At 53.3% G+C, this 57671-nt stretch carries 48 protein-coding genes, 5 tRNA genes and 1 pseudogene (2 of these 54 only partly in view); 16 read left to right on the forward strand and 38 right to left on the reverse strand.

Annotated elements, in window-relative coordinates:
• The 12 genes from rpoB to OVA10_RS05010 all read right to left on the reverse strand — a co-directional run.
• Positions 1-2508, reverse strand: the 5' portion of a protein-coding gene (gene rpoB / locus OVA10_RS04955) for a DNA-directed RNA polymerase subunit beta (RefSeq protein WP_102105780.1). The gene continues 1521 nt to the left of window position 1, outside the view; only the first 2508 of its 4029 coding nucleotides appear in the window; the start codon lies at positions 2506-2508; the stop codon falls past the left edge of the window.
• Between the two features lie 320 nt (positions 2509-2828).
• Complete coding sequence (rplL, locus tag OVA10_RS04960) at positions 2829-3194, reverse strand: 50S ribosomal protein L7/L12 (protein ID WP_095280280.1); 366 nt, start codon at positions 3192-3194, stop codon at positions 2829-2831.
• Between the two features lie 66 nt (positions 3195-3260).
• Positions 3261-3758, reverse strand: a complete 498-nt coding sequence (gene rplJ, locus OVA10_RS04965; RefSeq protein WP_007704673.1) for a 50S ribosomal protein L10 — start codon at positions 3756-3758, stop codon at positions 3261-3263.
• 291 nt (positions 3759-4049) lie between these two features.
• Complete coding sequence (gene rplA, locus OVA10_RS04970) at positions 4050-4754, reverse strand: 50S ribosomal protein L1 (protein WP_100778109.1); 705 nt, start codon at positions 4752-4754, stop codon at positions 4050-4052.
• Between the two features lie 3 nt (positions 4755-4757).
• Positions 4758-5186, reverse strand: a complete 429-nt coding sequence (rplK, locus tag OVA10_RS04975; protein ID WP_004097640.1) for a 50S ribosomal protein L11 — start codon at positions 5184-5186, stop codon at positions 4758-4760.
• A gap of 156 nt (positions 5187-5342) precedes the next feature.
• Complete coding sequence (nusG, locus tag OVA10_RS04980) at positions 5343-5888, reverse strand: transcription termination/antitermination protein NusG (RefSeq protein ID WP_002438628.1); 546 nt, start codon at positions 5886-5888, stop codon at positions 5343-5345.
• A gap of 1 nt (position 5889) precedes the next feature.
• On the reverse strand, positions 5890-6273 hold the full coding sequence (gene secE / locus OVA10_RS04985; protein ID WP_003862342.1) for a preprotein translocase subunit SecE: 384 nt from the start codon (positions 6271-6273) through the stop codon (positions 5890-5892).
• Between the two features lie 229 nt (positions 6274-6502).
• Positions 6503-7687, reverse strand: coding sequence for an elongation factor Tu (tuf, locus tag OVA10_RS04990; protein ID WP_100778110.1), 1185 nt, complete (start codon positions 7685-7687; stop codon positions 6503-6505).
• A gap of 119 nt (positions 7688-7806) precedes the next feature.
• A tRNA-Thr gene (locus tag OVA10_RS04995) sits at positions 7807-7882 on the reverse strand.
• A 6-nt stretch (positions 7883-7888) separates the two neighbouring features.
• A tRNA-Gly gene (locus OVA10_RS05000) sits at positions 7889-7963 on the reverse strand.
• A gap of 116 nt (positions 7964-8079) precedes the next feature.
• Positions 8080-8164 (reverse strand) — tRNA-Tyr (locus OVA10_RS05005).
• An 8-nt stretch (positions 8165-8172) separates the two neighbouring features.
• Positions 8173-8248, reverse strand: a tRNA-Thr gene (locus tag OVA10_RS05010).
• Positions 8249-8582: 334 nt separating this feature from the next.
• Between OVA10_RS05010 and coaA the strand changes: the two genes are divergently transcribed.
• Complete coding sequence (gene coaA, locus OVA10_RS05015; protein WP_100778111.1) at positions 8583-9533, forward strand: type I pantothenate kinase; 951 nt, start codon at positions 8583-8585, stop codon at positions 9531-9533.
• A 55-nt stretch (positions 9534-9588) separates the two neighbouring features.
• Here the strand turns inward: coaA and dppF are convergent, their stop codons facing one another.
• The 9 genes and pseudogenes from dppF to OVA10_RS05060 form a co-directional block, all read right to left on the reverse strand.
• Positions 9589-10602 carry a dipeptide ABC transporter ATP-binding subunit DppF gene (gene dppF, locus OVA10_RS05020; RefSeq protein WP_100778112.1) on the reverse strand — a complete coding sequence of 338 codons (1014 nt, stop codon included), beginning with the start codon at positions 10600-10602 and terminating at the stop codon, positions 9589-9591.
• Positions 10599-11582, reverse strand: a complete 984-nt coding sequence (dppD, locus tag OVA10_RS05025) for a dipeptide ABC transporter ATP-binding protein (RefSeq protein WP_100778113.1) — start codon at positions 11580-11582, stop codon at positions 10599-10601. The genes dppF and dppD overlap by 4 nt, the downstream gene beginning before the upstream one ends.
• Before the next feature lie 10 nt (positions 11583-11592).
• The gene (dppC, locus tag OVA10_RS05030) at positions 11593-12495 is read right to left on the reverse strand and encodes a dipeptide ABC transporter permease DppC (protein ID WP_100778114.1); all 903 of its coding nucleotides are present in this window, start codon (positions 12493-12495) and stop codon (positions 11593-11595) included.
• A 9-nt stretch (positions 12496-12504) separates the two neighbouring features.
• Positions 12505-13524 carry a dipeptide ABC transporter permease DppB gene (dppB, locus tag OVA10_RS05035; protein WP_100778115.1) on the reverse strand — a complete coding sequence of 340 codons (1020 nt, stop codon included), beginning with the start codon at positions 13522-13524 and terminating at the stop codon, positions 12505-12507.
• Between the two features lie 194 nt (positions 13525-13718).
• A pseudogene (dppA, locus tag OVA10_RS05040) lies at positions 13719-15327 on the reverse strand (dipeptide ABC transporter periplasmic-binding protein DppA).
• A gap of 621 nt (positions 15328-15948) precedes the next feature.
• Positions 15949-16025, reverse strand: a tRNA-Pro gene (locus OVA10_RS05045).
• Positions 16026-16116: 91 nt separating this feature from the next.
• Positions 16117-17808, reverse strand: coding sequence for a kdo(2)-lipid A phosphoethanolamine 7''-transferase (gene eptB, locus OVA10_RS05050; RefSeq protein ID WP_107702486.1), 1692 nt, complete (start codon positions 17806-17808; stop codon positions 16117-16119).
• Between the two features lie 262 nt (positions 17809-18070).
• Positions 18071-19273, reverse strand: coding sequence for an L-lactate MFS transporter (locus OVA10_RS05055; RefSeq protein WP_100778119.1), 1203 nt, complete (start codon positions 19271-19273; stop codon positions 18071-18073).
• Between the two features lie 238 nt (positions 19274-19511).
• Entirely contained in the window at positions 19512-20213 is a 702-nt protein-coding gene (locus OVA10_RS05060) for an autotransporter domain-containing protein (RefSeq protein WP_102105011.1), read from the reverse strand.
• 157 nt (positions 20214-20370) lie between these two features.
• Here OVA10_RS05060 and tag point away from each other — a divergent pair, with 157 nt between their 5' ends.
• Together tag and OVA10_RS05070 are read left to right on the forward strand one after the other, a co-directional pair.
• Positions 20371-20952 (forward strand): DNA-3-methyladenine glycosylase I, encoded by a 582-nt coding sequence (gene tag / locus OVA10_RS05065; RefSeq protein WP_102105012.1) that lies wholly within the window; start codon positions 20371-20373, stop codon positions 20950-20952.
• Positions 20930-21370, forward strand: coding sequence for an N-acetyltransferase (locus tag OVA10_RS05070; protein ID WP_268195526.1), 441 nt, complete (start codon positions 20930-20932; stop codon positions 21368-21370). Before tag ends, OVA10_RS05070 begins: the two co-directional genes overlap by 23 nt.
• Here the strand turns inward: OVA10_RS05070 and OVA10_RS05075 are convergent.
• Positions 21339-23618 carry a molybdopterin guanine dinucleotide-containing S/N-oxide reductase gene (locus OVA10_RS05075; RefSeq protein ID WP_268195603.1) on the reverse strand — a complete coding sequence of 760 codons (2280 nt, stop codon included), beginning with the start codon at positions 23616-23618 and terminating at the stop codon, positions 21339-21341. The genes OVA10_RS05070 and OVA10_RS05075 overlap by 32 nt on opposite strands.
• Before the next feature lie 216 nt (positions 23619-23834).
• On the opposite strand from OVA10_RS05075, the gene OVA10_RS05080 reads away from it, so the two are divergent.
• The 6 genes from OVA10_RS05080 to ghrB all read left to right on the forward strand — a co-directional run bounded on the left by OVA10_RS05080 (position 23835) and on the right by ghrB (position 29752).
• Positions 23835-24497 carry an OmpA family lipoprotein gene (locus OVA10_RS05080; protein WP_100778124.1) on the forward strand — a complete coding sequence of 221 codons (663 nt, stop codon included), beginning with the start codon at positions 23835-23837 and terminating at the stop codon, positions 24495-24497.
• 98 nt (positions 24498-24595) lie between these two features.
• A complete protein-coding gene (locus OVA10_RS05085) occupies positions 24596-25612 on the forward strand; it encodes a LacI family DNA-binding transcriptional regulator (protein WP_107702490.1) in 1017 nt (338 codons plus the stop codon).
• Between the two features lie 102 nt (positions 25613-25714).
• Positions 25715-26476 carry a sugar phosphate isomerase/epimerase family protein gene (locus tag OVA10_RS05090; protein WP_268195527.1) on the forward strand — a complete coding sequence of 254 codons (762 nt, stop codon included), beginning with the start codon at positions 25715-25717 and terminating at the stop codon, positions 26474-26476.
• A complete protein-coding gene (locus tag OVA10_RS05095; RefSeq protein ID WP_268195528.1) occupies positions 26469-27407 on the forward strand; it encodes a sugar kinase in 939 nt (312 codons plus the stop codon). Before OVA10_RS05090 ends, OVA10_RS05095 begins: the two co-directional genes overlap by 8 nt.
• Before the next feature lie 66 nt (positions 27408-27473).
• On the forward strand, positions 27474-28754 hold the full coding sequence (locus OVA10_RS05100) for an MFS transporter (RefSeq protein WP_100778128.1): 1281 nt from the start codon (positions 27474-27476) through the stop codon (positions 28752-28754).
• A gap of 26 nt (positions 28755-28780) precedes the next feature.
• Entirely contained in the window at positions 28781-29752 is a 972-nt protein-coding gene (gene ghrB / locus OVA10_RS05105; RefSeq protein ID WP_123429661.1) for a glyoxylate/hydroxypyruvate reductase GhrB, read from the forward strand.
• A gap of 71 nt (positions 29753-29823) precedes the next feature.
• Here the strand turns inward: ghrB and cspE are convergent, their stop codons facing one another.
• On the reverse strand, positions 29824-30036 hold the full coding sequence (cspE, locus tag OVA10_RS05110) for a transcription antiterminator/RNA stability regulator CspE (protein ID WP_006177792.1): 213 nt from the start codon (positions 30034-30036) through the stop codon (positions 29824-29826).
• Positions 30037-30281: 245 nt separating this feature from the next.
• The gene (locus OVA10_RS05115; protein WP_100778130.1) at positions 30282-30992 is read right to left on the reverse strand and encodes a DUF3053 domain-containing protein; all 711 of its coding nucleotides are present in this window, start codon (positions 30990-30992) and stop codon (positions 30282-30284) included.
• Between the two features lie 329 nt (positions 30993-31321).
• Between OVA10_RS05115 and OVA10_RS05120 the strand changes: the two genes are divergently transcribed.
• Positions 31322-31603: an HTH-type transcriptional regulator gene (locus OVA10_RS05120; protein WP_123429662.1), complete on the forward strand. Its 282-nt coding sequence runs from the start codon at positions 31322-31324 to the stop codon at positions 31601-31603.
• A gap of 47 nt (positions 31604-31650) precedes the next feature.
• Here OVA10_RS05120 and OVA10_RS05125 read toward each other — a convergent pair whose 3' ends face one another.
• From OVA10_RS05125 to OVA10_RS05165, 9 genes are all read right to left on the reverse strand, one after another.
• Complete coding sequence (locus tag OVA10_RS05125; protein WP_268195529.1) at positions 31651-33273, reverse strand: ABC-F family ATP-binding cassette domain-containing protein; 1623 nt, start codon at positions 33271-33273, stop codon at positions 31651-31653.
• Between the two features lie 396 nt (positions 33274-33669).
• Positions 33670-37617, reverse strand: coding sequence for a S6 family peptidase (locus OVA10_RS05130; RefSeq protein WP_268195530.1), 3948 nt, complete (start codon positions 37615-37617; stop codon positions 33670-33672).
• A 568-nt stretch (positions 37618-38185) separates the two neighbouring features.
• Entirely contained in the window at positions 38186-38854 is a 669-nt protein-coding gene (locus tag OVA10_RS05135) for a DUF2931 family protein (protein ID WP_248859456.1), read from the reverse strand.
• Positions 38855-38892: 38 nt separating this feature from the next.
• Positions 38893-39552: a DUF2931 family protein gene (locus OVA10_RS05140; protein ID WP_268195531.1), complete on the reverse strand. Its 660-nt coding sequence runs from the start codon at positions 39550-39552 to the stop codon at positions 38893-38895.
• On the reverse strand, positions 39549-41390 hold the full coding sequence (gene tssD / locus OVA10_RS05145) for a type VI secretion system tube protein TssD (RefSeq protein ID WP_268195532.1): 1842 nt from the start codon (positions 41388-41390) through the stop codon (positions 39549-39551). The genes OVA10_RS05140 and tssD overlap by 4 nt, the downstream gene beginning before the upstream one ends.
• A gap of 12 nt (positions 41391-41402) precedes the next feature.
• Positions 41403-41531, reverse strand: a complete 129-nt coding sequence (locus tag OVA10_RS05150) for a hypothetical protein (RefSeq protein ID WP_268195533.1) — start codon at positions 41529-41531, stop codon at positions 41403-41405.
• A gap of 170 nt (positions 41532-41701) precedes the next feature.
• On the reverse strand, positions 41702-43771 hold the full coding sequence (gene glyS / locus OVA10_RS05155) for a glycine--tRNA ligase subunit beta (protein ID WP_268195534.1): 2070 nt from the start codon (positions 43769-43771) through the stop codon (positions 41702-41704).
• A gap of 9 nt (positions 43772-43780) precedes the next feature.
• Complete coding sequence (gene glyQ, locus OVA10_RS05160) at positions 43781-44692, reverse strand: glycine--tRNA ligase subunit alpha (RefSeq protein ID WP_011915428.1); 912 nt, start codon at positions 44690-44692, stop codon at positions 43781-43783.
• A gap of 115 nt (positions 44693-44807) precedes the next feature.
• Positions 44808-45113, reverse strand: coding sequence for a YsaB family lipoprotein (locus tag OVA10_RS05165; RefSeq protein ID WP_268195535.1), 306 nt, complete (start codon positions 45111-45113; stop codon positions 44808-44810).
• A 183-nt stretch (positions 45114-45296) separates the two neighbouring features.
• On the opposite strand from OVA10_RS05165, the gene OVA10_RS05170 reads away from it, so the two are divergent.
• On the forward strand, positions 45297-46292 hold the full coding sequence (locus OVA10_RS05170) for an acyltransferase (protein WP_268195536.1): 996 nt from the start codon (positions 45297-45299) through the stop codon (positions 46290-46292).
• Here OVA10_RS05170 and OVA10_RS05175 read toward each other — a convergent pair.
• The 4 genes from OVA10_RS05175 to xylA all read right to left on the reverse strand — a co-directional run bounded on the left by OVA10_RS05175 (position 46285) and on the right by xylA (position 50734).
• Positions 46285-47205, reverse strand: a complete 921-nt coding sequence (locus tag OVA10_RS05175; RefSeq protein ID WP_181827141.1) for a GlxA family transcriptional regulator — start codon at positions 47203-47205, stop codon at positions 46285-46287. The two genes, OVA10_RS05170 and OVA10_RS05175, sit on opposite strands and share 8 nt — an antisense overlap.
• A complete protein-coding gene (locus OVA10_RS05180; protein WP_268195537.1) occupies positions 47205-47744 on the reverse strand; it encodes an isochorismatase family protein in 540 nt (179 codons plus the stop codon). The genes OVA10_RS05175 and OVA10_RS05180 overlap by 1 nt, the downstream gene beginning before the upstream one ends.
• 104 nt (positions 47745-47848) lie before the next feature.
• On the reverse strand, positions 47849-49303 hold the full coding sequence (gene xylB / locus OVA10_RS05185; protein WP_268195538.1) for a xylulokinase: 1455 nt from the start codon (positions 49301-49303) through the stop codon (positions 47849-47851).
• 108 nt (positions 49304-49411) lie between these two features.
• Positions 49412-50734, reverse strand: a complete 1323-nt coding sequence (gene xylA, locus OVA10_RS05190; RefSeq protein ID WP_102105140.1) for a xylose isomerase — start codon at positions 50732-50734, stop codon at positions 49412-49414.
• 373 nt (positions 50735-51107) lie between these two features.
• Between xylA and xylF the strand changes: the two genes are divergently transcribed.
• The 4 genes from xylF (at position 51108) to xylR (ending at position 56075) form a co-directional block, all read left to right on the forward strand.
• Positions 51108-52100 carry a D-xylose ABC transporter substrate-binding protein gene (xylF, locus tag OVA10_RS05195; RefSeq protein WP_268195539.1) on the forward strand — a complete coding sequence of 331 codons (993 nt, stop codon included), beginning with the start codon at positions 51108-51110 and terminating at the stop codon, positions 52098-52100.
• Between the two features lie 70 nt (positions 52101-52170).
• Positions 52171-53712: a xylose ABC transporter ATP-binding protein gene (locus tag OVA10_RS05200; RefSeq protein ID WP_181827137.1), complete on the forward strand. Its 1542-nt coding sequence runs from the start codon at positions 52171-52173 to the stop codon at positions 53710-53712.
• Positions 53690-54871 (forward strand): xylose ABC transporter permease XylH, encoded by a 1182-nt coding sequence (gene xylH / locus OVA10_RS05205; RefSeq protein ID WP_248859449.1) that lies wholly within the window; start codon positions 53690-53692, stop codon positions 54869-54871. Before OVA10_RS05200 ends, xylH begins: the two co-directional genes overlap by 23 nt.
• Before the next feature lie 25 nt (positions 54872-54896).
• Positions 54897-56075 (forward strand): D-xylose utilization transcriptional activator XylR, encoded by a 1179-nt coding sequence (gene xylR / locus OVA10_RS05210; RefSeq protein WP_123429676.1) that lies wholly within the window; start codon positions 54897-54899, stop codon positions 56073-56075.
• 66 nt (positions 56076-56141) lie between these two features.
• On the opposite strand, the gene OVA10_RS05215 is transcribed toward xylR, so the two are convergent.
• Complete coding sequence (locus tag OVA10_RS05215; RefSeq protein WP_102105031.1) at positions 56142-56978, reverse strand: protein bax; 837 nt, start codon at positions 56976-56978, stop codon at positions 56142-56144.
• Positions 56979-57292: 314 nt separating this feature from the next.
• On the opposite strand from OVA10_RS05215, the gene OVA10_RS05220 reads away from it, so the two are divergent.
• Positions 57293-57671: the start of an alpha-amylase gene (locus OVA10_RS05220; protein ID WP_268195540.1), read on the forward strand. The gene runs 1652 nt beyond the window's last position; 379 of the gene's 2031 nt are visible here — the first part of the coding sequence; its start codon is at positions 57293-57295; its stop codon lies beyond the right edge, outside the window.

The raw sequence follows: 57671 nt of genomic DNA on the forward strand, positions 1-57671 counted from the left end.
CAGTTCCTGAATGTGAATCGTGGTGAAACGATCTTCCTGAACCACACGCTCGGACACGAGGATGGAGTCTTCGAAGTTGTAACCGTTCCACGGCATGAACGCTACGCGCATGTTCTGACCGAGCGCCAGTTCACCGAGATCGGTAGACGGACCATCTGCCAGCACGTCGCCGCGCTCAACCGGCTCACCCAGAGAGACACACGGCATCTGGTTGATGCAGGTGTTCTGGTTAGAACGGGTGTACTTCGTCAGGTTATAGATGTCGATGCCTGCTTCGCCCGGATACATCTCGTCTTCGTTAACTTTGATAACGATACGGGAAGCATCAACGTACTGAACAGTACCGCCACGTTTAGCAACTGCGGTTACACCGGAGTCAACGGCAACAGCACGTTCCATACCGGTACCAACCAGCGGCTTATCAGCGCGCAGAGTCGGAACCGCCTGACGTTGCATGTTTGCACCCATCAATGCACGGTTGGCGTCATCGTGTTCCAGGAATGGAATCAGGGACGCACCAACAGAAACGATCTGCTGCGTGGAAACGTCCATGTAGTCCACCTGATCATTGCTGAACAGGCTGGATTCGCCTTTGCTACGGCAGGTAACGAGATCGTCAACGAAACGACCTTCTTCGTCCAGGTTGGTGTTCGCCTGAGCGATGACGTAGTTACCTTCTTCGATAGCAGACAGGTAATGAATTTCGTCGGTTACAACACCGTCAGTCACTTTACGGTACGGAGTCTCGAGGAAACCGTATTCGTTAGTCTGTGCGTACACGGACAGGGAGTTGATCAGACCGATGTTTGGACCTTCAGGCGTTTCGATTGGACATACGCGACCGTAGTGAGTCGGGTGTACGTCTCGAACTTCAAAGCCTGCACGTTCACGGGTCAGACCGCCTGGGCCGAGTGCAGAGATACGACGTTTGTGCGTAATCTCAGACAGTGGGTTGTTCTGGTCCATGAACTGAGACAGCTGGCTGGAACCAAAGAACTCTTTCACTGCGGCAGAAATTGGCTTGGCGTTGATCATATCCTGAGGCATCAGGGTATCCAGATCGCCCAGAGACAGACGCTCTTTCACCGCACGCTCAACACGTACCAGGCCAACACGGAATTGGTTTTCCGCCATTTCGCCTACGGAACGGATACGACGGTTGCCGAGGTGGTCGATATCATCCACTTCGCCTTTGCCGTTACGGATATCAATGAGCTTTTTCATCACTTCGATGATGTCTTCTTTGCTCAGGATACCGGAACCTTCGATCGCGTCACGCAGCAAAGAACGGTTGAACTTCATACGACCAACCGCGGACAGATCGTAGCGGTCTTCGGAGAAGAACAGGTTCTCAAACAGGCTTTCAGCCGCTTCACGCGTTGGTGGCTCACCAGGGCGCATCATACGGTAGATTTCTACCAGCGCGCTCAGACGATCGTTAGTTGGGTCGACGCGTACAGTCTCAGAGATGTACGGACCGTGATCCAGATCGTTGGTGAACAGCGTTTCGATACGTTTGTGACCAGACTGGCTCAGCTTAGCCAACAGATCCAGGCTCAGCTCCATGTTAGCCGGGCAGATCAGTTCGCCAGTTGAAGCATCAACGTAATCTTTTGCTGCCACTTTGCCCGCGATGTATTCAACCGGAACTTCGATGTGTTTGATTTCATCTTTTTCCAGCTGGCGGATATGGCGCGCAGTGATACGGCGACCTTTTTCCACGTACACTTTGCCGTCGGATTCGATGTCGAACGACGCGGTTTCGCCACGCAGACGTTCCGGCAGCAGCTCCATTTGCAGCTTGTTGTCGCGGATCTCAAAGATCACTTTCTCGAAGAACAGGTCAAGGATCTGCTCAGTGGTATAGCTCAACGCACGCAGAATGATGGTCGCTGGCAGTTTACGACGACGGTCGATACGGACAAACAGGTTGTCTTTCGGATCGAACTCGAAGTCCAGCCATGAACCACGGTAAGGAATGATGCGCGCGTTATACAGTACTTTACCGGAAGAGTGTGTTTTACCTTTATCGCTGTCGAAGAAGACACCCGGGCTACGATGCAGCTGGGAAACGATAACACGCTCTGTGCCGTTGATGACAAAAGTACCGTTGTCCGTCATGAGTGGAATTTCACCCATGTAGACTTCTTGTTCTTTAATGTCTTTAACGGTGCCTTCTGGCGCTTCGCGCTCATAGACAACCAGACGCAGTTTGACGCGCAGCGGTGCGGAATAGGTCACACCACGGATCTGACATTCCTGAACGTCAAATACCGGTTCGCCAAGGCGGTAGCTGACGTATTGCAGCTCAGAATTACCGCTATAGCTTTTGATTGGGAATACGGAACGGAAGGCTGCTTCCAGACCATACTGCCCTTCAGGATCTTGCTCGATAAACTTCTGGAACGAGTCAAGCTGGATAGAAAGGAGATAAGGTATATCCAGAACTTGTGGACGTTTACCAAAATCCTTACGAATACGTTTTTTCTCGGTATAGGAGTAAACCATTAGGGTTCCTCAGCTCGCTGACAAGTCGACCCATCTGTCCGACGAAGGGACAGTTTGTGCAACACCGTTTTGTTGATCGGAAAATTGAATACTTTCCGCAATACCTGTTGCTATCACGCTTAAACCATTTCGTTGCGATTTACACAGAGCGAGCACCCTGTCGCAGTATATTAAGGCGTCGATAGAAACAAGCATTGTCAGGACAACCAGCAGTCAAACAGTGTGAAATGCTGCTGGCGCCTTACAGCGCAAAAAGGCTGGTGACTAAAAAGTCACCAGCCATCAGCCTAATTTCTCAGGCTGCAACCGGAAGGGTTGGCTTATTTAACTTCAACTTCAGCGCCAGCTTCTTCCAGAGATTTTTTCAGTGCTTCTGCGTCATCTTTGCTCACGCCTTCTTTCAGAGCGGCTGGAGCAGATTCTACCAGGTCTTTAGCTTCTTTCAGACCCAGGCCAGTTGCGCTACGTACTGCTTTGATTACAGCAACTTTGTTAGCGCCAGCAGCTTTCAGAATTACGTCGAATTCAGTTTTTTCTTCAGCAGCTTCAGCCGGGCCAGCAGCTACAGCTACAGCAGCAGCAGCGGAAACACCGAATTTTTCTTCCATTGCAGAAATCAGTTCTACAACGTCCATTACGGACATAGCTGCAACTGCTTCAATGATTTGATCTTTAGTGATAGACATTTAAATTGTTCCTGAAAATCAGAATAAGTTTATACGTAAGCGAATGCTTGATAAAGAAAACGGCTATTAAGCAGCTTCTTTTGCATCGCGAACAGCAGCCAGAGTGCGAACCAGTTTGCCAGCCGAAGCTTCTTTCATGGTTGCCATCAGGCGTGCAATTGCTTCTTCGTAGGTCGGCAGGGTTGCCAGGCGATCGATTTGCGATGCCGGGATCAACTCACCTTCAAAGGCTGCGGCTTTGACCTCAAATTTTGCATTCGCTTTCGCGAAATCTTTGAACAGACGAGCAGCTGCGCCCGGGTGTTCCATAGAATATGCAATCAGGGTCGGACCAACGAACGCGTCTTTCAGGCACTCAAACTGAGTACCTTCAACAACACGGCGCAGCAGGGTGTTACGAACAACACGCATGTATACGCCGGCTTCGCGACCTGCTTTACGCAGTTCAGTCATTTTGTCTACAGTTACGCCGCGGGAATCCGCAACTACTGCAGACAGCGCGCCTTTGGCTACTTCGCTGACTTCAGCAACAATCGCTTGTTTGTCTTGAAGATTTAAAGCCATTAGCTTTGCTCCTGGATGTTTGCCGGAACTCATGTTCCGGAACTCACTTCACTCTTCCCAACGGAAAGAGCGTCTTAATACGGTGAGCAGAAACAAGCCAGAGTATCAGAAATAATCTTAGCGTTCTGTCACCGTCTACGCAGGGCATTAAGCCTCTTTCGAGACACCTGCGGTCTTCGACGGAGGCCTGGATTAGGCCAGGCTCCAACGAACAAATCTTTTTACCTGCTAACTTTCGTTAGCAAACGTGGGGGTAAGATTGTAGACAAATCCACCGCCCACGTAAAGGTATTAGTTTGCAGCAGCGCTCAGGCCAGCCTGGTCAACTGCAACACCTGCACCCATAGTGGTGGAGATGCTAATTTTCTTGATGTACACGCCTTTCGCCTGAGTTGGTTTTGCTTTTTTCAGCGCAACCAGCAGAGATTCCAGGTTTTCTTTCAATTTGTCAGCGTCGAAGTCCACTTTACCGATGGTAGTGTGGATGATGCCGTTTTTGTCGTTACGATAACGAACCTGACCCGCTTTAGCGTTCTTAACCGCTTCAGCAACGTTAGGAGTTACAGTACCAACTTTAGGGTTTGGCATCAGGCCGCGTGGACCCAGAACCTGGCCCAGCTGGCCAACAACGCGCATTGCATCCGGGGAAGCAATAACAACGTCAAAGTTCATTTCGCCTTTTTTGATCTGATCAGCCAGATCTTCCATACCTACCAGTTCAGCGCCAGCAGCTTTAGCAGCTTCAGCGTTTGCACCCTGAGCAAATACAGCTACGCGTACGGAACGGCCAGTACCGTGTGGCAGTACAGTTGCGCCACGAACGTTCTGATCAGATTTACGAGCGTCGATACCGAGGTTTACAGCAACGTCAACGCTTTCAACGAACTTAGCGGTAGCCAGTTCTTTCAGCAGAGCGATAGCTTCGGTGATGTCGTATTGTTTGGTCGCATCAACTTTGTCACGGATCACGGACATGCGCTTGGTCAGTTTAGCCATTTCTTAGTCCTCCACTACCAGGCCCATGGAACGTGCAGTACCTTCAATGGAGCGAGTCATCGCTTCAATGTCGGAACCAGTCATGTCGGCAGCTTTGGTCTGCGCGATTTCCTGCAGCTGAGCGCGGGAAATTTTACCAACTTTATCTTTGTTCGGCTTACCGGAACCAGACTTGATACCAGCCGCTTTTTTCAGCAGTACTGCCGCCGGCGGGGTCTTGGTAACGAAAGTGAAAGAACGGTCAGCGTATACGGTGATAACAACCGGAATTGGCAAACCTTTTTCAAGGGATTCAGTTTTTGCGTTGAACGCTTTACAGAATTCCATGATGTTAACACCCTGCTGGCCCAGAGCTGGACCAACTGGTGGACTTGGGTTAGCCATACCAGCTGCAACCTGCAGCTTGACATAGGCTTGTACTTTCTTAGCCATTCTAAAATCCTCTAAATGGGTTATAGCGCCTCAAGGAGGCTCCCCGTGATAAATATCGTTTTACGGGTCGGAACCCATAAAAACAAAAGGCGCGAAATTGTATTCCAATCTCGCGCCCTGTGCAACGATTAAATCGCCGCTTTTTTGATCGGCTGCTTAGGCTTTTTCTACCTGGGCAAAGTCCAGTTCTACCGGGGTCGCACGACCGAAGATAGAAACAGAAACTTTCAGGCGGGACTTCTCGTAGTCCACTTCTTCAACCACGCCGTTAAAGTCAGCAAACGGACCGTCGCTAACACGAACCATTTCACCCGGTTCAAACAGCGTTTTCGGACGCGGCTTATCACCAACCTGCTGCAGGCGGTTCATAATCGCATCAACTTCTTTGTCGCTGATTGGCGCCGGACGATCGGACGTGCCGCCGATAAAGCCCATTACGCGCGGGACGCTGCGCACCAGGTGCCAGCTTGCATCGTTCATCACCATCTGAACCAGCACGTAACCCGGGAAGAATTTGCGCTCGCTTTTGCGACGCTGGCCACCACGGATCTCGACCACTTCTTCGGTCGGAACCATGACTTCACCAAACAACTCTTCCATATTGTGTAATTTGATATGCTCACGCAGCGAAGTGGCTACGCGGCCTTCAAAACCGGAGAACGCCTGAACGACGTACCAGCGCTTTTTAGGGGCTTCAGACATCTTAGAACCTCAGGCCAGTGATAAAGGAAACCAGGCGAACCAGAATACCATCCAGTCCCCACAGAATCAGTGACATGACTGCTGTCACTGCTGCCACAATCAGCGTGGTGTGCAATGTTTCCTGGCGAGTCGGCCAAATGACCTTGCGAACTTCGGTTCGCGCTTCGCGGGCAAAAGCAACGGTCGCTTTACCTTTTGTCGTCAACAGCGCGACACCACCCGCTGCAGCAATAAGAATTACTACGGCCAGCGCACGCAACGGCAGCATCATGTCACGATAGAGGTAGTTGCCAACAATAGCCACAATCAGCAGCACGGCCACAACTACCCACTTCATCGCTTCCAGGCCGCGACCGCTCCCTTGAGCTTCGGTATTCGCACTCATAAACCAACCTGTCAGAAGTATTCTACAAACAATTTCACCCCGCGAGAGCGAGGCGATCCAACCCGAAAAAACCAATCGCTTTTCGGACTAAACGCCCTCTACAGAGCCTGTCTCAGCAATGATTATGACAAAAAAAATCACTGATGAGCCAGGTTCTGGTTCGAAAGCGTGCAAAAAGGGCATCAAATGATGCCCTTTTATTGCGCATTGCGTCAAATGTTATCAGCGATTAGCCGAGAACTTTAGCAACAACGCCTGCACCAACAGTACGGCCGCCTTCACGGATTGCGAAACGCAGACCGTCATCCATCGCGATTGGGTGGATCAGGGTAACAACCATTTTGATGTTGTCGCCTGGCATTACCATCTCTACGCCTTCTGGCAGTTCGATGGTACCGGTCACGTCAGTTGTACGGAAGTAGAACTGTGGACGGTAGCCTTTGAAGAACGGAGTATGACGGCCGCCTTCATCTTTGGACAGGATGTAAACTTCAGATTCGAATTTGGTGTGCGGCTTGATAGAGCCTGGCTTAGCCAGTACCTGACCACGTTCGATTTCTTCACGTTTGATACCACGCAGCAGAACACCAACGTTCTCACCAGCACGGCCTTCGTCCAGCAGTTTGCGGAACATTTCAACGCCAGTACAGGTAGACTTAGCAGTCTCTTTGATACCAACGATTTCAACTTCTTCGCCAACTTTAACGATACCGCGCTCTACACGACCGGTAACAACAGTACCACGGCCGGAGATGGAGAATACGTCTTCGATAGGCAGCAGGAACGGCTTGTCAATCGCACGCTCTGGTTCTGGGATGTAAGAATCCAGGAAGCCAGCCAGCTCAACGATTTTAGCTTCCCACTCTGCTTCGCCTTCCAGCGCTTTCAGAGCAGAACCACGGATGATTGGAGTATCATCACCTGGGAAGTCGTACTGGGACAGAAGTTCACGAACTTCCATTTCAACCAGTTCCAGCAGCTCTTCGTCATCAACCATGTCGCATTTGTTCAGGAACACGATGATGTAAGGAACGCCAACCTGACGACCCAGCAGGATGTGCTCACGAGTCTGAGGCATAGGGCCGTCAGTCGCAGCAACAACCAGGATTGCGCCATCCATCTGAGCAGCACCGGTGATCATGTTTTTAACATAGTCGGCGTGGCCCGGGCAGTCTACGTGTGCGTAGTGGCGAGTCGGGGTGTCATATTCAACGTGGGAAGTGTTGATGGTGATACCACGAGCTTTTTCTTCTGGTGCGTTATCGATCTGATCGAATGCACGAGCAGAACCACCGTAGGTTTTAGCCAGAACGGTAGTGATTGCAGCGGTCAGCGTTGTTTTACCATGGTCAACGTGGCCGATAGTACCGACGTTAACGTGCGGTTTTGTACGTTCAAACTTTTCTTTAGACATCGATTGTCCCTCTAAGACACGGATAAATCGGTGATATCACCACATCAACCAGGCAATATGCCTGAACTGTTGAATGCTTTTTAAAGGTTAACAGAGAGAAACAGGGAGGAGAAGTGAAGTGGTGCTGATACCCAGAGTCGAACTGGGGACCTCACCCTTACCAAGGGTGCGCTCTACCAACTGAGCCATATCAGCACGTCTTGGAGCGGGCAGCGGGAATCGAACCCGCATCATCAGCTTGGAAGGCTGAGGTAATAGCCATTATACGATGCCCGCATCCTGAAACTCGGCTACCCAGTTCTTTCTGTAACAAAAAAGAGATTTCTCTCTTTTTATGTTTTGAGCTGATTAATGTTTTAGCCAGCTCAGGCGGCGATAACGCTGCCAGAAAGTGGTGGTGGGGGAAGGATTCGAACCTTCGAAGTCTGTGACGGCAGATTTACAGTCTGCTCCCTTTGGCCGCTCGGGAACCCCACCGGACTTGATGGTGCCGACTACCGGAATCGAACTGGTGACCTACTGATTACAAGTCAGTTGCTCTACCTACTGAGCTAAGTCGGCATCAAGTAGCGCGCATTCTATGGGGGCATGAGCAGTCATGCAACTAAAAAATTGCATAAAATGTTCTTTCGCTCAGATTTTGTGCGCCAGAAGGGAAAAACGCTGATATTTCGTTCATTGCCGTTCAAATATTCAGCATAAGCACCGCAAATAACCCACCTATAGCGTATCGTGATGCCCTCCGCGTAAAGCATCACTTGTCTATATTTTTTCTTATTATTCCCGCCATCTGGTGTTAACCTCCTGCCCATTGTCCAAATTTAACTACTAAGTGATGAACCGCTGCCGCCACGAACGCGTTGCCGCGCAGATAAAGGGTTCACTGAACACGCTTATGAGCAAAAAAGAGCAATCGTTAATGACACCCTATCTTCAGTTTAACCGCAGCCAGTGGGCCGCTCTGCGTGACTCCGTCCCCATGACCTTAACGGAAGGGGAAATTGCGCGGTTAAAGGGGATCAACGAAGACCTGTCGCTGGAGGAGGTTGCAGAGATCTATCTGCCACTGTCCCGCTTGCTTAACTTCTATATAAGCTCCAACCTGCGTCGCCAGGCGGTACTGGAGCAGTTCCTTGGCACTAACGGCCAGCGTATTCCTTATATCATCAGCATCGCGGGCAGCGTGGCGGTCGGTAAAAGTACCACTGCACGTGTTCTGCAAGCGCTGTTGAGCCGCTGGCCTGAACACCGTAGCGTTGAGCTGATCACCACAGACGGCTTCCTGCATCCGAACGAGGTGCTGAAAGAGCGCGGCCTGATGAAGAAGAAAGGCTTTCCTCTTTCATACGATATGCACCGCCTGGTGAAATTCGTTTCAGATCTGAAATCTGGCGCACCAAACGTCACGGCGCCGGTCTATTCCCATCTGATATACGACCGCATCCCCGATGGCGATAAAACGGTGGCACAACCGGATATTCTGATCCTCGAAGGGCTGAACGTGCTGCAAAGCGGCATGGATTACCCGCACGACCCGCATCATGTGTTTGTCTCCGACTTCGTCGACTTCTCTATATATGTCGATGCGCCGGAAGATTTGCTGCAAAACTGGTATATCAACCGTTTCCTGAAGTTCCGTGAAGGGGCGTTTACCGACCCTGACTCTTACTTCCATAATTACGCCCAGCTTTCTGAAGAGGAAGCGGTCAACGTAGCGACATCGCTCTGGAATGAGATTAACTACGTGAACCTGAAAGAGAACATCCTGCCGACGCGCGAGCGTGCGAGCCTGATCCTCACGAAAAGTGAAAACCACGCCGTAGACCAGATTCGCCTGCGCAAATAGTGGATTAGCAGACATAAAAAAACCGGCGATAATCGCCGGTTTTTTGGTTTACGTATTATGCGTGCGGTTTCTCACCGTTTTCATCCTGATCGACCGCAAAGCAGGCCACCAGTTGACCACCGTAATCTTTCAACTGCGGCTGCAACTGAGTACAAGGACCAAAGCGGCGACGGCAGCGGGCGTTGAACGCACAACCCGGCGGTGGATTCAGCGGGCTTGGCAGCTCGCCTGTCAGCTTAATACGCTCACGGCGATCGTCCGGATTCAGACGCGGTGTGGCCGACAGCAGCGCTTGCGTATACGGATGACGAGGATTATTAAAGATCTGGTCTTTGGTCCCCTTCTCCACGCAGCGCCCCAGATACATCACCATCACTTCATCAGCAATGTGCTCTACTACGGACAGGTCGTGGGAGATAAACACATACGACAGCCCCAGATCCTGCTGCAAATCCATCATCAGGTTCAGCACCTGCGCACGCACGGACACGTCGAGCGCAGAGACCGGTTCATCGGCAATCACCACGTCCGGGTCCAGCATCAGACCACGCGCGATAGCGATACGCTGACGCTGACCGCCAGAGAACATGTGCGGATAGCGATCGTAGTGCTCGGTTTTAAGACCCACTTTCGCCATCATCGCCAGCGCTTTTTCACGGCGCTGCTCTTTGTTGAGATCGCTGTTAATCTGCAGCGGCTCTTCCAGAATCTGTCCCACTTTTTTACGCGGGTTCAGAGAACCGTACGGGTTCTGGAACACAATCTGGATTTTCTGACGGCGCAGCTTCTGTGCCTGCGGATCGTGCTTTAGCAGATCCTGGCCCTGATAGTACAGCTCGCCGCCAGTCGGGGTTTCAATCATCGTCAGCAGACGACCTAGCGTGGATTTACCACAGCCCGATTCACCGACCACAGCCAGCGTTTTGCCGCGTTCCAGGGTGAACGACACCCCATCCAGCGCTTTCACCAGGCGTTCGGGGGCGAAAATCCCCTTCTTCACCGGATAGTGTTTTTTCAGATCGATGGCCTGCAACAGCGGCTGTTGTTTGGCGGCCTCTTGCGTACTCATAGTGTTGGCCTCCCGGCATCATCAAGTGGGTAGTGACATTTAGACTGACGACCACCTGGGAGGGTGTTCAGTTCTGGCTCTTCAGCACGACACTTATCTGTCGCATACGGGCAGCGCGGATTCAACAGACAGCCCGTCGGGCGGTCATATTTACCCGGGACGACGCCCGGCAACGACGCCAGACGCGCTTTATCCTGAGCAAACTCCGGCAGCGCACGCAGCAGCGCCTGGGTATACGGATGACGCGGCGCGCGGAAAATATCGTGCGAGCTTCCGGCCTCCACGACTTGTCCGGCATACATCACGATAATTTTGTGGGCGGCTTCGGCCACCAGCGCCAGATCGTGGGTAATCAGCACCAGCGCCATGTTCTCTTTCTGCTGCAGTTCCAGCAGCAGCTCGATGATCTGCGCCTGAATAGTCACGTCCAGCGCCGTGGTCGGTTCATCTGCAATCAGCAGCTTCGGTCGACAGGCAATCGCCATAGCGATCATCACGCGCTGGCTCATCCCACCAGACAGCTGGTGCGGATAAACATCCAGACGTGATGCCGGATCGGGAATCCCCACCTGCGTAAGCAGGTCGATCGCGCGCTGGCGACGGGTTTTCTTATTCCCACCCTGATGCACTTTGATCGCTTCCATAATCTGGAAACCGACGGTATAGCACGGGTTCAGACTGGTCATTGGGTCCTGGAAGATCATCGCCACTTCAGCGCCCACCAGCTGGCGGCGCTGCTTCTCGGAGATGCGCTTCAGATCCTGGCCGTTGAACTCCAGGCTTTCCGCCATCACGCGGCCCGGGTAATCAATCAGCCCCATGATCGCCAGTGAGCTGACAGATTTACCCGAGCCAGACTCACCCACAATGCCAACCACTTCACCCTGATTCACGCTGTAGCTGATACGGTCTACGGCACGAAACTCGGAGCCCACGTCACCGAAGTGCACCGATAATTTATCTACATTTAATAACGCCATCTCGTGCCTCTTACTGCTTCAGTTTGGGATCAAGTGCATCACGCAGACCATCACCCATCAGGTTAAATGCCAGCACCGTCAGCAGAATCGCCAGACCCGGGAAGGTCACGACCCACCATGCGCTTTGCGCGAACTGCAACACATCGGCGAGCATCGTGCCCCACTCCGGTGTTGGCGGTTGCGCACCCATGCCAAGGAAGCCAAGAGCAGCCATATCGAGAATGGCGTTAGAGAAACCGAGCGACGCCTGAACGATCAGCGGCGCAAGGCAGTTCGGGAGAATATTGACGAACATCTGGCGCAGCGCGCCCGCGCCCGCCACACGTGAAGCGGTGACATAATCGCGATTCACTTCCACCAGCACCGCCGCACGTGTTAATCGCACGTAGTGAGGGAGTGCCACGAACGTCAGGGCCAGCGCCGCGTTACCTATCGACGGCCCAAACACCGCCACAAGGACCAGCGCCAACAGCAGGCTTGGCAGGGCCAGCATGATGTCGACCACACGCATAATGATGTTGTCGATCAGACCACCGAAATAGCCGGCAACCAGTCCGAGGATAACCCCGAGGATCAGCGACAGTACCACCACCAGGCACCCTACCAGCAGCGACAGACGCGCACCGTACATCAGACGCGATAACACATCGCGGCCCACGTCATCCGTGCCGAGCAGATGGGCGAAGGTCCCGCCATCCTGCCAGGCTGGCGGAGCCAGCAGCACGTCGCGGAACTGATCCGCCGGGTTATACGGCGCCAGCACGTTCGCAAACACGGCGATAATGATCATGATGGTGACATACACCAGCCCGACCACGGCGCCTTTGTTGCGTTTGAAGTAATGCCAGAACTCCTGCATCGGCGTCATTGGCACCGGGGCAGCAACAGCTTTATTTTGAGTAACTTGTGACATGATGGCCCCTTACTTCTTATGACGAATACGCGGGTTCACCACGCCGTACAGCAAATCGACCAGCAGGTTGACGAGGATAATCATCGTCGCCACCAGCAGTACACCGCCCTGCACAACCGGATAGTCACGGCGTTGCAGCGCATCGATCAGCCAACGTCCCAGGCCCGGCCAGGAGAAGATGGTTTCGGTCAGAATCGCCCCGGCCAGCAATGTCCCCACCTGCAAGCCGATCACCGTCACGACAGGCAGCATCGCGTTACGCAACGCATGGACGATGATGACGCGCATACGGGTCAGACCTTTGGCGCGGGCGGTACGGATGTAATCCTCCCCCAGCACTTCCAGCATCGACGAGCGCGTCATACGTACAATTACCGCCAGAGGAATGGTCCCGAGCACCATCGCAGGCAGGATCATATGCGCCAGCGCATCAATGAAGTTGCCCTCTTCGCCCCAAATGGCCGTATCGATCAGCATAAAGCCGGTAAGCGGGTTGGAATCATCAAGGAACACCATGTCGCTCACCCTTCCGGAGACCGGCGTCAGGTTGAGTTGCACGGAGACCAGCATGATCAGCATCATGCCCCACCAGAAGATAGGCATGGAGTAACCGGTCAGCGCCAGGCCAACCGCGGTGTGATCGAAGATTGAACCGCGTTTAACGGCAGCCAGGACACCGACGGGGATACCAACAGCAACGGCAAAAATCATGGCGCAGATACCGAGTTCCAGCGTCGCTTTAAAACGCGGCACAAACTCGTCCCACACCGGAAGACGGCTTTTCAGCGAAATCCCTAAATCACCGTGCAGTACGCCCCAGATGTAATGGAGATACTGCTGCCACATCGGCTTATCGAGGCCGAGTTCGGCCAGCAGCTGCGCATGGCGTTCAGGGGAGATACCACGCTCACCCGCCATAATCATTACCGGGTCGCCGGGGATCATATGGACGAAGGCAAAAGTGAGAAGGGTGATACCGATAAACGTGGGGATGACAAGTCCCAGACGTCGGAGGATGAACTGCAACATATCCCGGATTCTCTCTAATGACGTACTGCCCGCAGGCGGTGACGTCTGTATTGCTCACAAATCTTATTCCCTCCGCGAAGAGGGAATAAAGCACTGCTGCCGGATGGCGCTGCGCTGACCCGGCCTACCGCTGTAGGTCCGCGCTCGCACAGCGCCGCCGGCACGGGGTGCTCATGCACCCCTGACGCTTTTAATTATTCAACAGAGACGTTTTCGAAGTGGTGTTTGCCCAGCGGATCAACCACATAGCCTTTAACTTCTTTACGCACTGGCTCGTAAACGGTGGAGTGAGCCACGATCAGCGCCGGAGCCTGGTCATGCATCACTACCTGAGCCTGTTTGTAGAGTTCAATACGCTTGTTGTGGTCGTCCGTTGCGCGCGCCGGCTGAATCAGATCTTCAAACGGCTTGTAGCACCAGCGAGAGTAGTTAGAACCATCTTTCGCAGCCGCACAGCTGAACAGGGTAGCGAAGAAGTTATCCGGATCCCCATTGTCCCCGGTCCAGCCCATCATCACAGCCTGGTGTTCGCCAGCTTTAGCACGCTTCAGATACTCGCCCCACTCGTAAGTGACGATCTTGGCCTGAACGCCTACCTTAGCCCAGTCAGCCTGAACCATCTCAGCCATACGGCGAGCGTTCGGGTTGTACGGACGCTGAACAGGCATTGCCCACAGCTCAACGGTAAAGCCTTTATCCTGGCCCGCTTCTTTCAGCAGCGCTTTCGCTTTCTCAGGATCGTAGGTGTAGTCTTTAACGTCGTCGTTGTAGCCCCACATGGTTGGTGGGATCAGGTTCTTGGCAGCAATACCTGCACCCTGGTAAACCGCTTTAATGATCGCTTCTTTGTTAACCGCGTAAGTCAGCGCCTGACGCACTTTCACGTCATCAAACGGTTTCTTCTCGGTGTTGAAGGAGAGGTAACCCACGTTCAGGCCTGCCTGCTCCAGCAGGTTGATATTTTTTGTCCTGCTTCATGCGAGCAATATCAGCCGGGTTTGGGTACGGCATCACCTGGCACTCGTTTTTCTGCAGTTTCGCGTAACGCACGGACGCGTCAGGCGTGATGGAGAAGACCAGACGGTCGATCTGCGGCTTGGTACCCCAGTAACCTTCGAATGCTTTGTACAGAATACGGGAGTCTTTCTGGTACTGCTGCAGCTGGAATGGACCGGTACCGATTGGGTTCAGATCCACTTTTTCCGGGGTGCCTGCTTTCAGCATGTTGTCCGCATACTCTTTTGACAGAATAGAGGCGAAGTCCATAGCCAGGTCAGCCAGGAATGGCGCTTCAGGACGGCTCAGAACGAACTGAACGGTTTTGTCGTCCACTTTTTTCACTTCGGTGATCAGGTCCGGCAGACCCATCCCTTCGAAGTATTCGTAGCTGCCGCCAGAAACTTTATGGTACGGGTTCTGTGCGTTTTTCTGACGGTCGAAGGAGAACACAACGTCATCCGCAGTCAGTTCACGCGTTGGTTTGAAATCTTTATTGTCCTGCCACTTCACGCCCTGGCGTAAATGGAAGGTATAGGTTTTGCCGTCTTCGCTGATTTCCCACTTCTCAGCCAGACCCGGAATAACTTCCGTGGTACCGATTTTGAATTCAACCAGACGGTTATAGATTGGTACAGAGCTAGCGTCGTAGGTTGTACCAGAGGTGAACAGCTGTGGGTTAAAGCCTTCCGGCGAGCCTTCAGAACAGTAAACCAGGGTTTTTGCCTGCACGCTTGCCGCGACGGTGAGAGCGACCAGGCTCAGACCAAGCTTCAGCATCCCTGACTTCTTCAAGGAAATACTCATTATTCTGCTCCAATGTGATGTTTTGCTTTGTTGTGTTACGCCGCCTGACCTTTATTTATTTTTTACCCGGTCCGGTCGGTGATGCCCGAAGGCGTGATAAGGGATGGAGATTCCTTTCAGAAGAGCGTCGGAGTTGCAGCGCAGATCCTCCCTGAAATGCCCCTCGTGCCCTACAATCTGTCAACAGAATGTGAAAACGTCAATACAGGTGACGGGGATTTACGTTGAGGGTGAGAAACGGCAAACAAAGATTAAAAAAACTTTAGTCACCTATTTTCAGCAGGGAAATTTATGCTACTCGCCATCTTGCAGCACAAATCTCTTCATATTTCGCAACAATCAGTGATTAACATTTATTCAGATCGCGTAAATTTTCTTACAGAATGGTGATTATCTGAGCAGTAAATGCCGCGAACGTTAAAACGCACAGCGGAAAATGCTGAGGTTATCCATAAGCAACGCGAAAAAAGATCAATCCATATATAAAAAAATACAATGGATTATGTCACAAAATCGTTAACAGGCAGGGTAATGCGGGGATAAGGAGCGTTTTAGGGAGTCGGCGTGGATAAGTCTATAATGCAAAAAGGGCCAACCTTGCGGTTAGCCCTTTTTTAAATGTGGTCGGCGAGAGAGGATTCGAACCTCCGACCCACTGGTCCCAAACCAGTTGCGCTACCAAGCTGCGCTACTCGCCGAATGCGGAGCGCATCTTACTGCTGGGGTGCGCCCTCGTCAATCCCTTATCTTCAAAAAGCCATTCGACTGGCGAGAAACTCGCCAGCTCGGTTACTTAGTGGCTTTCGCCGGGCCATCAGGGACATGGCACCAGTTGTTGTTCTCATTAATCCCGCCGTCTGGCGAGGTATAGCCGAGACAACCCATGATGGTGTCATACAGCTCAACGTGACGGCGAGGCACCTTCATTTCAGCCTGCTGTTTCAGGTGCTGGAACATCTTCTCTTTATCCGGGTTTTCCAGATATTTATCCGACATCCACACCATCATCGGCACGCGGAACTGCTCCGGTGGCGCCATCTTGCGCGGCGTACCGTGCAGGTGCTCATACTCGTTGATCGACTCACCGTGGTCGGCGGCATAGAAAACAATCGCTTTCTTGTCGCGTACTTGGTCAATCACGCTTTCGATAAAGTGATCCACGTACATCACCGAGTTATCGTAAGAGTTAATCAGCTGCTCTTTGGTGCAGTCTTTGTCTACGCCCACACACTCCGGCGTCCATTTGGCAAAGCTGCGCGGGTAACGCTGGGTGTAGTTAAAGTGCGAGCCTTTGGTATGCAGGATGATCATATGCTTCCCATCCTGATTGTTGCTCAGCGAGCCTTTCATCTCATCGATGAGCAGCATATCGTCAACGCTCTTCCCGCGGTTACGCGGCTCAGCGCCGATCTGCTCACGATAGGCAATGTTCTGCGCCATCGTGTTGCTGTAGAACCACATCTCGCTCTGCATCGCGTAGAGATCAGAACTGAATCCAAGCTGATGCAGCACCGAGAAGACGTTCTGCTCTTTCAGGGTACGCTGCGGGTTGTCATCCGCCCCGCCCTCGCGAACAAACATGCAGCGCAGCGACAGCTTGGTCGCCGTATCACATGAGTAGCCCCGATAAGCGATCAGGTTCTTCTCCTGCGCCAGTTTCGGCGTGGTATCGCGGTCGTAGCCTAAAATCCCCATATGATCCCAGCGCGTCGTTTCACCGATGATAAAGACCACATAGGTATCGTCGATATCTTTAGGCGCTTCGTAGGTGAACTGCTTCGCCGGATTGAGCAGAGATTTATTATCGGAAGACTCATCCACCTGCGCCCAGGCGTACAGGCCCAGCGCGGAAATCCAGTTAGAAGGCAGATAGGAGTTCGCCACCACGCCGCCATAGCTCGGCAAATCCACGCCAGAAGTACGTTCGTCACTCTTCTGCTTCACTTCAAGCAGACGAATCGGGCCCCAGACCATCAGCCCCGCCAGCAGCACCACCGCGACGCTTCGGACGCGTTGCCCTGGCGTGCGCATCTGACGCAGCAGGGTATAGCGGCAGCGGTTACTCCAGATGAGCAGCAGCGGCAGCGCACTGACGCCCACCAGCCACAGGATAAAGTGCAGGCCGACCACCTCTTTCGAGAGATCGATATCCGTCGTCATGACTGAGGCAATAATGCCGTAGCCAATAACCACGTTCATAAAAGTCATGTAATAGCTGGCACCTGCCGAGCAGAGCACCACCAGAGATGCCAGAACGCGCCAGATGCGGCGTCCAAACAGTGAGAGGAGACGTAATAAGAAAAAGGTAACCAGAACGGTACCAACCAACTCAACAACCGCTGCGATTCCTTTCCAGGCGGTAAAGTCTTGCGCGAACCCGTCAAACCGACGGAAAAAAACAGCGCCATTCATAAACAGGCCGATGTACAACGCCAGCAAAAAGCTCAGCTTTTGTTGCGTCATCGATTTAATGTATTTCATGCAGGCTACCCGAAAAAAGGGACAGTCACGCCATCCACTTTTAGCTGTAAAAGTGAACAGAGTAGATATTCGCTCAGGGGATCGTTATCAGAAACGTCTAAAGCGTGGTAAGTAGACCACAGTGACAGGAAAAAGTGGCAGCAGAGAGTGTGATTGCAGTAGATATTTACAAAAAATCAAGTTCGAAAGCAGATTGGGTCAAAGAACGCTCAGCGTGTTGATAAAAGAAAAGGCCGGAAAATCCAGCCTTTTCAGTCAGTCATCACGCATGCGCTTCGTTAAATACCTGCCGCTGTGGCTGGCGAATCGTGGTGGAGAGCGCGAGTGAGATAATCAGCAGGGCGAAGATGACACAGAAGGTGACATAGAAGCCGCCGAACAGCGAGGCGATGAGGGACCCGCAGATGCTGCCGATACCGAAACCTAAGTAAATCACCCCGTAATTCTTCGCCAGATTATTCAGGCCAAAGAACTCGCTCACCAGTGACGGGAACACGGTAATGGTGCCACCAAAATTGAAGGCCACGCAGGCAATCGCCGCGAAGAAGGTCATCTCATTCAGTGGCGCAAACAGCAGGGCCGCCATACCGACCAGGGAGATCACCTGCCCCAGCGTAATCACACGGATACGGGCGATTTTGTCGGAGAGAATACCCAGTACCAGACGACCAGACAGGTTGGCAATGGAAATCACGGTTACCGCATTCGCCGCAGTCATCGCATCCAGTTTCACCATCCCCTGGGCGATATCTTTCGCCACGCCAATTACATACAGACCGCTCATGCAGGCTGTCAGGAACATAACCGCCAGCATCCAGTACTGTGGTTTGCGCATGGACTGCGCCAGCGTGAAGTCATTTTCCACAACGCCGTTAACGGTTTTCACTTCCTGCATCGGGGCATCTTTCATCAGCGTCGCGCCGAACAGAATCATCACCAGCACAATAGCGCCCCAGATCATAAAGGTCTTTTCCAGGCCCACGGAGGCAAGCAGGTGCGAATCGATAAATTTAAACCCGAGACTACCCAGACCATAAGAGCCAATGGAGAAAGCTGAGATTAAGCCTTTACGCTCCGGGAACCACTTCACGCAGTTCGACAGGGTCAGCAGGTAGCCCGCGCCATCTGCCAGCCCCACCAGCACCCCGGCGCTCAGCCAGAGCATCATCAGGTTACTGGAGTGCGCCGTCAGAAAGAAGCCGACGCCCAGCAGGATGCCCGAGGCCATGGTCACGCGTTTCACGCCAAAACGTTCCTGCAATTTCCCGGCAATAGACGAGGACAACGCCAGCCCCAGGCTCAGCAAGCCGAACGAGAACGCCACCTGGCTCACCGGCGCGCCGAGTTTGTCAGAGAGCGCGCTGTTAAACAGGCTCCAGGTATAAACCGATCCCAACGCAAATTGCGTCACGATGGTGCCAAATAGGGTCAGCCAACGAGTGCGGTTGTATGTTGATGTGTTCATGGCAGTTGTCCTGCAAGAGAAATTAAAGGAATTCGCTGCAGACAACGATAAACAAAACCTCAAAAGGCCTGGGGGAAAACGGCATGAAATGCAGTGGAGACGGAATGAAATGCCTGGAATCAGGAATGAATGACCTTGCCGGGCGAAAGATAACGAGTTTGTTAGTGCTCGCTATCGCCACAAGCACGGCCATTCTTGTATTTAAGATGTTACAGCAAGGTTGAATTAAATAACAATATTAAAATCTGGCGCTCACACCCAGGGTATATAAATAATCCGCGCCGGTCATGGTGTTATCCGCCTGAGACAAAGAGGCGTACGCGGCCATATGCGGGTAAAGCAGCACGTCGGCACCCACGGTCACATCCATCCAGTTATCGTACTGCATGGAGGCCGGCAGGCGGCTCATCCCCGACTGCGGCTTCCACTGATTATCGCCAAACTGCTGGTTGTAGCTAATTTGCGCCCACGGTCGTAGACCGCCCACGCGTGTATCGACGCGCCAGCCGAGCGTACTCACGCTGGCATGCCACAGCGGGTCGGTAAGCGACTGGCTGCCATTGTCACCGTATTCGTTGTACGCCATGGGCGACGAACCGTCGTAATGCCACGCGGCAACCGGCCCCGTGGTCACCTTCTGCGTCACCGGAATCGTCAGGCTCAGCGAAAGGGTACTGTCAGATTCCGCAGGATAATTTTCCGGCATGTTCAACGCCAGCCCCGGAACGTTCTGGGAAGAACGAATACGCTCCGCGAGAATATCGTCATAACGCGGTTGGTGATCGGCGTCCCATGTATAGCGTTCGGTCGTATTATTTTGCGCATCCGAAACGATATATTCCTGTTGCCAGGCGTAAGCTGTGCTACAAAAAAACAAACAGACAGAGACTCCCGCCAGGCCAGTAACAGCATGGCGACCACTGATTATTTTTATCATCATCAAAGCGACTCCAGAAAGAGCCGAATTCGGCGATATTTGTCATTGTTAGAAAGAGGTATGAGGGCAAAGCCCTTAATTAAATATTGTCTTTTTGAGGCACACGTCAAGCCAGGTGGGTTGATTTTTTTACGGGTTAAATCATTAAGGATGAAAACCAATGCAACGTTGCGGATGGGTAAGCCAGGATCAGCTCTATATCGACTATCACGATAAAGAATGGGGCGTGCCGGAGACCGACGGTAAAAAGCTCTTTGAGATGATCTGCCTGGAAGGCCAGCAGGCGGGTTTATCGTGGATTACGGTGCTAAAAAAACGGGAAAACTATCGCAACGCCTTCCATCAGTTCGATCCCGTTGCGGTGGCCGCCATGACTGAGGAAGACGTCGAACGGCTGGTGCTGGATGCCAGTATTATCCGGCATCGCGGGAAAATTCAGGCCATTATTGGCAACGCAAAAGCGTACCTGGCGATGGCCGAAAGTGGCGAGCCTTTCTCCGATTTTGTCTGGTCGTTTGTCGACAACACGCCGCAGGTGACACAGGCCGCGACAATGGGTGAAATCCCCACCTCCACGTCCGCCTCCGATGCCCTGTCTAAGGCACTGAAAAAGCGTGGTTTCAAATTTGTTGGCACCACGATTTGCTACTCATTTATGCAGGCCTGCGGTCTGGTGAACGATCATATCACGGGCTGTTTTTGCCACCCAGGAGGCCAACATGATTCGCAAATGGCAAAGTGAAAACACTGCGCCGCTGCTCAGTTTATGGCTTGAAAGCACCACCGAGGCGCACCCGTTTATCGACGCGCAATACTGGATTGAGAGTGAACCGCTGGTACGCGACACCTATCTCCCCGGTGCAGAAACCTGGGTATGGGAAGAGGAAGGCGAGGTGCGTGGTTTTATCAGCGTGATGGAGTCGCAGTTTATCGGCGCACTCTTTGTCGCCACCGCTCATGCGGGGAGAGGGATCGGCCACACGCTGATCCACCACGTGCAGCAGCAGTTCCCCTATCTCAGTCTTGAGGTTTACCAGAAAAACAGTCGGGCGGTGAATTTCTACCATGCTCAGGGTTTTCGCATTGAAGACAGCGCCTGGCAAGAAGAGACTCAACACCCGACGTGGATTATGAGCTGGCAGGCGGATCAAACGCCGTAAGCGTCAGCTCAGGGCCCTGATATTTCTCTACCCACGCCAGCGCCGTGTTCCCCGCGCACCCGTTCCCCAGCTTCGAGCTGGGGAGATCCTTGGTGAGCACGTTTACTGCGCCGTTTTTGCAAATCCCGCCAGCCGTGAGTTCCAGATCCGGCCACGCCCCCTGGTGGATACAGATCACGCCCGGTTTAATTCCCTCACTCACCACCGCCCCGGCCAGCACCTGCCCGCGAGCGTTCCAGACGCGCACCACATCGCCATTGGCAATTCCGCGCGCTTTCGCATCAAGGGTATGCAGCGTAATTGGTTCGCGTCCGGCCACGGCGTACTGCTCGCGCAGGGACGAATAGTTCAGCTGGCTGTGCAGACGGTGCGCCGGGTGCGCAGAGAGCACCTGCAACTGTGTTGGCTGCGCATTGCCGTGCCACTCGTCCGGCTCCAGCCACATCGGGTGCGGTGGGCAGTCGGCATAGTTAAAGCTGGCGATACGTTGCGAGTAGATCTCAATTTTGCCGCTTTCGGTTTTCAGCGGATGCGATTGTGGGTCGCGGCGGAAGTCCGCGAAGCGAACAAACTGTGCGTTCTGCTCACTCTCCGGCATTTCGACGATCTCATTCGCTTCCCAGAACTGAGCAAACGGCGGCAATGTTACCCCCTGAGCGGCACCGCGCTGCGCGGCAATCTGGTAAAACGTCTCAAGCCACTCGAGATCGGATTTCCCTTCGGTGAAACGCTCACGACCGCCCTCTTCCCAGCGTTCGCTCAGCTCCGCAAACACCTCAAAGTCATCCCGGGCTTCACCGCGCGGCGCAACGACGCGCTTCATCGGCACCATGTGCTGATTGCTGTAGTCGCCGGTCATGGTGAGATCGTTACGCTCAAAGGAGGTGGTCGCTGGCAGAACGATATCGGCGTGTTTGGCTGCCGCCGTCCAGAAGCATTCGGAAATCACCACCAGCTCCGGCTTTTGCCAGGCGCGGATCAGTCGGTTGGTATCCTGATGATGGGTGAAGTTTGCGCCGCCCGCCCACCAGACAAAACGGATATCCGGGAAGTGGCGGTCCAGGCCGTTATGCTGGTAGAAACCACCAGGATTTTCCAGCGCTTCGACGATGCGCGCCACCGGGATTTTATCTACCGCATCAATCCCGTCCTGCACGGAACCCTGCATCGAGGCCAGAACCGCAGCGCGACGGGTCGGGTTTCCGCCGTTAGCAAAGTGATACGACAAACCAAAGCCGCCGCCCGGCGTACCAATCTGGCCCAGCATCGCCGCCAGGGTCACCAGCATCCAGTGTTTTTGCTCGCCAAACTGCTGGCGCTGCATTCCCCAGCCGGACATCAGCATAGTGGTATTTTCGTGGAACAGTGCCGCCAGTTCGCGGATTTTCGCCGCATCAATGCCGCAAATGTCCGCCGCCCACTCGGCGGTTTTGGCGATCCCGTCGGTTTTGCCCGTCAGGTAGTCAGCGAATTTGTCATACCCGGTTGTGCAGCGGGCGAGAAACGCCTGGTCGTGCCAGCCGTTTTCCACCAGCGTATGGGCGATACCCAGCATCATCGCGACGTCGGTCCCCATGTGCGGGGCCAACCACTCGACGCTATCGCCGAAGAAATCGACGGTTTCGGAGCGCATCGGGTCAATACAGATCAGGCGTTTACCGCTTTTACGCAGCGCATCGAAATAGGGAATCCCCTGCTCATCGCTCGCGTTCCACGCGATTTTGAGCGTGTTGAGCGGATTGGCGCTCCACAGCACCACCACATCCGTATGCTCCAGCACCAGCGGCCAGCTGGTCTGCTGCTGATAAACTTCATTTCCGCCGACAACGTACGGCATGATCGCTTGCGCCGCACCGGTTGAGTAGTCACCGAGATGGCCGGTGTATCCCCCCGCCAGGCTCATATAGCGCTGCAGGAGCGTCGCCGCTTTGTGCAGCACACCGTTCGAACGCCAGCCATAAGAACCCGCAAATATAGACGCCGGGCCATGGGTCTCACGAATACGTTTGTGCTGCGTATGGATCAACGCCAGCGCATCATCCCAGCTCACCCGAACGAACTCATCCTGCCCGCGCGTACCCTGCGGATTATCCGGCGAGGCCAGAAAACCCTTACGCACCATCGGCCAGCGCACGCGGGTTTTGCTGTGCACCTGATCGCGCACCACAGTTTGTAACGAATTAGGGTGCTGCGTTGGCAGCGCCCCGCGCGAGGACAGGACATTCTCGCCATCGGTTTCAACCAGCATCGGGCCCCAGTGGGCGGCGGTCAGAATCGTTTTTATTGAAGTGGTCAAGCGTGCGCTCCTGGGTTTGTCTGTTGCAGGTGTGACGGCCTTCTTTGAGGCTATTTAAGATTTGGACACAAATTTCAGAGTTAGCCCTGGAATTTTCTTCCTCTCAGGGCGTCATAATCAACCGCCACACGCTTCGTGGCAAAGAATAAAAAGGATTAAGGAAATAAGATGAATAAACGCGTACTTGTCATTGCGGCTCTGGTCAGTGGAGCACTGGCGGTTTCTGGCTGCACAACCAACCCTTACACCGGCGAACGTGAAGCGGGCAAATCCGGCATTGGCGCGGGTATTGGCTCATTGGTCGGCGCAGGCGTTGGCGCACTCTCTTCCTCGAAGAAAGATCGCGGCAAAGGCGCGCTGATCGGGGCTGCAGCGGGTGCCGCATTGGGCGGCGGCGTAGGATATTACATGGATGTGCAAGAAGCTAAACTGCGCGACAAAATGCAGGGAACGGGCGTGAGCGTGACGCGAAGTGGCGACAACATCATTCTGAACATGCCGAACAACGTGACCTTCGACAGCAGCAGCGCAACGCTGAAACCGGCGGGTGCCAACACGCTGACCGGCGTGGCAACGGTGCTCAAAGAGTACAGCAAAACAGCCGTGAACGTCATTGGCTACACCGACAGCACCGGGAGCCAGGATCTGAATATGCGTCTGTCTCAGCAGCGCGCGGATTCTGTCGCCAGCTCGCTGATCACTCAGGGCGTTGCCGCAAACCGCATCCGCACCAGCGGCATGGGCCCGGCGAATCCAATTGCCAGCAACAGCACGGCAGAAGGCAAAGCGCAGAACCGCCGCGTTGAGATCACATTAAGCCCCATTCAGTAATTGAAATGCCGGGTGGCGGCTGCGCCATCCGGCATGAAGCGCTTGCCATCGTTGATTTTCCCGCTAAGGTGTTCTCACTAATCTTAAGGGAATCAGCGATGAGCAAATCAGCACGGCCCACCATCAGCGACGTGGCGAAAGCCGCCAAAACCGGAAAAACCAGTATTTCGCGCTATCTTAATGGCGAGAAACATCTGCTTTCCGACGCGCTGCTGGCCCGTATTGAACAAGCCATCGCCGAACTGGATTACCGCCCAAGCCTGATGGCTCGCGGCCTGAAGCATGGTCGCACTCGCCTCATCGGTCTGATCATCGCCGACATCACCAACCCCTACTCCGTCAACGTGCTCAGTGGCATCGAAGCCGCGTGCCGCGAAAAGGGCTTCACCCCGCTGGTGTGTAACACCAACAACGAAGTGGACCAGGAGCTGCACTACCTTGACCTGCTGCGCAGCTACCAGGTCGAAGGCATAGTAGTTAATGCCGTGGGGATGCGCGAAGAGGGGCTTAACCGCCTGCAACAGTCGTCCCTGCCGATGGTGCTGATTGATCGCAAAATCCCGGAATTTGCCTGTGACGTGGTAGGACTGGACAACACTCAGGCCGCCACAACGGCAACAGAACACCTGATCGAGCAAGGTTTTGAAGCGATTTTGTTCATGAGCGAGCCGCTGGGCATGGTAAATACCCGTCGCGACCGTCTCAGCGCATTTCGCGCCACCCTGGCGCGTTATCCTGGCGTGATCGCCGAGAATGCCGAAATTCCGCTGCACGAAGCCGATCAAATGGATAATACCCTGCGCCAGTTCCATACTCGCCATCGCGGGATGCGCAAAGCGGTGATTTCCGCCAACGGCGCGCTCACGCTGCAGGTGGCCCGCTCCCTCAAACGTATTGGCCTGAACTGGGGCAGCGATATTGGCCTGCTCGGATTCGACGAACTCGAATGGGCCGAGCTGGCAGGGGTTGGTATTACTACCCTCAAACAGCCGACCTGGCAGATTGGCTACGCCGCCGTCGAGCAGGTGGTGCGCCGCATCGAAGGCATTACCGACACCGTGCGCGAGCAGGTCTTCTCCGGTGAGCTGATCGTACGCGGCTCGACGTCGCGTTAACCCCCCTTCGTGATGACGATCATAAATTCAACATCCTGACCTTTTCTTTGGAACCGGTTCCATCTAGCGTAATACCTATCAGCTATGAATGGGAGTCAGCCAATGGGCAGGAAAATCATCGTCGTCACCGCCGCGTATGGCGCAGATCACGTCCGTCAGGTGGGCGGCCAGCGGGCCATATTACCGGTCATTGCCGCCGGGGGAGCCGACGGCGTCGAGATCCGCCGGGAGCTGTTTAATGATGAGGAGCTACAGGCGTTGCCGACATTGGCTCAGTCTATCGAACTGCTCGGTTTGTTCGCCTGTTACTCCGCCCCCGCCGCGTTACTGATGCCAGACGGCACACTGAACCCGGATCTGCCGCGCTATCTCGCAGAAGCCAGCACCCTCAATGCCCTGTGGCTGAAAGTCTCACTGGGTCATTTCCGCGATAAACAGCCCCTTGTAGCCTTACGCGAACTGCTGCTGGAAAGCGGGATGACGCTGGTAGTGGAAAATGATCAGACCGACTGCGGGCAGCTTGCGCCAATGCAGCGTTTCAAGGCGGCCTGCCGGGTGATGGAACTGCCTGTCACCCTCACCTTCGATACCGGAAACTGGCTGTGGGTTGGCGAATCGCCGGAAGAAGCCGCGCGCCATCTGGCCCCGGCGGTGAGCTATATCCATGTCAAAGCGGCTGTCCCGCATCACCAACACTTCCGCGCTATTCCACCGGATAACGCCGATGCCCGCTGGATGGATCTGCTGAACCAGCTTCCGGCCGACGCCCCTCGCGGCATTGAATTCCCGCTGGAAGGGCCAGATTTAGCGGCGGTCACCCGCCATTACGTCAATCTGCTGCGTGAGGAGATACGCCATGTCTGATTCTCTGGACGTCATCACCATCGGTGAAGCCATGGCCATGTTTGTGGCCACGGAAACGGGCGAGCTGCGCTCGGTTGAACACTTTATCAAACGCGTTGCCGGCGCAGAGCTGAACGTAGCAACCGGCCTGGCGCGCCTGGGACTCAACGTTGGCTGGGTCAGCCGCGTGGGCGACGACAGTTTTGGCCATTTTGTGTTGGATTCGCTGAAAAAAGAGGGGATCGACGCGGCGGGCGTCACTCTCGACAACCGTTTCGCGACCGGCTTTCAACTCAAATCTAAAGTCGAAAATGGAACCGATCCCATTGTGGAGTATTTCCGCAAAGGCTCCGCCGCCAGCCATCTTTCCACGCAAGATTTTCATCCTGCTTACTTTTCTTCAGCGCGGCATCTGCATTTGAGTGGCGTCGCAGCGGCGTTGTCGGCCAGCTCGTACGATCTGCTCGATCACGCGGCCAGTACCCTGAAAGCCCAGGGTAAGACGATCTCTTTCGATCCGAACCTACGCCCGGTGCTGTGGAAAAGCGAAGCCGAGATGGTTGAAAAGCTCAATCACCTGGCCTTCCAGGCAAACTGGGTTCTGCCCGGTCTGAAAGAGGGCATGATCCTCACCGGGCAGAAAACCCCGGAAGGGATCGCCGATTTTTATCTGGAGCACGGCGTGCAAGCCGTGGTGCTGAAAACCGGCGCTGACGGAGCATGGTTCAAAACCGCCAGCGGCGAGAAAGGTGCTGTCGCTGCGGTGAAAGTCGATAACGTTGTCGACACCGTCGGCGCAGGAGATGGATTCGCAGTCGGGGTGATTAGCGCCCTGCTGGAAGGCAAAACGCTACAACAGGCCGTCGCACGCGGGAATAAGATCGGATCGCTGGCCATTCAGGTGCAAGGCGACAGCGAAGGATTGCCGACCCGCGCACAACTGTCCGAGTAACAATAATCAGCCACCGTGTACCCTACAGACAACGGCGGTATAAACCTCAACAACAGAGGCAAGCCCATGAACACATCGACCAATGCAGTTAAACGCTGGTGGTACATCATGCCTATCGTGTTTATCACGTACAGCCTGGCGTACCTTGATCGCGCGAACTTCAGTTTCGCGTCTGCCGCAGGGATCACCGAAGATTTGGGGATCACCAAAGGCGTCTCGTCCCTGTTAGGCGCCCTGTTCTTCCTTGGCTATTTCTTCTTCCAGATCCCTGGAGCGATTTACGCCGAGCGCCGCAGCGTGCGCAAACTGATCTTTGTCTGCCTGATTTTGTGGGGCGCCTGCGCATCCCTCACCGGGATGGTCAATAATATCCCCGCACTGGCCGCCATTCGCTTTATTCTCGGGGTCGTTGAAGCCGCCGTGATGCCTGCGATGCTGATTTACATCAGCAACTGGTTTACCAAATCCGAACGCTCACGCGCCAATACGTTCTTGATCCTCGGTAACCCGGTGACGGTCCTGTGGATGTCCGTGGTTTCGGGTTATCTGATTCAGTCATTCGGCTGGCGTCACATGTTCATCATCGAAGGATTCCCGGCGATCATCTGGGCATTCTGCTGGTGGGTGCTGGTGAAAGATAAACCGTCGCAGGCGACCTGGCTTTCCACCAGTGAAAAAGCCGCGCTGCAGGCCGAACTGGATAAAGAACAGCAGGGGCTGAAAGCGGTGCGTAACTACGGTGAAGCTTTCCGTTCGCGCAACGTTATCCTGCTGTGTATGCAATATTTCGCGTGGAGCATCGGGGTGTACGGTTTCGTACTGTGGCTGCCGTCGATTATTCGCAGCGGCGGCGAAAACCTCGGCATGGTGGAAGTGGGCTGGCTGTCATCGGTACCGTATCTGGCGGCAACGATCGCGATGATCGTGGTGTCGTGGGCCTCGGATAAGCTGCAAAATCGTAAATTATTCGTCTGGCCGCTGTTGTTGATTGCCGCTTTCGCCTTTATCGGTTCATGGGCGGTAGGCGCAAACCACTTCTGGGTCTCTTACACGCTGCTGGTGATCGCTGGCGCGGCCATGTATGCGCCGTACGGTCCGTTCTTTGCCATCATCCCGGAAATGCTGCCGCGTAATGTCGCCGGTGGTGCGATGGCGCTGATCAACAGCATGGGAGCGTTAGGTTCGTTCTTCGGCTCGTGGTTTGTTGGCTATCTCAACGGCGCCACCGGCAGCCCGGCAGCCTCGTACATATTTATGGGGGTGGCACTTTTCGCGTCTGTGTGGCTTACTTTGATTGTTAAGCCTGCTAATAATCAACAAATTCCTGCTGGCGCACGTCACGCCTGAACCTTTTAAAATCAACGGAGATTAGCATGAAGCCGTCCGTCATTTTGTATAAAGCACTGCCCGACGATCTACACAAACGTCTTGAGGAACATTTCACCGTCACGCAGGTGAAAAACCTGAGCCAGGAGACCGTGGCGCAGCACGCGGAAGCCTTTGCCAGCGCGGAGGGGCTGCTGGGATCAAGCGAAAAAGTGGATAGCGCATTGCTGGAGAAAATGCCGAAGCTTCGTGCGACTTCGACGATCTCTGTCGGCTACGACAACTTTGACGTCGAGGCGCTTAACGCACGCAATGTTCTGCTGATGCACACGCCAACCGCACTCACCGAGACGGTTGCGGATACGCTGATGGCGCTGGTGTTGAGCACCGCTCGTCGCGTTGTGGAAGTGGCTGAGCGCGTGAAAGCAGGCGAATGGACTAAAAGCATCGGTCCCGACTGGTTTGGTGTGGACGTTCACGGCAAAACGCTGGGGATTGTCGGCATGGGCCGTATCGGGCTGGCGCTGGCTCAGCGCGCGCATTTCGGCTTTAACATGCCGATTCTCTACAATGCACGCCGTCAGCATAAAGAAGCTGAAGAGCGTTTCAATGGTCGTTACTGTGAGTTGGATACGCTGCTACAGGAAGCGGATTATGTCTGCCTGATCCTGCCACTGACGGATGAGACGCATCATCTGATCGGTAAAGCTGAGTTTGAGAAAATGAAAAAAACGGCCATTTTCATCAACGCAGGCCGTGGGCCAGTGGTGGATGAGAAGGCGTTGATTGAAGCCTTGCAACAGGGTGAGATCCACGCGGCGGGTCTGGATGTGTTCGAGCAGGAGCCGCTGCCGATCGATTCGCCGCTGCTGGCATTGCCTAACGTGGTTGCGCTGCCGCATATCGGTTCGGCCACTCATGAGACGCGATACAATATGGCGTCCACGGCGGTGGATAACCTGATTGATGCGCTGAACGGGAAAGTTGAGAAGAACTGCGTGAACCCGCAGGTAAAATAATCACAAAGCCTGAAACGAAAAAAACCCGCCAGAGGCGGGTTTTTAAATTCTTGTGCTGCTGAGTTGGAAGCTTACAGGCTTACAACGTTACCAGCTGCTGGGCCTTTAGCGCCGCTTTCGATGGTGAAGGAAACTTTCTGACCTTCGTCCAAAGATTTGTAGCCTTCGTTCTGGATAGCAGAGAAGTGTACGAATACATCTTTAGAGCCATCGTCAGGAGTGATGAAGCCGAAGCCTTTATCAGCGTTGAACCATTTTACCAGACCAGTCATTTTACCAGACATAGAAATTACCTTTTTAAAATACGTTTTGCCTTCCGGCGCGATGATGGAATGTGTTACAGATTTTTAAGCGATGAAGGAAGGGTCACTACGAAGGTATCTTTGGATAACTCATCTGGACTACTTAACTAAACTGCTTTAGGTCTGTGTAACAAACCGACAGGAATAGTTATACCGATGTGGTAGATGAATGACAAGCATTATTTTTATCAGCTTGTAAAAAACCCCGCACCAGGCGGGGTTTTCTTTTATTCCGTCGCGGTGACTGCCGCGCTCCACGCCTGGCTAAAGGCCTGGTGCTGAGAGGCAAGCGGCCCAATCAGCGTGTTGTACTGGCTGGCTTGCTGAGACGTTGGGAACTGAATGCCGTTAGAGACAAAGCTCACCTGCGTCCCCTGCTGGGAGATAAAATCACCCACCTGCACCAGCTGCTGGCTAAAGATCTGCGCGGCTGGGATCAGCGGCTGCATCGCATCTGATGGTTTGGTGACAACTTTCTCGTACACCTGATCAAACACAGGTTTCAGATCTTCACCCTGTTTCAGCGCAGAACGCGCCGCATCAGCCTGCATTTTCGCATTCTGTAGCTGCTGGCTCAGCACGCCGAGCGCACCATTAGACTGGCGCAGCGGTTCACGCTGAGTCATATAGTCCTGTGGAACGCGGATTGCGTTAACGCTGTCCACAACCGGACGCAAACCGGAATCCATCGCCTGATTCACCTGCTGTGAATAACCATAAAGGATGGCGTAATCGGAAACGAAGGGACCAAACTGTTTTTTCTGATCCGCAGTCAGCGTCGGCAGATGCTCGCCACTGCGCATCACGGTATTTTGTAGAAAATCGATAAACGCTTTACGCTGATCGCCTTCTTTATCGAAACACCCACTCAGGCTAACTACCATCAACAACGCCGCAATAGGCGCAAACCAGCGAGAGCAGGACTTTCCTGTCGCCATTTTAATACTCCTTTCACCCAAAAAACGCACACCGGCACACGCGTGCCCGACGCTGATTAGGATAGTCCAGGTCAGGCCGTCAGGATACTCTTTTCATGCAAAACGGCTATTGCCGGTTTATTTCTTACGATTTACAAAAAAATACTGCGCAAAGCCTGTTTCGATTAATCAGGCAATTAGCGTCACGCTCTCTTTTGCTGAAACGAATAAGGCAATCGTTACCGCACGATTAATCACAGACGTGACAATCTTTTGCACTCTTTTGAGGCTATCCTTAATTGGCTCTCTGATGTTCACGATCCCGCTGTGTGATTTAAGAGGAGTTCTTAATGGAATCTAAAGATCCTATGCTTGAGCTGTTAAGCAGCCTGGAACAAATTGTTTTTAAAGATTTATCGCAGACCGTTACCCCGTCCCAAAAGACGAATCCCTTTACTGAATTTGAGCGATTACGCAAAGGGACAGGGTTAAAAATTGATGATTTCGCCCGAGAGATGGGCGTCAGTGTGGCCATGGTCCATGAGTGGGAATCAAAACGTGTAAAACCCTCCATGACCGAGCTGAAACTGATGCGCATGATTCAGGTCGCTCGAACAGTCAGTACGCAGTAAGTTAATACGTTCATCTTATCGCCCCCGCAATTGCGGGGGTTTGTCTTCTAGAGCCGTTCATAACGCCATCCTTTCTCATCCCACACCATCTCATGGGTCAGCTGGAGTCCATTAAGGAAAGCCTGATCGTGGGATACCACCAGCAGCGCACCGGGAAAACCGGCCAGCGCCGCTTCAATCGCCTGTACAGAGGCCAAATCCAGATGGTTCGTCGGTTCATCCAGCAGCAGCAGTTGGGTAGCCTCTTCCCGCCACAGGACGCACGCCAACGCCGCTTTCAGACGCTCGCCGCCGCTCAGCTCCCTCAGCGGCAGGGAGACTTTATCCGCACCCAGTTGAAGCTGCGCCAGACGACTGCGCAGCACGCCCTCTTCCAGCGGCGTGTCATGCAGGTTGAGATGCGTCATGACGGACTGTGTAAGATCCAGCTGCGACAGGTGCTGATCGAGATACGCACTTTGCACCGACACGCGACAGGTTCCTGAAACAGGTTCCAGCTCACCGAGAATAATCTTCAATAATGTCGATTTCCCGCAGCCGTTTGGCCCGCGTAGCGCCACACGCATCGGCCCGTCCATGCGCCAGTTAACAGGGGTCATGTTCACGTACGGAAGAACCAGCTCCTGCAGGACGATCGCCTGTTTGCCCTCGGCAATGCGGCTGCCCGGCAGGGTAAACATCACCGGATTCTCTTCCTCCACCCGCTCACGCGCCTGTTTTACGGCAGTATTCAGGGCGTCAGTTTGTTCATGATGCTGCTTGCGCCACGTACCGGGCCGCTCTTTCGCCGCCATTTTGTATTTAATCCGTTCAAAGGAGGCGATGTTCATGGAATCGACCGTGCGCAGCGTTTGCGCCGACCGCCGCTGACTGGCGTCATGCTCTTTGTGCATACGGGCGCGGGTGCGTTTGCGCTCCGTGGCAGCATGGTCCAGCGCCGCACGCGCCGCCTGCTGTTCGGCATCACGCTGGCGTAGATAGTCGTCGTAATTGCCGCCATAAACGCGCAGCCCGGTACCGCTAAGTTCCAGTATGCGCGGCACCTGCGCCAGTAATTCGCGATCGTGAGTCGCGACCATCACGCCGCAACGACAATGCGCGAGCTGGGCGTAAAACCATTCACGCCCCTGTCTGTCGAGGTGGTTCGTCGGCTCATCAAGCAGCAGATAATCGGCATTAGCGGTAAAAGCGCCGCAAAGCAAAGCCCGCACGCGTTCGCCGCCGCTAAGGGAAGAAGCGAGGTTTTCGGGATCAAAAGGAGGAAGATTGGCCGTGAGAAACGCCACGGTTAACCGTTCAGCTAAGTCCCAGTAACCGTCGAGACGTTCCAGATCGTCTGGCTGATAGTCACCGCTGTCGATGCGTCGGCGGGCCGCGAAAATGTCGTCGTAGCCAAGCAGTTCCGCTAGGGTGGTCTGCGTAGAAATATCATGCTGCTGCGCGACGTAAACATGCGACCCGCGACGCTCGATATGACCACTCGTCGGTGAGTCCAGCCCGGCCAGCAGGCGTAACAGGCGTGTTTTGCCGCTGCCGTTACGCCCGACCAGCGCACAAAGCGACGGTTCCAGCGCTAAATTCAGCGGACCAAAAAGGGTATCGCCCGTCGCAAACTGACAGGTGACCTGATGCAAAATAAAAGAGGGAGATTGCGCACAAAAATGAGCCATAAGCACTCCTGAATGAAATCAAAACATCCCCTGCCGACGCACAAGCGTTTAGCAAGGATCGAAATTCATCAGTCGTGATTGTTCATTTTTCGTTATGTGCTCCAGAAATGACGAGGGGTTCGTCGCGACAAAGGATAGCCGCATTCGGGCCTGCAGTTCAAGGTTAAATATTAAGCAGCGCTTGATAGCAAAGTCATTTTTAAGTGTTGGGATTAATCTCTCCGATGGGGAATTAAAACATGACGTACGGGAGGCGGCCACTCTGGCGATAACTTAAAACCTCGACTGTACGCACTCCGACCCACGCCCAAAAAAACCCGCCGAAAGGCGGGTTGTGTCGATGACTCGCATCAGGCTAACCTGGCAGCGTGATGATATGGCATTAATAACATTCGATTAGAAGGTCACTCTTACGCCAACATTGCCCTGCCACGAACTGATCCCTTCATCGTTGCTGCTTAGCCTCTGCTGATACTGGAAACCCGTATTAATCGAAATGAGCGGTGTTACCTCACTGATAATGCCGACATCAATACTCGCTGAACTGCCCGGTTTTCCCATGTCAAACGTCGATGACACGGCATGATTTCTCGCGCTACCAATCCATACATCTGGTGTATTACTGAAATCTTTGGTCAGATAAGCGTTGGCATACAGCATCATGTTACCTATCGCGCTATTTCGAAGTTTGTAGCGATAACGCGCCCCCGCCTGGCCAGTCGGACGGACAATATGGCCATAGTGAACTTCATTGCCGTCGATATCGGTAAAATCATCCACCTTCAGTACCTGGACACCCGCCCCGAGCACCGGAGCGATTTCATGTTCATCCAAGGTAAACGGATAGCTGGTTTCCAGCGTGCTACTCCAGGAATAAGCATCGATATCGGCTACTTTCCCACGCGCATCAGTCGACACATCGCCATCGTATTTCGTGACGTCTGCACCAAAATCGAATGTCCAGCCACTCTGGTGACGGAAGGTAAGCAGTGATGTCAGGCCATAGGTCGTATAATTGCCTTCGCTGTTACCGTCTTTGGCATCTGGCGTCACGGTTAAATCGGCGTTAGAAATAGCCATATTCCACGTCAGATATTGCTCGTCGTTACCCAGGTGCATCACTTTTCCACCCAGCAACCAGCCTTGCTCTTTATTCGTATAATCATAACCATAGTCAGTAAATCCTAACGATGAATGGTAGCGGTCCTCACCATTGATGTACTCGATCCAGACGGGATAATGCTCGCTCTCTTTCCCTGCCAGGGTCGAGGTTTGCGCCAAATTATGGAAAGTCTGGTTTACCCGGCTGTTATAACTTAATAGCGCTGAGGGCAGCGACAAGTAGGACGGAACTTGCGGTACCACGGCCAGCCTGCCCGGTTTGACTGGGTCAACAGGGTCTGGCGTTACGTTGCCAGGCTCGTCTGGAATGGGATCCGGGATCGGGTCTGTGTCCGGAGCCGGTGTAGGGTCCGGAATCGGATCAGGGTCTGGAATCGGGTCCGTGTCAGGAGCCGGTGTAGGGTCCGGAATCGGATCAGGGTCTGGAATCGGGTCCGTGTCAGGAGCCGGTGTAGGGTCCGGAATCGGATCAGGGTCTGGAATCGGGTCCGTGTCAGGAGCCGGGTCAGGATCTGGAATCGGATCTGTGTCCGGAACCGGGTCAGGGTCCGGAATCGGGTCGGGGTCCGGATCGGGAGTAACGGGCTCATCACCCTCAGTCAAATAGCGACTTTCCAGACGATAATCCCAGTACTGATTACCCGTACCACTCACCAGCCGCCCCTCTTCATCACTTTTTCCTGGTGCAAATGCATAGAGAGAATACTGCCAGGGACCATTTGCAACGTAACCGTGTTCCAGCTCAAAACTACCTTTAGTCGATGTCCCCCCAACCTGCACAAGGGAAATACCTTCGATCGAGCCTGCGATTCCGCTGCCATTAACGTCCGTCATGTAACCATCACCGGACAAATCAACATGTATCGTAACGGCATTCGCCGTATCAACATTTCCTGAAATCAATAAGGTGTCGCTGACTTGTTGCTGCTCATCCATATGGCTACGCAAATACAGGTGGGTATCATTCCCGGCCACAAAATCACCTTTAATGGTTTGAGATGCAGCCGTAAAATTCGTGGCCATTAACACGCCTGAATTTGACTCATTAAAGGGACGTAGAGTGACGAAATCCCCCAGCGTAAGATTATTAACGGCGGCATTTCCCGTCAGCGTAGTACCATCAAACAGCTTCATATCAGAATCGACGCTACCCGCAAAATTCAGCGTCCCTTCATATACACTCACCCCTCCAGTCAGGCTATTTTCACCCGTCCAGAACAAGGTATCGCTGCCGTATTTTTCTAACGAACCGTCCCCTGTAATGCTGCCATTAAGCCAGCTATCCGCTGAACCATCGGTGCTCGACAGTGCTGATGGATCATTGTCGACAACCAGTTTCGCCGACTTAGCAATTTCAATATCACCGACGAAATGTGTTTTGCCGGTCATTAACATATCGGCGCGTTCAGCAAGTGCCACCCGACCATTTAGCGAAGCATGTTCATTGAGAATGAAATGCGCATCGCTTTCCACCTGGAGATGATTGACGAAGTAACTTTCGCTGATCCAATCATCGCTGAACACAGTACCAGCGGCATGGGGCGTTGGGCGTCCACTGAAGATTGCGGTTCCACCCTGCAACGTCATATCGTTAATTTCAGCTCCACCGGCAAAGTTCCAGCTGTTCGCTCCCACCGGAGCAAAGTTAACGTTGAGTGCATCCGGGTGTTCCGCTGAGCCTAAGTGACCAACAAAAGCCTGCGTACTGGTATTGTTCAACGTGAGTGTCGAGGGGTTGGCATCATTAGTGTTAGCGATAATGGCCCCCGAGTCGTTATGATTGATCTCCGCGAAGGACATATCGTAGCCATTGAGATCAAGCATCCCGCCGCGCGTACCAAAAAAGATCTTATCCCCTGTAATTTGGTCCTCATCACCAAGCTGTACAACAGGGCGGCCACTCACTAACGTGATCGAGGAAAACGCCTGACGCTGATTATTCTGATCAGCCTGTTGCGCCAGTACCACGGTGCCGTCACCCACTCTCAATCCACCGCCGTTAACGCCTGTGGCATTAACATACAGCGTACCTTCGCCAATTTTGTGGAGGTTATCGCCCTCAAGTCCATTCACTTCCCAGTCAACGGTTTTCCCGGCGTCCACTTCAATACCACCGCCAACCCAGGTTGCGTTTTTATCTGCCGCTGATATGACACGATAATCATTGGAAAACTGAAGTTTCCCGGCGCCAAGATTCACCGACGAATCCAGCACAATAAGCCCACCTTCTCCATTGAAACGTAGGTCATGTGTCGTGTTCAATTCATCATTGGTCGCCTGGGTAGGCAACGCATACTCCAGACCGTGCCATTGCCATTGCGAATTTCCCTGGGTTAATCCTGTAGCACCCCAATGGATATCGCCATCAGCAGAAATATCAGTGACATCAGGATCCGTGGTTGCAGCTATTACGGATTGCAGAAATGCGGTCTGTAGATCAAGTGCATAGCTGACAAACTGATAGGGTACCGAGCCAGATAAAGAAGTAGCAACACCATATAATTTCCACTGTTTCTCGAGACTGTCATAAACAAACAGTGGGCTTCCGCTGTCACCTGCTTTTACCGCACTACTAAACGGCTGAACGCGTGAATCCGTTGGGCCATAATCGGTCCATCTTAGCCTCCAGTTTTCAAAAACAGGGTCAACGATAGTCCCGACGCTTTTCCATTTATAAGCCGAGGCATATTGATGCTCCTTTTGCGTTGAGGCATCCACCTGGCTTTGAGTCCCTGAACCCACACGGGCAAAATATTTATATCTCTCATGGTCTTTACGCGCATCATTGGGTACGACCATAGGCGCAGGTGCTGCATCAGTAACAACTTTATTTAAGCGCGGAGCATGAAAGTCCTTTCCTGAAGGGTCCTCATTTCTGCTGATAATTTTATAGCTATAAGAGTATTTCGCAGCATTTCCATATTTGACTGACTTATAGCCGCCATTGTGGGCAACACTGACAATATGAGAAGGCGAGACCAGCGTCGCAACAGCCGTGTCATCCGTCGAACTAAAATCGGGTATGGGAAAATTTAGTAATCCAGCAGAGGTTCCATCCGTTTTAAAAACTTCGATGTTTTCAGCTCCCGGGGTATATTCCCCCAAGTTTTCAGCGAAGTCCCGATAGTCCTGTACTGATACATCTTCTCGCATCAAACCTGCATGTGTATTAAAAATTGAGCACGAGATAAGGGTGGTGAGCAAACTTGGTTTCCATGCCATTTTAAATCCTTGACTATCATTCAAAAACCGAAAATTATCATTACAAGGATTAAAACGTACAAATAGCCAGAAGTATATATATCCAATTACAGGATGTAATATTCAGACAATAATAAAAATGGTTCAACCATTTGATATTAAGGTAAAAAAGTAATTGCTTATATTTTCTTAAAGACTCTTTTTTAAAATATAAGCTATTAGAACTATGATATCGCAGATATATATGCATCATCGTATTAAGAGATGACTTATTGACGGCTATTATGTAGTGACTTCCGCGTTCGACTGCATGAATGTTTATTCGCCATAAAAAACGATTAATTGAGCAGCGAAATATCCGCCACGCGCAATAACACAGAGGCCATTGTCAGTGCGATCTCTTCTGGCTCTCTCATGGGAGTGTCGTTGACACGTCCGGTGAGCTGTTCATCGGAGTTCGCCAGAATGCTGGAAACACAGTTGTTGAAGCAACCAACGCAGACATGGCTTCCAGTGTATGGAATGTGAAACCGCTGTCATCCGCATATCTTAATCTACCATCCATGGTGTTAAACATGAGTTTCCAGCCTCACCAGTTACCGTAAGGGTAGGTTTTGCCTTTGATGAAGTCTTTAGTTTCTACAGGATATCCATCAGGGATTTCGTAGTCGAAATTCGCCAGAGTGCTCCCCTTGCATCCATCCAGCTTATCCCCAGAGAGGGTCGTGATTTTTTTTGGTTCGACCGGCAGGTTGTCGCCCCCTCCGCTATTTTGCAACCAGACTTTGACCTTCCCCTCGCGAGCCAGACCAAACAGGATGGTGCTGTACCAGGCCTCTTTACCAAGCCAGTCCAAGCCCGTTGAGGTGTTCATTTGTTCCCTCATAGACGCCGGGAAAATAATATGCGTCTCGTAGGTTTTTTTATCGATAATAGAATCCCAGCAAAAAAGCATGGCCACCGGTGGATGGCGAGCTTTGTTAAATTGCGCGAAACGCATATAGCGATTATCCCAATGGCCTATGCTCGAAAGGTCTTCTTGAACCCAATCAAGCGTTCTGAAAGAGTAGAGAATATTTTTATCATCAATGATGCCAACATAAGTTACGAGGGCCGGGAGCGCTTTCGGCGTAAAAAATGCAAAGCCCCATAGGCCATAAGGCATCTCACCGGTTTCTTCTGGGGTTATAGATCCAGCCGAGTGGCAGCCTGCAACTGCAAGTAAGAGTAAAAGAAAAATTCGTTTGCCAGATTTCATTTATTGCCATCCATGGTGTTAAACGTGAGTTTCCAGCCTCACCAGTTGCCATAAGGGTAGGTTTTGCCTTTGATAAATTCGGGTGTTTCACCAAAATACACATAACCATTTGGATGTTGGGTTATCCCCTTACAACCATCCAACTTATCGTCTGATAATGTGGTGATTTTTTTTGGCTCCACTTCGATGCTTCCATTACCCCCAACGGTGTTTTGCAACCAGACCTTTACCTTTCCCCCGGGCGCAAGCCCAAACAACAGAGTGTCATACCAGGCTTTTTCGCCATAGCGATCAACTCCTGTCGAAACACTCATTCTGCTCCTAAGTGATTCAGGAAATATAATGCGCGTTTCATACGTCTTTTTATCGATTGTTGAGTCCCAGCAAAACAGCATAGCGACAGGTGGATGGCGGGCCTTGTTGAATTGTGCATGCCGTCTTACCCTATTACTCCATGTGCCAACTGTTACCCAGCTATCCTGAGTAATGTCCAGCGTTCTGAATGAGTAGAGAATATTTTTATCATCGATAATGCCGACATATGTCACGAGGGCCGGAAGTGCTTTCGGCGTAAAAAATGCAAACTCCCACAGCCCATAAGGCATCTCACCGGTTTCTTCCGGGGTGATAGATCCGGCTGAGTGGCAGCCTGCAACTACAAGCAAGAGTGAAAGAAAGAACCGTTTGCCCAGTTTCATTTTTTATTGCCATCCATGTCATAGGTTGTCCGTTTCCATCCCTCATCAGGACGATTTACAAAACCAATTATCTGCGAGGGTGACATACCACCATAAATCTTCCTGTGAGAGTCGAGTATTATGCTGTTCCAGTTTGCCGAGCAGTGGACAAACTCTTTTGCCAGAAGATCTATTTCCGATGAGGAGAAAAGTATTCCCTTACCTCCTTTACGAATGGCCTTTCCTGATTCAATCGCTTTTGAAAAAAGCGGGATAAGGGCAGTAGCAATACTCAAATCCTTATCTGATGTTTTAATTGGATTAAACACGACTCCCGCCTCCTGCGCCGCATCGAGCATGACCCTTAGTACCACTTTGGACCAGTCGTTCTTCACCAGTCTTTGCTTCATGGTCAGCGCCGCAAATGCCCGTTTTTGCATCCCCTCGATGTGATGGGCTGGCATTCGCTCGTCTTCCCACACATCCGCGCTAATGTCGTTGGTGCGGATAAGCGGGGCCACCACTGCGGAAGCCTCAAGTACAGACAATTGTGCTACGGCATGACGGTACGCCCGCGACTTTTGAGGAGGTGTGTTGAGCGGCACCGTTTCCCCCTCGGGGCGTGTAAGGAAGATATTTTCGCGCACCACTGGCAAATAACCTCCGCCGATATCGGAGTGAGCGCCGGGCAGCGCCAGTTCAGGCCAGGCGGGCTGGACACTGTTCAGCGCAAAGTTAAAGCGGCATTCGTTCTGTGCCGTGATATGAAACACTTTCTCCGCCACGCCAGGACGCAGCATGATATTGACCTCGCCGGTGTTGGCCGTGTGCGGGTTCAGGCCGTTCTGTGGCGTGCCGATGGCGGCGACAGTATCGAAAATGCCGATGAAACGCGTTTTCCCGGCTGGCGCACCGACATAATTGACCTCCCCCATCCCGTAGCGAATGGCATTGGCGATCACTCTGTCTTTATCCTGAATACGGTTGGCAAAATGGCGTGCGGCGGCGGCTCCACGGCTAAAACCAAAGATATCAAACCTCAGCTCTGTGACCTTAAGTGAAGGAACCGAAATAAATTCGCTCAAATCATTGAAGAATTTTCTTAAGCCCACCGCAATCTGCTTCACCGCAAGGTCCGTCTTCGCAATTACCCCGGTATCCGCCACGCCTAAGGTCAGGCCAAGCATACTGTCCGGTTTGCCCGCTTCGGTACCAATCCCTTCCACATAAATTGCTGCCTGCACTTGCCCTGTATCAATGGGGATATCCGTTTTGTACAACGTATTTAACCAGTGAATATTTGTATAGCCCCCGATATAGCTGGTACCTGAAATGCCCATCTTTTCCTCGGCAGTACGGGCCAGAATAATTTCAGCATCCGGATCGGAGAGTTCGAAATGGGCAGCGGTACAGGCAGCTAACATATTCTGCGTGTTCACGGCGTTATTACCGGTTCCATCAAAAAAGACGCCCAGTGTCAAAATAATATGACGTATTTCTGGCTGCGGCTTTTCATTCGGCGGAAACAGCTGTTTATAGTTTTCCGGTAGGATCAGATCACTGTATTCCGTGTTAGCGCCAAGATGTTTACTGCGAATATATTCATAACTCACAGTGATATTTTCGCTATCGAGAACATCCGGATTTATAGAATGCATAATCCCCTGAACAGATGCCCCACGGAGTTCTATCTGATAGTATTTCTCCTGTCGCCCGTAGCGATTGATGCGATAAAAATCGAAGATCAGCTGCAGCTTTTCATTCTCATTAATCGCTGTCGTCAGTAATGGCGTACTTTTATCTATCGGTTTAGTAAAGCGCAGGCCCGGGTGGTTCATGCCATATGCGGTGCTCGTCATACTGGAAGCAAGCTAGTAAACAAGAATTTCATCCCGATGCTGATACTGGTAGCGATTACCAATGGATTTTTCTGTTCCGCAGCCTGAAGATATTTCACCCTGACGTTCGCCTTTCATCCTTAAATAAACGGTATTACTCATATGTTGATGTCCTTATCTGGCAACATTCCCTGAGCCAATTAAATGAGCATCATTATATTACTCTTTCTCACACTGAATAGTGTCTGACAGATCATATATTCTTTAAAAAAGAACACGTTCAGAAAATAAAAAACCCGCCTTTCAGCGGGTTTTTTTATATCGATAACCGATTACTGCAGCAGCGAAATATCCGCCACGCGCAGGAACAGTTCACGCAGTTTTTCGAGCATCGAGAGGCGGTTAATACGCAGCTCTTTATCCTCTACGTTTACCATCACTTTTTCGAAGAAGGCATCGATCACGTCACGCAGTTCTGCCAGTTCCACCAGCGCTTCCTGGTAGCGGCCTTCCGCGAAGAACGGCTCCAGCTTGTCGCGCAATACCACAACCTGCATCGCCAGTGCGATCTCTTCTGGTTCTTTCAAGGTCGCAGCGTTGACACGTTCGGTGAGCTGTTCATCGGACTTCGCCAGAATATTGGAAACACGCTTGTTAGCCGCAGCCAGCGCAGACGCGGCTTCCAGCGTACGGAAGTGCGAAACCGCCTTCATGCGTGCATCAAAATCTGCCGGACGCGTTGGACGGCGTGCCAGAACGGCCTGAATGGTATCGACGGTGTAGCCTTCGTCCTGATACCAGGCGCGGAAACGGCCCAGCATAAAGTCGATAACGTCATCCACAACTTTGGCGTTGGTCAGCTTGTCGCCATACAGACGTACCGCTTCTTCAGTCAGCGTCTGCAGATCCAGATTCAGGTTCTTCTCAACGATGATACGCAGCACGCCGAGCGCCGCACGACGCAGTGCAAACGGGTCTTTGTCGCCTTTTGGATGCTGACCGATACCAAAGATCCCCGCAAGGGTATCCATTTTATCGGCAATCGCGACGGCACAGGCCACCGGATTAGACGGCAGTTCATCGCCCGCAAAGCGTGGCTGATACTGCTCATTCAGCGCAACCGCGACATCTTCCGCTTCGCCGTCATGACGTGCGTAGTGCATGCCCATAACGCCCTGGGTGTCGGTAAATTCGAACACCATGTTGGTCATCAGGTCGCACTTGGAGAGCAGACCCGCGCGAGTCGCGTGGTTAACATCAGCACCGATTTCACGGGCGATCCAGCCAGACAGCTCCGCGATACGATCGGTTTTGTCGCGCAGCGTGCCGAGCTGTTGCTGGAACAGAACGGTTTGCAGACGCGGCAGGTGATCTTCCAGACGTTTTTTACGGTCGCTATTGAAGAAGAACTCAGCATCCGCAAGACGTGGACGAACCACTTTCTCGTTACCGGAGATAATCTGGCTCGGATCTTTCGACTCAATATTCGCCACAAAGATAAAGTTTGGCAGCAGTTTGCCGTCCGCCGCGTAAACCGGGAAGTACTTCTGGTCACCCTTCATGGTGTAAACCAGCGCTTCAGCCGGAACGGCGAGGAATTTCTCTTCGAACTTCGCCGTCAGGACCACTGGCCATTCCACCAGCGAGGTCACTTCTTCCAGCAGGCTTTCGCTCAGATCGGCATTGCCACCGATTTTGCGTGCCGCTTCTTCCGCGTCTGCTTTGATTTTGGCTTTACGCTGCTCGTAATCGGCAATGACTTTGCCGCGTTCCAGCAGGATCTGCGGATACTGATCGGCGTGCTCGATGGTGAACTCAGGCTCGCCCATAAAGCGATGGCCACGGATCACGCGATCGGACTGAATACCCAGGATTGTCGCAGGGATCAGCTTGTCGCCCAGCAGCAGGGTCACGGTGTGAACCGGACGCACAAAGTGCACGTCGCTCGCGCCCCAGCGCATCAGTTTCGGGATTGGCAGTTTAGCCAGTGATGTAGCAATCATGTTTGGCAGCAGCGCTTCTGCGCTTTCGCCTTTCACATGGGCGCGATACAGCAGCCATTCACCCTTGTCGGTCGCCAGACGCTCAGCCTGGTCAACGGTGATACCGCAACCACGTGCCCAGCCTTCGGCGGCTTTGCTCGGTTTGCCTTCCGCGTCAAACGCCTGGGAAATGGCCGGCCCGCGTTTTTCGACTTCGCGGTCTGGCTGGGAGGCTGCGAGATTTGCAACTTTCAGCGCCAGACGGCGTGGAGCCGCAAACCATTCGATTTTACCGTGCGCCAGGCCAGCGTTATCCAGCTCAGCCGTGACATTGGCAGCGAAGGATTCCGCCAGACTGCGCAGGGCTTTTGGTGGCAGCTCTTCAGTGCCGATTTCCACCAGGAAAGTATTCTCAGACATGGCCGCCTCTTATTTATTTCGATTGCACATCGGGAAGCCAAGGGCTTCACGGGACGCGTAGTAAGCTTCTGCAACGGCTTTGGTCAGCGTGCGAATGCGCAAAATATAGCGCTGACGTTCAGTCACGGAGATGGCTTTACGGGCGTCGAGCAGGTTAAAGCTATGGGCGGCCTTCAGAATACGCTCGTAGGCTGGCAGCGGCAGCGGAGTTTCCAGCGCCAGCAGCTGCTGCGCTTCTTTCTCGTACTGCTCGAAGCAGGTGAACAGGAAGTCCACATCCGCGTATTCGAAGTTATAGGTGGATTGCTCCACTTCGTTCTGATGGAACACGTCGCCGTAGGTGGTTTTACCCAGCGGGCCGTCGCTCCAGACCAGGTCGTAAACGCTGTCTACGCCCTGAATGTACATGGCCAGACGTTCCAGACCGTAGGTGATCTCACCGGTGATTGGCTTACACTCAAGACCGCCAACCTGCTGGAAGTAAGTGAACTGCGTCACTTCCATGCCGTTCAGCCACACTTCCCAGCCCAGACCCCAGGCACCCAGCGTTGGGTTTTCCCAGTTATCTTCCACGAAGCGAATGTCATGAATGGTTGGATCCACGCCCAGCTCTTTCAGGGAACCGAGGTACAGCTCCTGGATATTATCCGGAGAAGGCTTAATCACCACCTGGAACTGGTAATAGTGCTGTAAGCGGTTCGGGTTTTCGCCATAGCGGCCATCGGTCGGACGACGGGATGGTTGCACATACGCGGTTGCCATAGGTTCAGGCCCCAGCGCACGCAGGCTAGTCATCGGGTGTGAAGTGCCGGCGCCAACTTCCATGTCCAAAGGTTGAACAATGGTGCAGCCCTGACGAGCCCAGTAATCCTGTAACGTCAGGATCAGGCCCTGGAAGGTCTTGGTATCAAACTTTTGCATAGTATTTCGTGCTGGATACGTGTGGTTTTAAATGGAAGGGATCAGTATACCCGCTGACTGCAAGATATACAGTACGAAACGGGTTTGTTTAGGGAAAATTGGGGAAATAAGGCGCTTAGCGCATTGAGAGATGCAAAAACTGCCCGTCTGCGTCAAAAGAGCAGACAAAGCCCTCTTTACGTGCCGTAGACCCGCGCATCTCATAGCTGCCCTGAAATTGCTCAAAGCCTGTCACATCAATTTTCTGTGTGCCGGTATTATAGCGATGGGCGGCCTGATCCTTACACAGCTGCTCCATATTTAACGAACGTTCCGGGCTGACTTTGCTTTTCTGCGCCCGCTGTACCGGAGCGTCTTCCTGTAAGCTGCACCCTGCAAGTAAAACCAGCAGAATCAGTGACGCAGCGCGCGTGATCATCATTTTTATTACCGCCCTATTTTCTGGCTGTTATTTTTAGTATTAAAACCTTATAGATTATGGCCCCGCATTCTGCGAATCTCGCGACTTTCGTTCAAGCGCGCCCAGGCAAACTCAGAATTATCCAATGAGAGGCTAGCACACAATGACAGTCAGACCGTATTTACCACCAAAACAGAGGAACTGATGCAGTCAAAAATTAGCTGGATTGATAATTTGAGAGGGATAGCCTGTTTGATGGTCGTGATGATTCATACCACGACCTGGTACATCACCAATGCCCACAGCATCAGCCCAATGAACTGGGATATCGCCAATATCCTAAACTCGGCATCGCGCGTCAGCGTCCCGCTGTTTTTCATGATTTCCGGTTATCTGTTTTTCGGTGAGCGCAGCGCACAACCGCGCCATTTCCTGCGCATTGGCCTGTGCCTGCTGTTTTACAGCGCCGTGGCGTTGCTTTATATCAGCCTGTTTACGTCGATAAACGCCGAACTGTCGCTGAAGAATGTGCTGCAAAAACCCGTTTTCTACCATCTGTGGTTTTTCTTCGCCATCATCATAATTTATCTGGTCTCCCCGCTGATTCAGGTCAAAAACGTCGGTGGGAAGATGTTGCTGGCGTTGATGGTGGTGATTGGCCTGCTCGCCAATCCTAATACCGTCTCGCAGAAAATAGGCGGCTTCGAATGGCTGCCGATCAATCTCTATATTAACGGCGACACGTTTTACTACGTGATTTATGGAATGCTCGGGCGGGCAATCGGTATGCTGGATACGCGCAAGCCCTGGCTGACGTGGCTCTGCGCCGCGCTGTTCATCGGGGCGGTGTTTGTGATCTCACGCGGAACCCTCTATGAGCTGCGCTGGCGCGGGAATTTTGCCGATACCTGGTATGTATATTGCGGCCCGATGGTCTTTATCTGCGCCGTTTCGCTGTTGACGCTGGTCAAAAACACTCTAAACACGCGCCCACTTCCGGTACTGGGGCTGATTTCACGCCACTCCCTCGGGATTTATGGCTTTCACGCACTGGTGATCCACGCCCTGCGCACGCGGGGACTTGAGCTGAAAAGCTGGCCGTTGCTGGATATCGTCTGGATTTTCACCGCGACGTTGCTCATCAGCCTGCTGCTGTCGATGCTACTGCAGCGCGTGGACACGCGCCGGTTTGTCAGCTGATTGCGCGCTGCTTTGCCCGGTGAAACTGGCGTGGAGACGAAAACCCTGCGGCGATGGACGCCTGCTCCACGCCGCGCCCCTGCAATAGCCACTGCTGTGCAATCGCCAGCCGCAGCTGCTCCAGATAATCGCGCACGCTGATCCCCAGATGTTCCTGAAAAAGACGTGTCAAATGCCGGGGGCTGACATGCGCCAGAGCCGCAATATCGGCCAGTTGCCAGCCTTTTTGCGGTTCGGCGGTCAGCGCATCCTGCGCGCGGTGGATGGCCGGGTGCAGATGATTACGATAACGCAGCCACGGCGAGAGCTGCGGATCGTCGCCCGAACGTCGGAACCACACCACCATTTCACGGGCGACGGCCAGCGCCTTTTCCGGCCCACACAGGCGGCTCATCAGGTGCAGAGCGAGATCAATTCCTGAGGTGATCCCGGCACTGGTCCAGATGTTACCGTCCTGCACAAAAATACGATTCTCTTTGATTAGCGCACCCGGTGCCGCGTCGCGAAGACGCCCGATAACATCGTGATGCGTTGTGCACTGCTTGCCATTGAGTAAACCCGACGTCGCCGCCAGCAGTGCTCCGGAGCAAACGCACATAACGGTGATGGCCTGACGGTGAATCTCGGGTTGCAGGCGCATCAGCCAGTGCTGAACGCTCTGTGCCTGAGGCGTCGAAAACTGATGGCGCGAATCGCTCACGCCCGGTAAAACCAGCAAACTGCCTTCGGGCAGCGTCTCGGGAAGAGGCGCAATTCCGCCCATCGTCAGGCCAATCGAGGTGGGGACCTCCGGCTGCGGGCCGATGTAGTGCAGGCGAAACGCATCGCCTGCCAGCACAAAGGTTTCTGCCGGGCCGGACATATCCAGCGCCAGCACTCCCGGCAACATCACAAACCAGACGTCGATACTCATCAGAGCGACTCCAGCGTCTCCGCCACAGTTTTAATTTCTGCAAAACGCCCGGCCAGTACCGTTTCGGTACGATGGCGCAGCTCGTGGGTATCGAGCGTGATGCCCTTCCAGGTCATCGGGAAGGTCAGCGTCGCTTCACTGACGAAGGTCACCGCATAGCCCAAATCCGAGGCCACTCGCGCGGTGGTTTCGCAGCACTGTTCCGTACGCAGACCACAGATGATCAGACGATTAATATCCCGTTCGCGCAACCAGTGGTCAAGGCCCGTATCGGTAAAGGCGTTATGCACATGCTTCTGGAAAACGACCGCAGGCTGATGACGTAAAAAGGACATCGGGGTGACATAGCCGCTTTGCAGTGAGAACGGCCCGGTATCGTCGACATGGAAGATATCCACAACGGAGATACCGCGCGATTCACAGCCTTCAATCAGCCCCAGCATGGCCTGTTGAAATGCCTCAAAACCCTCTTCCTGCCAGTATTCACGATGATGGAACGACTGCTGAGTATCGATATTGATTAATGCGGTGCGCGACATGGTGATTTTCCTCGCCAGTGGGTATAACCCTATACTGACGAGGAGACAGCTCCACGAGAAGACCAAAAAAGGACATCCTCATGTCCCATTGGGACAACGTCGCCTTACGACATTAACGGCAAGAGCTGCTGATAGATTTTGCGGAACACTTCGCGCCGTTCGGCGTAGCGGCTATGACGCGCCGCATCCGGCTTATGTTCCTGCTCAAGCGTGAGCTGCGGAAGTAGCTGCGAAAGCGGTTGGTCCGGGTTCAGCGCAATCTGCGCCAGACGGGCTGCGCCCAGTGCAGGCCCAACGTCGCCACCGGTGCGGTAATCAAGCTGCAAGCCACTGATATCCGCCAGCATCTGCCGCCAGTAGCTGCTTCTCGCGCCTCCGCCGATGAGGGTAATGCTGGTCGGTTTAAGGCCGCAGTCGTGAACCACATCCATCCCGTCTGCCAGCGCATAGCCAACGCCCTCCAGCACCGCACGCGCCAGCTCAGCTGGGCCATGCTGATGTGTCAGACCAAAGAACACACCCTTCGCCTCTGGGTTGTTGTGCGGTGTGCGCTCACCGGAAAGATAGGGTAAAAACCACACGGCACCGGCATCCTCATTGGCCTGCTGGGCCGCCGCGATCAGCGCCGGAACGTCCTTAAGCCCCGTTAGATTTGCCGCCCAGTCAAGGCATGACGCGGCGCTAAGCATCACCGACATCAGATGCCATTTCCCCGGCAACGCATGGCAGAAACTGTGTACGGCGCTTTCCGGATTGCTGCGATACCCGTCGCTAACGGAAAAATAGACGCCCGAGGTGCCTAACGACAGCATTGCCTGTCCGGCATCCACCATTCCCACGCCCACCGCCCCCGCCGCATTATCGCCGCCGCCCGCCACTACCGGCACGGCAGGCATATTCCAGCTTTCCGCAATCGAAGGATTCAGCACGCCGGTGATTTCACTGCCTTCGAAGAGCGCAGGCATGTGATCGCGTGTCAGTTGGCAGGCATCCAGCATCGCCTCGCTCCAGTCGCGTTTGGCGACATCAAGCCACATCGTTCCCGCCGCGTCCGACATGTCGCAGGCGAAATCACCCGTCATGCGAAAACGCAGATAATCTTTTGGCAGCAAGACCTTCGCCACCTGCTTAAAAACGTCCGGCTCATGGCGCTGCACCCACAGCAGCTTCGGTGCCGTAAAGCCTGGCATCATCAGGTTACCGGTGATTTGGCGAGACGTCGGCACCCGTTCTTCGAGAATGGCGCACTCTTCGGCGCAGCGGCCGTCATTCCACAAAATCGCCGGGCGCAGCACTCGGTGCGCGCTATCCAGCAGCGTGGCGCCGTGCATCTGCCCGGCAATCCCCAGCGCTTTTACCTCACGCAGACTGTGCAGTTCGCCCAGCGCTTTGATCACGCGATCCGTCGCCTGCCACCACTGTTCGGGGTCTTGTTCTGACCATAGGGGATGTGGGCGCGAAACGTGCAGCTTCTCAGTGTGTGAGGCCAGCACGTCGCCCTGCTCGTTTAACAGGATGGCTTTCACACCCGATGTGCCAAGATCAATCCCGATATACATTGCGGTGACTCCTTTAACAGAAACGCCCGGTGGCGCGAAGCGTACCGGGCCTACAATACCAATATTTTCCGTAGGCCGGGCAGGCTCAGCGCCGCCCGGCAACACTGGCTATTTATCGAACAAATAGTGATTGACCAGGTTTTCCAGCAATTCCTGGTGGCCGCTCTGATGGCTCGGCGCCAGGCTATGCTGTTCAGCGTACTTCGCGATCTCGGCAAGGGATAACTGCCCTTTCAAAATTTGCTGGCCGAGTTCACTGTTCCAGCCGGAATAGCGCTTCGCAACGCGTTTATCCAGTTCACCGTCTTCAATCATGCGGGCCGCCACTTTCAGCGCCAGCGCCATGGTGTCCATCGCGCCAATATGGCCGTAGAACAGATCGTACTTATCGGTACTCTGACGGCGTACTTTGGCGTCAAAGTTCAGGCCGCCGGTGGTAAAGCCGCCAGCTTTGATGATTTCGTACATCACCAGCGCATTCTCTTCCACGCTAATTGGGAACTGGTCGGTGTCCCAGCCGAGCTGCGGATCGCCACGGTTAGCATCGACAGAGCCAAAGATGCCCAGCGCGATAGCAGAGGCAATTTCATGATGGAACGAGTGCCCCGCCAGCGTGGCGTGGTTGGCTTCGATATTCACTTTGATCTCTTTTTCCAGACCAAATTGTTTGAGGAAGCCGTAGACCGTCGCCACGTCGTAATCGTACTGGTGCTTGGTTGGCTCCTGCGGCTTCGGCTCAATCAGCAAGGTGCCACGGAACCCGATTTTGTGTTTGTGATCGACCACCATCTGCATGAAACGGCCAATCTGCTCGCGCTCCTGACGAAGGTCAGTGTTAAGCAGGGTTTCATAGCCTTCGCGACCGCCCCACAGCACGTAGTTTTCACCGCCCAGCTGATGGGTGGCGTTCATAGCCGTCACCACCTGAGTGGCAGCCCAGCTGAACACTTCAGGATCAGGGTTAGTCGCCGCACCGGCACCATAGCGCGGGTTCGTAAAGCAGTTCGCCGTCCCCCAAAGCAGCTTGACGCCACTTTTCTGCTGTTTCTCGCCCAGATATTCCACCATCTGCGCAAAGTTGTTCAGATATTCTTTCAGCGAGGCCCCTTCAGGAGAGACGTCCACATCGTGGAAGCAGTAGTACGGGACGTTCAGCTTGTGGAAAAACTCGAATGCCACATCGGCTTTGCGCTTCGCCAGTTCCAGCGCTTCGCCAGGCTGCTGCCATGGGCGGTCAAACGAGCCGACACCAAACATATCCGCGCCATTCCAGCAGAAGGTGTGCCAGTAGCAGGCAGCGAAACGCAGGTGATCTTCCATGCGCTTACCGAGTACCAGCTCATCCGGGTTGTAATGACGAAATGCTAAAGGATTCGTGGATTTTGGGCCTTCGTAGCGAACGCGATCGAGTTGGTCGAAATAAGCTTGCATATTGAACTCCATAATCAAGAGGTGCGGCGAGTAATCGATAATGGAGTAATAGTGAATACTCATTGCAGCTTGCTCAATTACGTTATTTCACACTGCTATTGAGAGAATGCACAAACGTGCGCTGGCTCGCAAAAATAATACGCAAGCAAACGATTTTTCGGCGCTTATTCCAGAATCATGTGTAATTAATAAGTTGCGCATTTTAAAATCAGATCGCGGTCATAAATTTGCAAATAAACCAAATATCGTAATGAGAAGATAAAAATCTGTAATTGCCAGTTTGCCTTTCCCCGTTAAGAATTTGCTGCGTATCTGGTAGTGAATGATTCTTTTGTCTCAGCCTTACCACCCTACAGAAAAAGGTAAAATAATTATGACGATAAGAAACCTGTGCCTTACTCTCTGTGCTTCGCTACTGCTAACCAGCTTTGCGGGGCATGCAAAAGAAGTCAAAATCGGAATGGCCATTGACGACCTGCGCCTGGAACGCTGGCAAAAAGACCGCGATATTTTTGTGAATAAAGCGGAATCTCTCGGTGCAAAAGTGTTTGTTCAATCTGCGAATGGCAATGAAGAAACGCAAATGTCGCAAATCGAAAATATGATTAACCGCGGCGTAGATGTGCTGGTGATAATTCCTTACAACGGCCAGGTGTTAAGTAATGTGGTAAAAGAGGCCAAACAAGAAGGAATTAAAGTCTTAGCCTATGACCGAATGATTAATAACGCTGACATTGATTTTTATATTTCCTTCGACAACGAAAAAGTCGGTGAAATTCAGGCGCAAAGTCTGGTCGATAAAGTGCCGCAGGGGAATTATTTCCTGATGGGCGGCTCCCCTGTTGATAACAACGCCAAATTATTCCGTGAAGGGCAAATGAAGATCCTTAAGCCGTATATCGACGACGGTAAAATTAAAGTGGTGGGCGATCAATGGGCCGACGGCTGGCTGCCGGAAAATGCGCTGAAAATTATGGAAAACGCGTTAACCGCGAACAATAACAAAATTGACGCTGTGGTCGCTTCCAACGATGCCACTGCGGGCGGTGCAATTCAGGCGCTGAGTGCGCAAGGTCTGGCCGGTAAAGTCGCGATTTCCGGTCAGGATGCGGATCTCGCGGGCGTAAAACGTATTATTGCCGGCACCCAGACGATGACGGTCTACAAACCCATCACCGAACTGGCCACTACCGCTGCAGAAATCGCCGTTGAGCTGGGCAACGATCAGCAGCCTAAGGCCGATTCCAAACTGAATAACGGCCTCAAAGATGTTCCTGCCCGTCTGCTGACGCCAATCGAAGTCAACAAAGAGAACATTGATTCCACCGTCGTGAAAGACGGTTTCCACAAGAAAAGCGAACTGTAATCCCGCATCGCCCCTGCTTTGCGGGGGCATGTCGACTTGTACGATTTGACTCGGGTCATGTGGAGCAGTTATGCCGTATTTACTTGAAATGAAAAGCATTACCAAAGCCTTTGGCGCGGTGAAAGCCGTCGACAACGTGAGCCTGCGCCTGAACCCTGGCGAGATTGTCTCGCTGTGCGGTGAAAACGGATCTGGCAAATCCACGCTGATGAAAGTGCTGTGCGGCATATACCCGCACGGTAGCTATGACGGTGAAATCGTCTTTGCCGGTGAAACGCTGCAAGCCACGCACATTCGCGACACGGAGCGTAAAGGGATCGCCATCATTCACCAGGAGCTGGCGCTGGTGAAGCATCTCACGGTGCTGGAGAATATTTTCCTCGGTGCCGAGATCTCACGCTTCGGCGTGCTGGACTATGACACCATGACCCTGCGCTGTGAAAAGCTGCTGGCTCAGGTCAGCCTTCAAATTTCGCCCAATACCCGCGTCGGCGATCTGGGGTTAGGGCAGCAGCAGCTGGTCGAAATTGCCAAAGCCCTGAACAAACAGGTGCGCTTGCTGATCCTCGATGAACCTACCGCATCTCTGACTGAGCAAGAAACTGCGGTCCTGCTGGATATCATCCGCGACCTGCAGCATCACGGCATCGCCTGCATTTATATTTCTCACAAACTCAATGAAGTGAAAGCCATCTCGGACACCATCTGCGTTATCCGCGATGGACAACACATCGGCACACGAGAAGCTGCCGGGATGAGTGAAGACGACATCATTACCATGATGGTGGGCCGCGAACTCACCGCGCTCTACCCAAACGAACCGCACACCACCGGGGACGAAATATTAAGAGTCGAAAACCTGACCGCCTGGCATCCGGTTAACCGCCATATCAAACGCGTCAACAATGTCTCCTTCTCGCTGCGGCGCGGGGAGATCCTCGGCATTGCCGGGTTAGTCGGTGCAGGGCGAACCGAAGCGGTCCAGTGCCTGTTTGGCGTCTGGCCGGGCCACTGGGAAGGCAGCGTTTATCTCGACGGCCAGCTCGTACATATCAACAGCTGTCAGCAGGCCATCGCCCAGGGCATCGCGATGGTCCCGGAAGATCGTAAAAAAGACGGCATTGTGCCGGTCATGGCAGTGGGGAAAAACATCACCCTCGCGGCCCTCAACCAGTTTTCGGGTGCGCTAAGCAGCCTGGACGATGCGGCGGAACAGCAGTGCATTCTCCAGTCTTTAGCGCGCCTGAAAGTCAAAACCTCATCACCTGAGCTGGCCATTGGGCGGCTGAGCGGGGGTAACCAGCAGAAAGCGATTCTGGCGCGCTGCCTGCTTTTGAATCCACGCATCCTGATTCTGGATGAGCCGACGCGTGGAATCGACATCGGCGCAAAATATGAAATCTACAAACTCATTAACCTGCTGGTGCAACAGGGCATCGCGGTCATTGTTATCTCGTCCGAACTGCCCGAAGTGCTCGGCCTGAGCGATCGCGTTCTGGTCATGCACGAGGGCAAACTGAAAGCCAATTTGATCAACCAAAACCTGACCCAGGAACAGGTGATGGAAGCCGCCCTGAGGAGCGAACGTCATGTCGAAAAGCAACCCGTCTGATATCAAAGTCCCTTTGTCTGCACCAGGTTTGTTCTCGGGATTTAAAGCGTTGAACCTACAGGTTTTTGTGATGATCGCGGCCATTATCGCCATCATGCTGTTCTTCACCTGGATGACCGACGGTTCGTATTTAAGCGCGCGCAACATCTCCAACCTGCTGCGCCAGACGGCGATTACCGGCATTCTGGCAGTCGGAATGGTATTCGTCATTATCTCTGCCGAAATCGATCTGTCGGTCGGTTCGATGATGGGGTTACTGGGCGGTGTCGCCGCAATCTTTGACGTCTGGCTCGGTTGGCCGCTGCCGTTGACGGTGGCCGTCACGCTGGTGCTCGGCCTGCTGCTCGGCACCTGGAATGGCTGGTGGGTGGCGTATCGTAAGGTGCCTTCATTTATCGTCACCCTGGCGGGGATGCTCGCATTTCGTGGCATCCTGATCGGCATCACCAATGGCACCACGGTTTCACCCACCAGCGCGTCGATGTCGCAAATTGGCCAGAGTTATCTCTCCGATGGCGTTGGTTTTACCTTTGGCGCTATCGGCCTGATGGCATTCATCGCCTGGCAGTGGCGCGCCAGAATGCGCCGTCAGGCGCTGGGGCTCGCCTCGACGCCTTCAACGTCGGTCGTCGGGCGGCAGGCGCTGACCGCCGTCATTGTGCTGGGCGCAATCTGGCTCCTGAATGATTATCGTGGCGTGCCGACGCCCGTGCTGATTCTGACCCTGCTGTTGCTGGCCGGTATGTTTATGGCGACTCGCACCGCTTTTGGCCGACGCATTTACGCCATCGGCGGCAATATAGAGGCCGCACGCCTTTCAGGGATCAATGTGGAGCGCACCAAACTCGCCGTGTTTGCGATTAACGGTCTGATGGTGGCCATCGCTGGGCTGATTTTAAGCTCGCGCCTCGGCGCCGGTTCTCCCTCTGCCGGTAACATTGCCGAGCTGGATGCTATCGCCGCGTGCGTCATTGGTGGAACCAGCCTCGCAGGAGGCATCGGGAGCGTTGCGGGCGCGGTGATGGGGGCATTTATTATGGCGTCGCTGGATAACGGAATGAGTATGATGGACGTTCCGACCTTCTGGCAGTATATCGTTAAAGGCGCCATTTTGTTGCTGGCGGTCTGGATGGACTCCGCGACCAAGCGACGGGCATGAGTCACTGATTTGGGAAAGATAAACCATGTTTGAGAAGCGTCACCGCATTACGTTGTTATTCAACGCTAACAAAGCCTATGACCGTCAGGTAGTTGAAGGCGTGGGTGAATATTTGCAGGCGTCGCAATCGGAGTGGGATATTTTTATTGAAGAAGATTTCCGCACCCGCATTGAAAACATCAAGGACTGGCTGGGCGATGGCGTGATCGCCGATTACGACGATCCCGTGATCGAGCAGTTGCTGACCGACGTTGACGTCCCGATTGTGGGCGTCGGCGGCTCATATCACTCGCCCGAAAAGTACCCTCCGGTCCACTACATCGCAACGGACAATCACGCGCTGGTCGAGAGCGCCTTTTTGCATTTAAAAGAAAAAGGCGTACACCGCTTTGCCTTTTACGGCCTGCCCTCCTCCAGTGGCAAAGGCTGGGCGATGGAGCGCGAATATGCGTTTTGCCAGATCGTCGCGCAGGAGAAATACCGGGGCGTGGTCTATCAGGGGCTGGAGACCGCACCAGAGAACTGGCAGCACGCGCAAAATCGACTGGCCGACTGGCTGCAAACCCTGCCGCCGCAAACGGGCATTATTGCCGTCACGGATGCCCGCGCGCGCCACGTGCTGCAGGTCTGCGATCATCTGCACATTCCGGTTCCTGAGAAACTGTGCGTCATTGGCATCGATAACGAAGAGCTGACGCGCTATCTGTCGCGCGTGGCCCTGTCGTCGGTGGCGCAAGGGACGCGACAGATGGGCTATCAGGCCGCGAAATTACTTCATCGTCTTCTGGATAACGCATCCTTGCCTCTTCAGCGCCTGCTGGTGCCGCCGGTTCGCGTGGTGGAGCGCCGCTCCACGGACTACCGCTCGTTAAACGATCCGGCGGTCATTCAGGCCATGCACTACATCCGTAACCATGCCTGTAAAGGCATCAAAGTGGATCAGGTGCTGGACGCGGTCGGTATTTCTCGCTCAAATCTGGAGAAGCGCTTTAAAGAAGAGGTCGGGGAGACGATCCACGCGGTGATTCACGCCGAAAAACTGGAGAAAGCCCGCAGCCTGCTGATCTCAACTTCGCTGTCGATCAACGAAATTTCGCAGATGTGCGGCTATCCGTCATTGCAGTATTTCTATTCAGTATTTAAGAAAGAGTACGACACCACGCCGAAAGAGTATCGGGAGCGGTATAGCGAAGTGTTGGTATAACGCTGCTGTAGCGCTGATTCAGCAAAGAAAAACGCCTTCCGATGGAAGGCGTTTTTTTGAGATAACTTACATATGAGCGGCAATCAAGCGCTGGTTATCCTGGTACATCGCAAACAGATAGTTGTTGTAGCTCTGTCCCTGCGTTGAATACCCTTTCAGCTTGTGAATCATGGTACTCGCCGTCACTTCCTGGTCCGCTTTACGCAGCTGAGCGCGTGACTTACGGAACGAAGAGTAGGCCGGATGCGTGTTCAAGTTTACCACGTAGGCATTCACAGAGTCCTTAACCGATTCGAACTGCGAATAGCCTTTCACTTTGCCTGGCGCGTTATTACAGCGGCCTTTGGCGCACTTCATGCCGAAGAGATTGTTGTTGTTACGCGCCAGTTTTGACGTGCCCCAACCACTCTCTGCGGCTGCCATGGTCGCGACCATGCTGCCTGGAATAATATCCACGCGCTCAAGCAGTGAGTTCCACGGCACGCGGCGGGTATTACCGTTCCAGCTCACCTTATAGCGCTTCGCGATGTCTTTCAGACGTGCGCGTTCGCTGGGTGACCAACGGCTTTCGTACTGTTTTGAAACCAGCCAGTTACGGTCTGCAGTAATTGCAGAATTTTGGCTTGTAATATAAGGCATTACCGTCCGGAGAAACGCTTTTTTCCTTGGTGTCCCGGAAGGGTATTTTCGCAAATCAGGAAGTGAACTGCTCTTTACACTATTGCGAGAATACTCTTGTTTACTGCTAACCTTAATCTTACTGCTACTGCTGGTCGTCTTTATGACGTGGGCTTTTTTACTCGTTGTATCCGTGTGCGTCTTCGCAAGCACCTCACCTGAAAATGTCACGGTGAGCAACATGAGTATCGTAGCCCCAAATCGTCGTATGGGAGTCGATATCATTAGGTCTCCTGGTCGGATATATGCATTCCAACACCTTATTTTTTTCACAAAATTGAGAGCGGAATCTCAAATCATATCAAAAATAGTCTTCAAGAGCATCCAAAGAAATAGTCTAATTCCGAAACTATGTCACCTGAAACTTGCTCACTTAACCATCATTTCTACAAATTTGTGTGCGATATCGCAGATAAACGCCTAATTTTGCGCGAGATCACTCACCCTTTCGACTCATCCCACCATAAAGCTCAGGGGGAGGAGTCAGCACGATAAACCTGATGGCACACTGGTTAAAATTGCCGCGACAGGAAAATGGAATGAAACGCTCCGCTTTAGCTCTTTTGCTACTGCCCGCGATAGCGAATGCAGACTGGTCATCTCCCGGCTTTTCTACCTTTAACGCCGAAGGCGCTGGGGTGTTCACAAGCCATGCAAAGCTCGCGAAGGGTACTCGTCCTCTGACCCTCAATTTTGACAATGCGTGCTGGCAGCCCACAAATCCCATTAAACTCAATGAGATGATGTCGCTTAAGCCCTGCGAGGGAACGCCACCTCAGTGGCGTCTGTTCCGTGAGGGCGATTATCAGATGCGCATTGATACGCGCTCAGGCACGCCAACGCTGATGTTGACGGTGCAAAGTGACGCAGATAAACCCGTCGCAGAGGTCACTCGCCAGTGCCCGAAATGGGACGGTA

Source organism: Lelliottia sp. SL45 (genome assembly GCF_026672535.1).
Taxonomy (GTDB): domain Bacteria; phylum Pseudomonadota; class Gammaproteobacteria; order Enterobacterales; family Enterobacteriaceae; genus Enterobacter; species Enterobacter nimipressuralis.

What these genes read in the sequence shown, in the direction of transcription:
- rplA (WP_100778109.1), bottom strand. Translation starts at nt 4,754, where the DNA reads ATGGCTAAACTGACCAAGCGCATGTCCGTGATCCGTGACAAAGTTGAT.
- OVA10_RS05165 (WP_268195535.1), bottom strand. Translation starts at nt 45,113, where the DNA reads ATGATGATCACGCGCGCTGCGTCACTGATTCTGCTGGTTTTACTTGCA.
- tssD (WP_268195532.1), bottom strand. Translation starts at nt 41,390, where the DNA reads ATGACGAGCACCGCATATGGCATGAACCACCCGGGCCTGCGCTTTACT.
- eptB (WP_107702486.1), bottom strand. Translation starts at nt 17,808, where the DNA reads ATGAAATACATTAAATCGATGACGCAACAAAAGCTGAGCTTTTTGCTG.
- rplJ (WP_007704673.1), bottom strand. Translation starts at nt 3,758, where the DNA reads ATGGCTTTAAATCTTCAAGACAAACAAGCGATTGTTGCTGAAGTCAGC.
- rplL (WP_095280280.1), bottom strand. Translation starts at nt 3,194, where the DNA reads ATGTCTATCACTAAAGATCAAATCATTGAAGCAGTTGCAGCTATGTCC.
- OVA10_RS05115 (WP_100778130.1), bottom strand. Translation starts at nt 30,992, where the DNA reads ATGGCGACAGGAAAGTCCTGCTCTCGCTGGTTTGCGCCTATTGCGGCG.
- OVA10_RS05080 (WP_100778124.1), top strand. Translation starts at nt 23,835, where the DNA reads ATGAATAAACGCGTACTTGTCATTGCGGCTCTGGTCAGTGGAGCACTG.
- OVA10_RS05120 (WP_123429662.1), top strand. Translation starts at nt 31,322, where the DNA reads ATGGAATCTAAAGATCCTATGCTTGAGCTGTTAAGCAGCCTGGAACAA.
- xylR (WP_123429676.1), top strand. Translation starts at nt 54,897, where the DNA reads ATGTTTGAGAAGCGTCACCGCATTACGTTGTTATTCAACGCTAACAAA.
- dppB (WP_100778115.1), bottom strand. Translation starts at nt 13,524, where the DNA reads ATGTTGCAGTTCATCCTCCGACGTCTGGGACTTGTCATCCCCACGTTT.
- tuf (WP_100778110.1), bottom strand. Translation starts at nt 7,687, where the DNA reads ATGTCTAAAGAAAAGTTTGAACGTACAAAACCGCACGTTAACGTCGGT.
- ghrB (WP_123429661.1), top strand. Translation starts at nt 28,781, where the DNA reads ATGAAGCCGTCCGTCATTTTGTATAAAGCACTGCCCGACGATCTACAC.
- dppF (WP_100778112.1), bottom strand. Translation starts at nt 10,602, where the DNA reads ATGAGTACGCAAGAGGCCGCCAAACAACAGCCGCTGTTGCAGGCCATC.
- OVA10_RS05200 (WP_181827137.1), top strand. Translation starts at nt 52,171, where the DNA reads ATGCCGTATTTACTTGAAATGAAAAGCATTACCAAAGCCTTTGGCGCG.
- OVA10_RS05075 (WP_268195603.1), bottom strand. Translation starts at nt 23,618, where the DNA reads ATGCTGGTTGAAACCGATGGCGAGAATGTCCTGTCCTCGCGCGGGGCG.
- OVA10_RS05175 (WP_181827141.1), bottom strand. Translation starts at nt 47,205, where the DNA reads ATGAGTATCGACGTCTGGTTTGTGATGTTGCCGGGAGTGCTGGCGCTG.
- OVA10_RS05170 (WP_268195536.1), top strand. Translation starts at nt 45,297, where the DNA reads ATGCAGTCAAAAATTAGCTGGATTGATAATTTGAGAGGGATAGCCTGT.
- OVA10_RS05140 (WP_268195531.1), bottom strand. Translation starts at nt 39,552, where the DNA reads ATGAAACTGGGCAAACGGTTCTTTCTTTCACTCTTGCTTGTAGTTGCA.
- glyS (WP_268195534.1), bottom strand. Translation starts at nt 43,771, where the DNA reads ATGTCTGAGAATACTTTCCTGGTGGAAATCGGCACTGAAGAGCTGCCA.
- xylH (WP_248859449.1), top strand. Translation starts at nt 53,690, where the DNA reads ATGTCGAAAAGCAACCCGTCTGATATCAAAGTCCCTTTGTCTGCACCA.
- OVA10_RS05150 (WP_268195533.1), bottom strand. Translation starts at nt 41,531, where the DNA reads ATGAGTAATACCGTTTATTTAAGGATGAAAGGCGAACGTCAGGGTGAA.
- glyQ (WP_011915428.1), bottom strand. Translation starts at nt 44,692, where the DNA reads ATGCAAAAGTTTGATACCAAGACCTTCCAGGGCCTGATCCTGACGTTA.
- OVA10_RS05135 (WP_248859456.1), bottom strand. Translation starts at nt 38,854, where the DNA reads ATGAAATCTGGCAAACGAATTTTTCTTTTACTCTTACTTGCAGTTGCA.
- dppD (WP_100778113.1), bottom strand. Translation starts at nt 11,582, where the DNA reads ATGGCGTTATTAAATGTAGATAAATTATCGGTGCACTTCGGTGACGTG.
- OVA10_RS05085 (WP_107702490.1), top strand. Translation starts at nt 24,596, where the DNA reads ATGAGCAAATCAGCACGGCCCACCATCAGCGACGTGGCGAAAGCCGCC.
- tag (WP_102105012.1), top strand. Translation starts at nt 20,371, where the DNA reads ATGCAACGTTGCGGATGGGTAAGCCAGGATCAGCTCTATATCGACTAT.
- dppC (WP_100778114.1), bottom strand. Translation starts at nt 12,495, where the DNA reads ATGTCACAAGTTACTCAAAATAAAGCTGTTGCTGCCCCGGTGCCAATG.
- coaA (WP_100778111.1), top strand. Translation starts at nt 8,583, where the DNA reads ATGAGCAAAAAAGAGCAATCGTTAATGACACCCTATCTTCAGTTTAAC.
- rplK (WP_004097640.1), bottom strand. Translation starts at nt 5,186, where the DNA reads ATGGCTAAGAAAGTACAAGCCTATGTCAAGCTGCAGGTTGCAGCTGGT.
- OVA10_RS05130 (WP_268195530.1), bottom strand. Translation starts at nt 37,617, where the DNA reads ATGGCATGGAAACCAAGTTTGCTCACCACCCTTATCTCGTGCTCAATT.
- xylA (WP_102105140.1), bottom strand. Translation starts at nt 50,734, where the DNA reads ATGCAAGCTTATTTCGACCAACTCGATCGCGTTCGCTACGAAGGCCCA.
- OVA10_RS05125 (WP_268195529.1), bottom strand. Translation starts at nt 33,273, where the DNA reads ATGGCTCATTTTTGTGCGCAATCTCCCTCTTTTATTTTGCATCAGGTC.
- OVA10_RS05095 (WP_268195528.1), top strand. Translation starts at nt 26,469, where the DNA reads ATGTCTGATTCTCTGGACGTCATCACCATCGGTGAAGCCATGGCCATG.
- cspE (WP_006177792.1), bottom strand. Translation starts at nt 30,036, where the DNA reads ATGTCTGGTAAAATGACTGGTCTGGTAAAATGGTTCAACGCTGATAAA.
- xylB (WP_268195538.1), bottom strand. Translation starts at nt 49,303, where the DNA reads ATGTATATCGGGATTGATCTTGGCACATCGGGTGTGAAAGCCATCCTG.
- nusG (WP_002438628.1), bottom strand. Translation starts at nt 5,888, where the DNA reads ATGTCTGAAGCCCCTAAAAAGCGCTGGTACGTCGTTCAGGCGTTCTCC.
- OVA10_RS05180 (WP_268195537.1), bottom strand. Translation starts at nt 47,744, where the DNA reads ATGTCGCGCACCGCATTAATCAATATCGATACTCAGCAGTCGTTCCAT.
- OVA10_RS05090 (WP_268195527.1), top strand. Translation starts at nt 25,715, where the DNA reads ATGGGCAGGAAAATCATCGTCGTCACCGCCGCGTATGGCGCAGATCAC.
- xylF (WP_268195539.1), top strand. Translation starts at nt 51,108, where the DNA reads ATGACGATAAGAAACCTGTGCCTTACTCTCTGTGCTTCGCTACTGCTA.
- secE (WP_003862342.1), bottom strand. Translation starts at nt 6,273, where the DNA reads ATGAGTGCGAATACCGAAGCTCAAGGGAGCGGTCGCGGCCTGGAAGCG.
- OVA10_RS05060 (WP_102105011.1), bottom strand. Translation starts at nt 20,213, where the DNA reads ATGATGATAAAAATAATCAGTGGTCGCCATGCTGTTACTGGCCTGGCG.
- OVA10_RS05070 (WP_268195526.1), top strand. Translation starts at nt 20,930, where the DNA reads ATGATTCGCAAATGGCAAAGTGAAAACACTGCGCCGCTGCTCAGTTTA.
- OVA10_RS05055 (WP_100778119.1), bottom strand. Translation starts at nt 19,273, where the DNA reads ATGAACACATCAACATACAACCGCACTCGTTGGCTGACCCTATTTGGC.
- OVA10_RS05215 (WP_102105031.1), bottom strand. Translation starts at nt 56,978, where the DNA reads ATGATATCGACTCCCATACGACGATTTGGGGCTACGATACTCATGTTG.
- OVA10_RS05100 (WP_100778128.1), top strand. Translation starts at nt 27,474, where the DNA reads ATGAACACATCGACCAATGCAGTTAAACGCTGGTGGTACATCATGCCT.